The sequence below is a fragment of the Streptomyces sp. NPDC087906 genome (assembly GCF_055584925.1).
The window spans coordinates 796983-854653 of record NZ_JBVJLC010000002.1 but is presented as its reverse complement, the minus strand read 5'-3'; the positions used below and the strand labels follow the sequence as shown (position 1 = coordinate 854653).

Annotated in this window: 45 protein-coding genes (2 of these 45 cut by a window edge); 28 read left to right on the top strand and 17 right to left on the bottom strand. The window is 70.4% G+C overall.

Features of this window, described 5'->3' with window-relative positions; translation table 11 throughout:
• The 5 genes from ACZ63I_RS09140 to ACZ63I_RS09120 all read left to right on the top strand — a co-directional run.
• Positions 1-1202: the 3' portion of a phosphocholine-specific phospholipase C gene (locus tag ACZ63I_RS09140; protein WP_469336837.1), read on the top strand. The gene continues 937 nt to the left of window position 1, outside the view; the window shows 1202 of its 2139 coding nt (coding positions 938-2139); its start codon lies off the left edge, out of view; it ends in the stop codon at positions 1200-1202.
• A 117-nt stretch (positions 1203-1319) separates the two neighbouring features.
• Complete coding sequence (locus tag ACZ63I_RS09135; protein WP_469336835.1) at positions 1320-1880, top strand: GNAT family N-acetyltransferase; 561 nt, start codon at positions 1320-1322, stop codon at positions 1878-1880.
• 35 nt (positions 1881-1915) lie between these two features.
• Positions 1916-2536 (top strand): hypothetical protein, encoded by a 621-nt coding sequence (locus ACZ63I_RS09130; RefSeq protein ID WP_469336833.1) that lies wholly within the window; start codon positions 1916-1918, stop codon positions 2534-2536.
• Positions 2537-2745: 209 nt separating this feature from the next.
• On the top strand, positions 2746-2910 hold the full coding sequence (locus ACZ63I_RS09125; RefSeq protein WP_469336831.1) for a hypothetical protein: 165 nt from the start codon (positions 2746-2748) through the stop codon (positions 2908-2910).
• A gap of 66 nt (positions 2911-2976) precedes the next feature.
• A complete protein-coding gene (locus ACZ63I_RS09120; protein WP_469337064.1) occupies positions 2977-5985 on the top strand; it encodes a helix-turn-helix transcriptional regulator in 3009 nt (1002 codons plus the stop codon).
• 4 nt (positions 5986-5989) lie between these two features.
• On the opposite strand, the gene ACZ63I_RS09115 is transcribed toward ACZ63I_RS09120, so the two are convergent.
• Both ACZ63I_RS09115 and ACZ63I_RS09110 read right to left on the bottom strand, forming a co-directional pair.
• The gene (locus tag ACZ63I_RS09115; RefSeq protein WP_469337062.1) at positions 5990-6217 is read right to left on the bottom strand and encodes a DUF6191 domain-containing protein; all 228 of its coding nucleotides are present in this window, start codon (positions 6215-6217) and stop codon (positions 5990-5992) included.
• Positions 6218-6253: 36 nt separating this feature from the next.
• The gene (locus ACZ63I_RS09110; protein WP_469336829.1) at positions 6254-7417 is read right to left on the bottom strand and encodes a PQQ-dependent sugar dehydrogenase; all 1164 of its coding nucleotides are present in this window, start codon (positions 7415-7417) and stop codon (positions 6254-6256) included.
• Positions 7418-7545: 128 nt separating this feature from the next.
• On the opposite strand from ACZ63I_RS09110, the gene ACZ63I_RS09105 reads away from it, so the two are divergent.
• The 6 genes from ACZ63I_RS09105 (at position 7546) to serA (ending at position 17156) form a co-directional block, all read left to right on the top strand.
• Complete coding sequence (locus ACZ63I_RS09105; RefSeq protein ID WP_469336827.1) at positions 7546-8484, top strand: 2-hydroxyacid dehydrogenase; 939 nt, start codon at positions 7546-7548, stop codon at positions 8482-8484.
• Between the two features lie 206 nt (positions 8485-8690).
• Positions 8691-11597, top strand: coding sequence for a putative bifunctional diguanylate cyclase/phosphodiesterase (locus tag ACZ63I_RS09100; protein ID WP_469337060.1), 2907 nt, complete (start codon positions 8691-8693; stop codon positions 11595-11597).
• A gap of 210 nt (positions 11598-11807) precedes the next feature.
• Entirely contained in the window at positions 11808-13670 is a 1863-nt protein-coding gene (locus ACZ63I_RS09095) for an acetolactate synthase large subunit (RefSeq protein WP_469336825.1), read from the top strand.
• A gap of 34 nt (positions 13671-13704) precedes the next feature.
• Complete coding sequence (gene ilvN / locus ACZ63I_RS09090) at positions 13705-14232, top strand: acetolactate synthase small subunit (RefSeq protein ID WP_041984060.1); 528 nt, start codon at positions 13705-13707, stop codon at positions 14230-14232.
• 129 nt (positions 14233-14361) lie between these two features.
• Complete coding sequence (gene ilvC / locus ACZ63I_RS09085) at positions 14362-15360, top strand: ketol-acid reductoisomerase (protein ID WP_041984059.1); 999 nt, start codon at positions 14362-14364, stop codon at positions 15358-15360.
• Between the two features lie 203 nt (positions 15361-15563).
• Complete coding sequence (serA, locus tag ACZ63I_RS09080; protein ID WP_469336823.1) at positions 15564-17156, top strand: phosphoglycerate dehydrogenase; 1593 nt, start codon at positions 15564-15566, stop codon at positions 17154-17156.
• A gap of 89 nt (positions 17157-17245) precedes the next feature.
• On the opposite strand, the gene ACZ63I_RS09075 is transcribed toward serA, so the two are convergent.
• The gene (locus tag ACZ63I_RS09075; RefSeq protein WP_469336821.1) at positions 17246-18817 is read right to left on the bottom strand and encodes an MFS transporter; all 1572 of its coding nucleotides are present in this window, start codon (positions 18815-18817) and stop codon (positions 17246-17248) included.
• Positions 18818-18927: 110 nt separating this feature from the next.
• On the opposite strand from ACZ63I_RS09075, the gene ACZ63I_RS09070 reads away from it, so the two are divergent.
• The 3 genes from ACZ63I_RS09070 to ACZ63I_RS09060 all read left to right on the top strand — a co-directional run bounded on the left by ACZ63I_RS09070 (position 18928) and on the right by ACZ63I_RS09060 (position 21124).
• Complete coding sequence (locus ACZ63I_RS09070) at positions 18928-19500, top strand: TetR/AcrR family transcriptional regulator (RefSeq protein ID WP_469336819.1); 573 nt, start codon at positions 18928-18930, stop codon at positions 19498-19500.
• A gap of 73 nt (positions 19501-19573) precedes the next feature.
• Positions 19574-20422: a class I SAM-dependent methyltransferase gene (locus ACZ63I_RS09065; protein WP_469336817.1), complete on the top strand. Its 849-nt coding sequence runs from the start codon at positions 19574-19576 to the stop codon at positions 20420-20422.
• 174 nt (positions 20423-20596) lie between these two features.
• Positions 20597-21124: a hypothetical protein gene (locus ACZ63I_RS09060; RefSeq protein ID WP_469336816.1), complete on the top strand. Its 528-nt coding sequence runs from the start codon at positions 20597-20599 to the stop codon at positions 21122-21124.
• An 81-nt stretch (positions 21125-21205) separates the two neighbouring features.
• Here the strand turns inward: ACZ63I_RS09060 and ACZ63I_RS09055 are convergent, their stop codons facing one another.
• A complete protein-coding gene (locus ACZ63I_RS09055; RefSeq protein WP_469336814.1) occupies positions 21206-22381 on the bottom strand; it encodes a helix-turn-helix domain-containing protein in 1176 nt (391 codons plus the stop codon).
• Between the two features lie 141 nt (positions 22382-22522).
• On the opposite strand from ACZ63I_RS09055, the gene ACZ63I_RS09050 reads away from it, so the two are divergent.
• Both ACZ63I_RS09050 and pruA read left to right on the top strand, forming a co-directional pair.
• Positions 22523-23449, top strand: a complete 927-nt coding sequence (locus ACZ63I_RS09050) for a proline dehydrogenase family protein (protein WP_469336812.1) — start codon at positions 22523-22525, stop codon at positions 23447-23449.
• A gap of 53 nt (positions 23450-23502) precedes the next feature.
• A complete protein-coding gene (pruA, locus tag ACZ63I_RS09045; RefSeq protein ID WP_469336811.1) occupies positions 23503-25134 on the top strand; it encodes an L-glutamate gamma-semialdehyde dehydrogenase in 1632 nt (543 codons plus the stop codon).
• Between the two features lie 109 nt (positions 25135-25243).
• On the opposite strand, the gene ACZ63I_RS09040 is transcribed toward pruA, so the two are convergent.
• Positions 25244-26086 (bottom strand): DUF1206 domain-containing protein, encoded by an 843-nt coding sequence (locus tag ACZ63I_RS09040; protein ID WP_469336809.1) that lies wholly within the window; start codon positions 26084-26086, stop codon positions 25244-25246.
• Positions 26087-26409: 323 nt separating this feature from the next.
• On the opposite strand from ACZ63I_RS09040, the gene ACZ63I_RS09035 reads away from it, so the two are divergent.
• Positions 26410-26538: a hypothetical protein gene (locus ACZ63I_RS09035; RefSeq protein ID WP_277816747.1), complete on the top strand. Its 129-nt coding sequence runs from the start codon at positions 26410-26412 to the stop codon at positions 26536-26538.
• A gap of 55 nt (positions 26539-26593) precedes the next feature.
• On the opposite strand, the gene ACZ63I_RS09030 is transcribed toward ACZ63I_RS09035, so the two are convergent.
• Entirely contained in the window at positions 26594-28171 is a 1578-nt protein-coding gene (locus ACZ63I_RS09030) for a purple acid phosphatase family protein (protein WP_469336808.1), read from the bottom strand.
• Between the two features lie 164 nt (positions 28172-28335).
• Here ACZ63I_RS09030 and ACZ63I_RS09025 point away from each other — a divergent pair, with 164 nt between their 5' ends.
• The 3 genes from ACZ63I_RS09025 (at position 28336) to cimA (ending at position 32683) form a co-directional block, all read left to right on the top strand.
• On the top strand, positions 28336-29376 hold the full coding sequence (locus ACZ63I_RS09025; RefSeq protein ID WP_469336806.1) for a 3-isopropylmalate dehydrogenase: 1041 nt from the start codon (positions 28336-28338) through the stop codon (positions 29374-29376).
• 232 nt (positions 29377-29608) lie between these two features.
• Positions 29609-30697: a branched-chain amino acid aminotransferase gene (locus ACZ63I_RS09020; RefSeq protein WP_469336804.1), complete on the top strand. Its 1089-nt coding sequence runs from the start codon at positions 29609-29611 to the stop codon at positions 30695-30697.
• A gap of 360 nt (positions 30698-31057) precedes the next feature.
• Positions 31058-32683: a citramalate synthase gene (gene cimA, locus ACZ63I_RS09015; RefSeq protein ID WP_469336802.1), complete on the top strand. Its 1626-nt coding sequence runs from the start codon at positions 31058-31060 to the stop codon at positions 32681-32683.
• Positions 32684-32759: 76 nt separating this feature from the next.
• Here the strand turns inward: cimA and ACZ63I_RS09010 are convergent, their stop codons facing one another.
• Positions 32760-34658 (bottom strand): ricin-type beta-trefoil lectin domain protein, encoded by a 1899-nt coding sequence (locus tag ACZ63I_RS09010; protein ID WP_469336801.1) that lies wholly within the window; start codon positions 34656-34658, stop codon positions 32760-32762.
• Positions 34659-34948: 290 nt separating this feature from the next.
• Here ACZ63I_RS09010 and ACZ63I_RS09005 point away from each other — a divergent pair, with 290 nt between their 5' ends.
• A complete protein-coding gene (locus ACZ63I_RS09005; protein ID WP_469336799.1) occupies positions 34949-35923 on the top strand; it encodes a LacI family DNA-binding transcriptional regulator in 975 nt (324 codons plus the stop codon).
• 71 nt (positions 35924-35994) lie between these two features.
• On the top strand, positions 35995-39087 hold the full coding sequence (locus tag ACZ63I_RS09000; RefSeq protein ID WP_469336797.1) for a glycoside hydrolase family 3 N-terminal domain-containing protein: 3093 nt from the start codon (positions 35995-35997) through the stop codon (positions 39085-39087).
• Between the two features lie 78 nt (positions 39088-39165).
• Here ACZ63I_RS09000 and ACZ63I_RS08995 read toward each other — a convergent pair whose 3' ends face one another.
• Positions 39166-39795, bottom strand: coding sequence for a YceI family protein (locus ACZ63I_RS08995; protein WP_469336795.1), 630 nt, complete (start codon positions 39793-39795; stop codon positions 39166-39168).
• Positions 39796-40054: 259 nt separating this feature from the next.
• Between ACZ63I_RS08995 and ACZ63I_RS08990 the strand changes: the two genes are divergently transcribed.
• The gene (locus ACZ63I_RS08990) at positions 40055-40564 is read left to right on the top strand and encodes a hypothetical protein (protein ID WP_469336793.1); all 510 of its coding nucleotides are present in this window, start codon (positions 40055-40057) and stop codon (positions 40562-40564) included.
• Between the two features lie 63 nt (positions 40565-40627).
• On the opposite strand, the gene ACZ63I_RS08985 is transcribed toward ACZ63I_RS08990, so the two are convergent.
• Positions 40628-41830, bottom strand: coding sequence for a glycoside hydrolase family 64 protein (locus tag ACZ63I_RS08985; protein ID WP_469336791.1), 1203 nt, complete (start codon positions 41828-41830; stop codon positions 40628-40630).
• A gap of 345 nt (positions 41831-42175) precedes the next feature.
• Between ACZ63I_RS08985 and ACZ63I_RS08980 the strand changes: the two genes are divergently transcribed.
• Both ACZ63I_RS08980 and ACZ63I_RS08975 read left to right on the top strand, forming a co-directional pair.
• Positions 42176-43759, top strand: coding sequence for an acyl-CoA carboxylase subunit beta (locus ACZ63I_RS08980; protein WP_469336789.1), 1584 nt, complete (start codon positions 42176-42178; stop codon positions 43757-43759).
• Positions 43760-43788: 29 nt separating this feature from the next.
• Positions 43789-43992 (top strand): acyl-CoA carboxylase subunit epsilon, encoded by a 204-nt coding sequence (locus ACZ63I_RS08975; RefSeq protein ID WP_041984032.1) that lies wholly within the window; start codon positions 43789-43791, stop codon positions 43990-43992.
• Positions 43993-44112: 120 nt separating this feature from the next.
• Here the strand turns inward: ACZ63I_RS08975 and ACZ63I_RS08970 are convergent, their stop codons facing one another.
• The 8 genes from ACZ63I_RS08970 to ACZ63I_RS08935 form a co-directional block, all read right to left on the bottom strand.
• The gene (locus ACZ63I_RS08970; RefSeq protein WP_031229389.1) at positions 44113-44694 is read right to left on the bottom strand and encodes a GTP-binding protein; all 582 of its coding nucleotides are present in this window, start codon (positions 44692-44694) and stop codon (positions 44113-44115) included.
• Complete coding sequence (locus ACZ63I_RS08965) at positions 44675-45211, bottom strand: DUF742 domain-containing protein (RefSeq protein ID WP_469336787.1); 537 nt, start codon at positions 45209-45211, stop codon at positions 44675-44677. The genes ACZ63I_RS08970 and ACZ63I_RS08965 overlap by 20 nt, the downstream gene beginning before the upstream one ends.
• Before the next feature lie 92 nt (positions 45212-45303).
• Positions 45304-45717 (bottom strand): roadblock/LC7 domain-containing protein, encoded by a 414-nt coding sequence (locus ACZ63I_RS08960; RefSeq protein WP_041995023.1) that lies wholly within the window; start codon positions 45715-45717, stop codon positions 45304-45306.
• 10 nt (positions 45718-45727) lie between these two features.
• Positions 45728-48982 carry a sensor histidine kinase gene (locus ACZ63I_RS08955; RefSeq protein WP_469336785.1) on the bottom strand — a complete coding sequence of 1085 codons (3255 nt, stop codon included), beginning with the start codon at positions 48980-48982 and terminating at the stop codon, positions 45728-45730.
• A 337-nt stretch (positions 48983-49319) separates the two neighbouring features.
• A complete protein-coding gene (locus ACZ63I_RS08950; protein WP_041984026.1) occupies positions 49320-49901 on the bottom strand; it encodes a GTP-binding protein in 582 nt (193 codons plus the stop codon).
• Positions 49882-50289, bottom strand: coding sequence for a DUF742 domain-containing protein (locus ACZ63I_RS08945; RefSeq protein ID WP_030351795.1), 408 nt, complete (start codon positions 50287-50289; stop codon positions 49882-49884). Before ACZ63I_RS08945 ends, ACZ63I_RS08950 begins: the two co-directional genes overlap by 20 nt.
• A gap of 115 nt (positions 50290-50404) precedes the next feature.
• Positions 50405-50818, bottom strand: coding sequence for a roadblock/LC7 domain-containing protein (locus ACZ63I_RS08940; RefSeq protein WP_030351794.1), 414 nt, complete (start codon positions 50816-50818; stop codon positions 50405-50407).
• A gap of 9 nt (positions 50819-50827) precedes the next feature.
• Positions 50828-54643, bottom strand: a complete 3816-nt coding sequence (locus ACZ63I_RS08935) for a sensor histidine kinase (protein WP_469336782.1) — start codon at positions 54641-54643, stop codon at positions 50828-50830.
• A 571-nt stretch (positions 54644-55214) separates the two neighbouring features.
• Between ACZ63I_RS08935 and ACZ63I_RS08930 the strand changes: the two genes are divergently transcribed.
• The 3 genes from ACZ63I_RS08930 to gltX form a co-directional block, all read left to right on the top strand.
• Entirely contained in the window at positions 55215-55421 is a 207-nt protein-coding gene (locus tag ACZ63I_RS08930; protein ID WP_469336780.1) for a hypothetical protein, read from the top strand.
• Between the two features lie 87 nt (positions 55422-55508).
• Positions 55509-56294 carry a fumarylacetoacetate hydrolase family protein gene (locus ACZ63I_RS08925; RefSeq protein WP_469336778.1) on the top strand — a complete coding sequence of 262 codons (786 nt, stop codon included), beginning with the start codon at positions 55509-55511 and terminating at the stop codon, positions 56292-56294.
• Positions 56287-57671, top strand: partial view of a glutamate--tRNA ligase gene (gltX, locus tag ACZ63I_RS08920; protein WP_469336776.1) — the 5' portion only. Its footprint extends 88 nt past the window's final position; only the first 1385 of its 1473 coding nucleotides appear in the window; the start codon lies at positions 56287-56289; its stop codon lies off the right edge, out of view. The genes ACZ63I_RS08925 and gltX overlap by 8 nt, the downstream gene beginning before the upstream one ends.

Below are 57671 nucleotides of genomic sequence, written 5' to 3'. Positions count from 1 at the left end.
ACGAGCGCTCGCTGTTCGAGCGCGGACTGCGCCGCGTGGAGCCCGGCACCCTGGCCGACGCCTTCCGGGCCGACGTCGCGGCGGGCACGCTGCCCGAGGTGTCGTACCTGGTCCCCTCGGCCGTCGACTCCGAGCACCCCGGCGAGTCGTCGCCCGTCGCCAGCGCCTCGCTCGTCTACAAGGTCCTCGACGCGCTCGGCGCGCATCCGGACGTCTGGCGGCACACCGTCGTACTGATCAACTACGACGAGAACGACGGCTTCTTCGACCACGTGCCGCCGCCCGTGCCGCCCGCCGACGCGGCCGACGAGCACTGGCAGGGGCTGCCCACCGGGCTCGGCATGCGGGTGCCGATGCTGGTCGTCTCGCCCTGGAGCGTCGGCGGCCATGTCTGCTCGCAGGTCTTCGACCACACCTCCGTGCTGCGCTTCCTGGAGAAGTGGACCGGCGTGGCCGCACCCGACATCACCCCCTGGCGGCGCACCGTCACCGGCGATCTGACGTCCGCCTTCGACTTCCAGCACGTCAGGCCGCAGCCGGGCACCGAGCAGCCGGGCGAGATTCCCGCGTTCAGCGGGCGCTGGCAGCCCGTGCCGCCGGCCGACCAGCGGATGCCCGTCCAGGAGAGCGGCGCGCGGCCCGCGAGGCCGCTGCCGTACCAGCCCGACGCGTACGGCCGGGTCAAGGGCCGCGGCTTCGAGGTCACGCTCAGCAACTCGGGGCGCGCCAGCGCGCACTTCGCGCTCTACCCGTACGCCGGTGAGTTCGCGACGCCCCAGCACCGCGACGTACGGGGCACCGCGCAGTGGACGGTGCCCCTTACCGGCTCCCGCGGTGACGGCGGCTACCGCTTCACGATCACCGGCCCCAACGGCTTCCGCCGCGAATTCGCCGGCGCGGCGGCCGAGGGCGCCGAGGTGTCGTCGGCCGTCGACCACCACGACCGCGATCTGCAGCTCACCCTGCACAACAGGGGAGAGCGCGCGGTCACCTTCTTCGTACGCCCCCTCGGCTACGTGGACGAGGCGGACCTGCACGGCTGGACCCGGCAGATCACGGTCAAGCCGGGCCGCAGCCGCAACATCGTCCACTCGGCGGCCGACGCGCACGGCTGGTACGACATCGAGATCACCGCAGCCGACGGCTTCCGCCGCCGGCTGATGGGACACATCGAGAACGGCCGCGCCAGCGTCTCCGGCTGAACCGCCGCGCGCCGCCACAGGCCGTACGGGGGTGGGTGCCCGCCGCCCCGCGCGGGGATGCGAGGATCACCGCACAGCGTGCGACGGCGCACGCGCGGGTGACGACGGGGGAGCCGGATGTTCGCGAGACCGCTGGGTGACGGGGCCGAGCTGCGCCCCCTGGAGCCGTGGCAGGCCGAGGAGTTCCTCGCCCACATGGACCGCGCGCGGGACATCGTCGACGTGCACATCAAGCTCGCCCAGGCCGCCACCGACCTGGTGTCCGCCCGCGCGCTGCTCACGTCGTACGCCGAGAAGCAGGCGACCGACAGCGGGCGCATCTACGGCATCTGGCGCGACGGCACGCTCGTCGGCGGGGTGCTCTTCCCCGCGTTCGACGCCGCATCGGGCAACTGCGAGGTCGGCTGCTGGCTGGAGCCCGCGGGCACCGGGAGCGGACTGATCACCCGGGCCGCCCGGGTGATCATCGACTGGGCCTTCGACGAGCGCGGCATGCGGCGCGTCGAGTGGCACGCGTCGACGGCCAACACCGCCAGCATCCGGGTCGCCCAGCGGCTCGGTATGCGCAAGGAGGGCGTGCTGCGCTCGTCCTACCCGCACCGGGGCGAGCGGCAGGACATGGAGGTCTGGTCGGTCCTCCCCGACGAGTGGCGTGCGCAGCCCCGCACAGCTCGTTAAGAAAGCTCTCAGACGCTGCCCCTAGCGTGCGCCGTATGAACCCCACACCTAAGACAGAGACCTCGGGACCGCAGTCGCCGGAGGCAGCCGACGAGCGCGAGCCCGAGGTCGTCGGTACGGGCGCCGAAGCGGCGCCCGTACCCGCGGACGACGCGCCACGCGACGACCTGGCGGGCGACGAGCCGGCGGGCGACGAGCTGGACGACGCTGACGACGACGAGCTGGCGGAGCCCGCCGCGCGCACCTCGTCAGGCCTCGGCGCCGCCGTGGCCGCGATCGTCGCCGCCGCCCTCGGCATCGTGGCGCTGACCGGCACCTGGACCGGCCGGGTGCTCGCCGAGCGCGAGACGCTGGTCGGCCAGTTGCACACGTCGCAGTCCTCCACCACCGCCAAGCAGATCTCCGAGTTGTACGGCGACGGCTGGCACTCCACCGCGCTGGTCAACGGCATAGTCGCGCTGATCGCTGTGCTCATCGCCGTGGTCGTGCTGGTCCTGCCGCAGCGCGGCACCTGGGTACGCCCTGTCGCTGTCGCGGCGATCGTCCTCGGCGCCATCGGCGTCCTGGTCTCGATCGGCATGTACTTCGACATCTTCGCCTCCCTGCCGAGCGCCCCCGCGACCCCGGCCACCCCGTCGGCGCCGCCCGCCGGCTGAGGACCGGCCAAGCGGGCCGCCCGACAGGAACTAAGGCTTCCGCGCTTCCCTGCGGGGGCCTTAGACCGTACGTACGGCACGACCCGCTCGACTAAGGCGCCGCGAGCCGTCGAGGATGCGGCCTTCTCCCGATGTGGCGGACCCCCCTGGGAGACGAAGGTAGAGGCATCGGAAGACGCCGATACACCTTCGTACCAGGGGAGACCACCATGTTGGAGTACGAGCTCCAGAAGATCCGGCACGCCCAGCTCATCCACGAGGCCGACCTGCGCCGGCTCGCCAAGCAGGTGCGCAAGGCCCGCCGGCAGCCCGTCGAGGACGAAGCGGGGGGCGGGGTGAGATCCCTGCACCACCTCTTCGACCGCGCCGCCTGATCCCGGCCGGGTGCCGCGATGAGTCCAGCGCCGATAACCGGTGCCGCAGCACCGGACGCCTGTGCGATGCTCGGCCCTGTGGAGACCAGGTCAGTCAGCCCGGTGTTCGTCGGCAGGACCGATGAACTGACCGTGCTCACCCAAGCGCTCGCCCGCGCCACCGCGGGCGAGCCGCAGGCGCTGCTCATCGGCGGTGAGGCGGGGGTCGGCAAGACGCGGCTGGTGGAGGAAGCGCTCGGGACGGCCTGCGACCAGGGCGCCGTCGTCGCGGTCGGCGGCTGCGTCGAGATCGGCGCCGAGGGGCTGCCGTTCGCCCCGTTCTCCACCGCCCTGCGCTCGCTGCGCCGCCGGCTGCCCGACGAACTGGCGGCAGCCGCCGAGGGCCAGGAGGAAGAGCTGGCCCGGATCCTGCCCGAGCTGGGCCAGTCGCGCGGCGGCACCCTCGGCGAGGACGGCACCGCCCGGCTCTTCGAGCTGACGGCCCGGCTGCTGGAGCGGCTCGCCGCCGACCGCACCGTCGTCCTGGTCCTGGAGGACCTGCACTGGGCCGACACCTCGACCCGCCATCTCCTCGCCTACCTCTTCCGCGCCCTGCGCCGCGGCCGGCTCGTCGTGATCGCCACCTACCGCGCCGACGACATCCACCGCCGCCACCCGCTGCGCCCGCTCCTCGCCGAACTGGACCGGCTGCGCTCCGTGCGCCGCGTCGAACTGCCCCGGTTCAACCGCGCCGAGGTCCGCCGCCAGCTCACCGGCATCCTCGGCACCGACCCCGAACCGCAGGTGCTCGACCGGGTCTTCGAACGCTCCGACGGCAACGCGTTCTTCGTCGAGGAGCTGATCTGCTCCATGGCGGACGGCTGCCTCAGCGGGCTCAGCGACTCCCTGCGCGACCTGCTGCTCGTCCGGGTCGAGACGCTGCCCGAAGAAGCCCAGCGGCTCACCAGGATCGTCGCCGAAGGCGGCACGACCGTGGAGTACCCGCTGCTGCTGGCCGTCGCGCGGCTCGGCGAGGACGAGCTGATCGGCGCGCTGCGGGCCGCCGTCGGCGCCAACATCCTGCTGCCGACGGCGGACGGCGACGGCTACCGCTTCCGGCACTCGCTGGTGCGCGAGGCGGTCAGCGACGACCTGCTGCCGGGCGAGCTGTCCCGGCTCAACCGCCGCTACGCCGAGGCGCTGGAGGCCGACCCCACCCTCGTCAGGGCGGACGAGCGCACCACCCGGCTCGCCAGCTACTGGTACAAGGCACATGACGCGGCGAAGGCCCTCCCCGTCGTGCTGCGTGCCTCGGCCGAGGCACGGGAGCGCTTCGCGCACTCCGAGCAACTGGAGCTGCTGGAGCGGGCGATGGAGCTGTGGGACAGCGCCCCCGAGGAGGTCAGGGCCACACTCCGGCCGCCGGACGACGCCGAGATCTACGTGCCCGACGGCGAGGCGGCCGGCCCCGCGCCGCTGCACTATCTGGACCTGATGGCCGAGGCGACCGTCGCCGCCCGCTTCGGCGGCGACCGGGACCGCGCCCTGGCCCTGTCGAAGAAGGCCATCCGGGTCCTGAAGGGGAAGAACGACCCGCTGCGCGCCGCCTGGTTCTGGACGCAGCGCTCCCGGCTCATGCAGGACCTCACCCGGGGCGACGGCTGGGCGGAGCTGGCCCAGGCCCAGGAGCTGGTGCGCGGCATGCCGCCGTCGGCCGTCCACGCCGAGGTGCTGGTCTTCGTCGCGAGCTGGGGCGCGGTGCACCGGCCCGGACCCGACACCCTGATCGCCGCCGACCGGGCCGTCGAGTACGCGCGGCTGGTCGGCGCCGACCACACCGAGCTGCACGCCCGGCTGGTACGGGGCTGGCTGACCGCCGAGTCGGGCGGCGTCGCCGAGGGCCTGGCCGAGATGTACGAGGTGCGCGACCGCGCCGACGAGCTGGGCTTCGTCTCGATCATGAGCCGCGCCAGCATCAACCTCCCCTCGACCCTGGAGGGCATGGGCCGCTCCGAGGAGGCGCTGGCGGCGGCCGATCACGGCATCGAGGTCTGCCACCACCGCGGGCTCGCCGACATGGAGTCCTGGGTCCTGAACAACAAGGCCCAGTCCCTCTTCTCGCTCGGCCGCTGGGACGAGTCGGCAGCGGCGCTCGACGCATCGGAGACGCTCGGCCAGTCCCGCAAGGCGAGCGGCATGATCGCCTCGCACCGCGCCGAACTGGCCTTCGCCCGGGGCGACTTCGGCGAGGCGCAGCGGCAGATCGCCCTCGCGCGTGACCTCTTCGGCACCCACGACCCCCAGCCGCAGCACCTGATCACCCCCGCCCGGCTCGCGATGACCGTCGCGGCCCGGCTGGGCAAGCTCGACGAGGCCAGGGCCGAATTCCGCCGGACGGCCATGGACTTCGCGCCCGGCACCCAGCGGTACGCGCTGCCGTTCCTGTGCGAAGCGGCCGCGATGGAGGCCGACGCCCGGGGACTGGCCGCCGCCGACGCCGAGCGCGCCGACATCCTGGACGTCATCGGGCAGCAGGCCAAGCGGCTGCCCACGTACGTACCGATCTGGCACGCCTACGGACTGCTGCTCGACGCGGAACTCGCCCGCGCCGCGGGGAGCACCGACCCCACGCTCTGGGCGCGGGCAGCGGCCGCCTTCGAGGAGCAGCGGCGCCCGTACCAGCTCGCCCTGGTCCGCTTCCGCTGGGCCGCGGCCCTGCTCGACCTGCACGCCGACCGCGCGGACATCACGGAACTGCTCGGCCAGGCGCGGGCCGCCGCCGCCGCGCTCGGTGCGCGTCCGCTGGCCGAGGAGATCGAACTGCTGGCAGGGCGGGCCCGGATCACCCTCGACGGGGCGGCCGGCCAGGCCCCCGCCGCCGAGGCCGAGCCCGCGAAGGCGCTCGGGCTCACGCCGCGCGAGCGGGATGTGCTGCGCCTGGTCACGGACGGGCTGAGCAACCGCCGGATCGCCGAGGAGCTGTACATCTCACCGAAGACCGCCAGCGTGCACGTCTCGAACATCCTGGCCAAGCTGGGCGTCTCGGGCCGCACGGAAGCGGCGGCCACGGCGCACCGGCTCGGTCTCTACACCTGAGCCGCTACTCCGAGCCGCTGTGCGGGCCGGCTTCCGGCTCCGCACCGGGCTCAGGCCGCGCCCCGGCCTCGGGCTCCGGCTGCGGCTTCGCCCGTATCGTCACCTTCCCCGACGCGAGGTCTGTCGGCCCGCGCCCCGGGTCGCCGTCCTCGACGTCGACCCGGCTCAGCTCCAGCCGCTTCTGCTCCTCGTGGGTGTGTTTGCGCCCAGGCGCGAAGAGATTCTCGATCATGTTGAACACGGACAGCCCACCTCTCGCCGCACCCGGCTACGAGACCTTCAGTTGAAGGATCTTGTCGTCACCGGGTTGCGGGGTGCCGCGGGTGTCCGTCTCGCTGGTCACCAGCCACACCTTGTCGCCGCCGGCCGAGAGCACCGTGCGCAGGCGGCCGTACTTACCCTTCAGGAACGCTTGGGCGGGCGCTTCGGATTCCCGGCCGTCGAGCGGGATCCGCCACAGCCGCTCGCCGCGCAGCCCGGCCATCCAGATGGAACCCTCCGCGTAGGCGATCCCGCTCGGTGACGCCTCGCTCGTCCGCCACTGGACCACCGGGTCCACATAGCCGGCCTTGTGCGCCTTGCCCTCGACCACCGGCCAGCCGTAGTTCTTCCCCGGCTCGATCAGATTCAGCTCGTCCCAGGTGTCCTGGCCGAATTCGGAGGCCCACAGCCGGTTGTCCGCGTCCCAGGCCAGACCCTGCACGTTGCGGTGCCCCGGCGAGTAGACGAGCGAGTTCGGATAGGGATTGCCGGGAGCCGGCTGCCCGTCCGGCGTCATCCGCAGGATCTTGCCCGCCAGGGACTTCAGATCCTGGCCGAGCCCGCGGTCGCCCGTCTCACCCGTACCCGCGTACAGCATCTTGTCCGGGCCGAAGGCGATCCTGCCGCCGTTGTGGATGTTCCCCTTCGGGATGCCGCGCAGAATCGTGTCCGGCGATCCCAACTGCTCGTCGGCCGGCTTCTTCTCGTCGTAGAGCATGCGCGCGATGCGGTTGTCCGACTCGGTCGTGAAGAACGCGTAGACCAGGTGGTCCGAGGCGTACGCGGGGGACAGGGCGATCCCCAGCAGACCGCCCTCGCCCGCCGGGGCGACCCCGGGCACCGAGCCGATCACGGTCTTCTTGCCGCTCTCCGCGTCGACCCGGGTGATCGTCCCCTCGTCACGCGACGAGACGAGCAGATCGCCCTCGGGCAGCTCCGCGAGCCCCCACGGCGACTTGAGCCCCTCGGCGAGCGTGGACACCACCCGCACCGTGCCCTTCGCCGGCGGGAGCGAGGCGCTCGGCGCCACGTCGGCCGGCGCGGAGGAGGCCGCGGGAGCCGACGGCGCGCTCCGGCCGCCGCCCGGCGCGGGGCCGTCGTCCGAGGAGCATCCCGTGACCACGAGAAGCGCGGCAGCGGCCAGTCCCGCCGTCACTGCTGAACGTCGCACTGTCCTGATCCCTTCGACGGTTACGTCACCCACGTCAGTTCTTACACCGCCGCCGCGTCCCGGGTTCCCCCGTACACGGGAAGAATCCGCGATGGGCACCTTCGGCGGTGTCGCATAGCCTCGTGACCATGACCCCCGAGATATGGCTTCCCTTCCAGGCCGACGAGGTGGCAGGACTCCCCGGCGGCCTCACCTACCGCTTCTGGGACGGCGGTGACGACTACCCCGCGGCCCCAGCCGACTGCGCCTTCTACGTCGTCCCCTACATGAAGCCGATGGACGTCACGCTGCGGCCGATGGCCGACATGAAGTCCGTACGCGTCGTGCAGACCCTCTCCGCGGGCGTCGACCATGTCACGCCCGGACTCTCCGGACTGCGCCCCGGCGTCCTGCTCTGCAACGCCAAGGGCGTCCACGAGGCCAGCACCGCCGAACTCACCCTCGCGCTCGTCCTCGCCTCGCTGCGCGGCATCCCCCGCTTCGTCGAAGGGCAGCGCCAGGAGGAGTGGCGCTCCGGCTTCTACCCGGCACTCGCCGACAAGTCCGTCCTCATCGTCGGCTACGGGTCGATCGGCGCGGCGATCGAGGACCGGCTCGCGCCGTTCGAGTGCGCGCGCGTGGTGCGCGTCGCGCGCTCCGCGCGCACCACGGAGCGCGGCGAGATCCACGCGTTCACCGAACTGCCCGAACTGCTCCCCGGCGCCGACGTGGTGATCGTCTCGACCCCGCTCACCGCAGAGACGAAGGGCCTCGCGGACGCCGGATTCCTGGCGGCCATGAAGGACGGCGCGCTCTTCGTGAACGTCGCGCGCGGCCCCGTCGCCGACACCGACGCCCTCGTCGCCGAAGTGGAAAGTGGCCGGATCACCGCTGCCCTGGACGTCACAGATCCCGAACCGCTGCCGCCGGGCCACCCGCTCTGGCATGCTCCGGGTGTCCTTGTCAGCCCGCACGTCGGCGGCTCGACCTCGGCGTTCCTGCCGCGCGCCAAGCGGCTGCTCGCCGCCCAACTCACCCGCTTCGCAGCCGGGGAAGAAGTGCGGAACGTGGTCCTCACGACGGGGTGAACCCACAACGCCCCTGCTGGTCACGGAGAGTAGAAGAACTATGTCCCTGAGTGACGAGTCTGGTGTATCGTCCCGATCTGGGGGCTGCACCACGGTGGGGCAGCGCGAGGGAGCGGTTCGAATCCGAGGGGGCGACGGGCGATGCACGGCCGATGGACCAACGATCCGACGCGACAGGGCCGCCGATGGCGGCCTCGGACACCCCGGTGAGCGCCGAGGGGGTGCTCCTGGCCCGGCCGCCGGTCTCCGGCGGCGGGACGACAGGAGTGCTCGCACAGCTCTGCCTCGCCCTGATCTGCGGGGGGTACGCCACCGGCGCCGCCCTCGGCTGGGGCTCGCCCGAAGTGGCCCTGTTCATGGGCGACTTCGGCCTGAGCATCGCGGCGCTGATCGCCTCGGTCTCCTGCCTCCTCTACGCGCGCGGCAGGGACAGCCGCTTCCGGCCCGCCTGGCTGCTGTTCTCGTTCTCCTCGCTGATGGCGGCCGGCGGCAACGCGGTCTGGGGCTGGTACGAGGTCGTGCTCGGCGAGCAGGTGCCCAGCCTCTCCCTCGCCGACCTGTTCTTCCTCTGCTTCGCGCCGCCCGCCATCGTCGGACTGCTCGTCCTCGCCAAACGGCCCGTCACCAAGGCCGGTTGGGTCTGCCTCGCGCTCGACTCCTGGCTCATCGGCGGCTCGCTGCTCACCCTCTCCTGGAGCCTCGCCCTCGCGCACACCGCGCACTTCGACGGGGAGAGCGTCGCCCAGGCCGCCCTGTCCCTCGCGTACCCGCTGCTCGACATCGTCCTGGTCAGCATGGTGCTCGCGCTGCACTTCCGGCGGGCCACCGGCAGCCGCTCGGCGGTCAACACGGCGATCGCCGCCCTGGCGCTGACGGTGCTGTGCGACGCCCTGTTCACCTCGCCGCTGCTGCGCGCCAGCTACCGCTCGGGCCAGCTCCTCGACGCCGGCTGGTTCGCGGGATCACTCCTGCTCGCCTACGCGCCCTGGGGCGTACGCCGGCTGCCGGAGATCCCCGCGCACACCCGCCAGCTCCGCCATGTCGGCCGCCCGGTGGCCGGCTCGCTCGCCGCCCTCACGCCGTATCTCGCCGCCGCCGTCTGCACGTTGGGGATCCTCTACAACGTGATCGAGGGCCGCAGGGTCGACCGCGTGGTCGTCCTCACCGGCTGCACGGTCGTGCTCGCCCTCGTCGTCCGGCAGGGCATCATGCTCGTCGACAACATCGCGCTCACCCAGGAACTGGCCCAGAAGGAGAACCACTTCAGATCGCTGGTCCAGGGGTCGAGCGACGTCATCATGATCGCCGAACCCTCCGGCACCCTGCGCTACGTCAGCCCGGCGGCGGCCGGTGTCTACGGACGCGAGGCGGACGACCTCGTGGGCTCCGAGCTGTCCTCGATCATCCATCCCGACGATCTCGGCCAGGTCGTCCACGAAGTGCGCCGGTTCCTGGCCACCCCGCCGGCCGAGGAGCCGACGACCCGGATCGAATGCCGCTTCCGGTCGGGCAGCGGGGACTGGCTCAACGTCGAGTCCACCGTCAACCGCCACCAGGGCGGGCTGATCTTCAACAGCCGCGACGTGACGGAACGGGTCCGCCTCCAGGCCCAGTTGCAGCACAACGCGGAGCACGACCCGCTCACCGACCTGCCCAACCGCGCGCTGTTCACCGAGCGGGTACGCCAGGCGCTCGGCGGGCGCCGCGCCACCGACCCGGGCACAGCCGTGCTCTTCATCGACCTCGACGGCTTCAAGGGCGTCAACGACCGCCTCGGCCACCAGGTCGGCGACGAACTGCTCATCCACGCCGCCCGGCGGCTCCAGGAGTCCGTACGCTCCGGCGACACGGCCGCCAGGCTCGGCGGCGACGAGTTCGCCGCGCTCGTCCTCGGCGACGGCACCTCCGACCAGCGGGCCCGCGAGTACCAGGTCCATGAGATCGCCGACCGGCTGCGGCTGGGGCTCTCCCAGCCCTACCGCATCGACGGCAACGACGTACGGGTCGCCGCCTCCATCGGCGTCGCCTTCGCCGAGCCCGGCATCACCCCCACCGACCTCATGCGCAACGCCGACCTCGCCATGTACCGCGCCAAGGCGGCGGGCAAGGACCGCGTCGAGCTGTACGCGCCCCAGATGCAGGCCGACGTGGTCCGCAGGACCCAGCTCGCCGCCCGGCTGCGCACCGCCCTGCGCGACGGCGAATTCGCCCTGCTCCACCAGCCGGTGGTCAACCTCACCACCGGCCGGGTCTCCGCCGTCGCCGCCCAGGCCCGCTGGCGCTCCGCCCAGGGCATCCTCTTCACCCCCGCCGAGTTCCTGCGCACCGCCGACGAGGGCGACCGCACCGCCGAACTCGGCCGCTGGCTCCTCGAAGAAGCCGTCGAACAGGCGGCGGACCGCGCCAGGACCGGCCATCGCGCACCCGTGGCCGTCCGCCTCCCGGCCCGCAAGCTGCTCGACAGGTCCATGCCCCTCGGCTCCATCGAGACCCTGCTGACGCGCCACAAGCTGCCCTCGGGGGCCCTGATGATCGAGCTGGCCGACAGCGACCCGCGCAGCTCCCTGGACGAGCTGGAGCACCGGCTGGCCGCGCTGCGCCGGCTCGGCGTACGGATCGCCCTCGACGGCTTCGGCAGCGGCTACGCGGCGATAAACGCCCTGCGCAGACTCCCCGTCGACGTGCTGAAACTCGACCGCGGCCTGGTCGAGGGCGTCGTGGAGTCCGTCCGGCTGCACAAGATCACCGCAGGGCTGCTCAGGATCGCCTGCGACCTCGGCATCGAGTCGGTGGCCGAGGGGGTCGACTTACCCGAGCAGGTCGTGGCCCTGCGCGCCATGGGCTGCACCCACGGCCAGGGCATGGCCTTCTGCGGCCCGCTCGACGAACACCGGCTGCGCCGCGCCCTCATGCGCGGCGTCTACCCGCTGCCCGGCGCCACCCCCGTACCCGTCCTGACCGGTAACGCACTGCCCGGCAACGTGCTGACCAGCGGCGCACTGCCCGTACGGCAGGCCAGGACGCTCGCGTCCGACCGGGTGCCCCGGCCCTCCGACCGGGTCCCGCTGCCGTCGAGCCGTTCAAATAATGAGACGCCAGTCCCACCCACTTGACAGTTGTGGCGCGCCGGAGGGAGGGTCATGGCCATGCGCACCCGAATTCTCGTACTTGGACAGCGCGTCGGCTGAAGCGGAGCCCCGAACCGGCTCTGCGGACCACCCCGACGCGCTCCCCTCGCTTGCCTCACGGCACGAGGGGTTTTTTGTTGCACCGACACATCTGAAACCCTCGCAAAAACCCTCAGCTTCGAGAAGAGAATGCCGATGACCGAGCAGGCCACCGGGGCCCACCATCCGCAGCCGCGGGCCCGAAACGGCGGACCGTCGTCCAGCACAGTCGAGCACGTGACGGGCGCGCAGTCCCTCATCCGTTCTCTTGAGGAAGTGGGGGCCGACACGGTATTCGGTATCCCCGGCGGCGCGATCCTCCCCGCCTACGACCCGATGATGGACTCGACCCGGGTCCGCCACATCCTCGTCCGGCACGAGCAGGGCGCGGGACACGCCGCCGAGGGGTACGCGCAGGCCACCGGCAAGGTCGGCGTCTGCATCGCCACCTCGGGACCCGGCGCGACCAACCTCGTCACCCCGATCGCCGACGCGCACATGGACTCCGTGCCGATGGTCGCGATCACCGGTCAGGTGGCCAGCAAGGCGATCGGCACCGACGCCTTCCAGGAAGCCGACATCTGCGGCATCACGATGCCGATCACCAAGCACAACTTCCTGGTCACCAAGGCGGAGGACATCCCGCGCACGATCGCGGAAGCCTTCCACATCGCCTCGACCGGCCGCCCGGGACCCGTCCTGGTCGACATCGCCAAGGACGCGCTCCAGGCCCGTACGACCTTCAGTTGGCCGCCCGTCCTGGAGCTGCCCGGCTACCGTCCGGTGACCAAGCCGCACGCCAAGCAGATCCGGGAGGCCGCCAAGCTGATCAGCCAGGCCAAGCGCCCGGTGCTGTACGTCGGCGGCGGCGTCATCAAGTCCGGTGCCACCGCCGAGCTGAAGGTGCTCGCCGAACTCACCCGGGCGCCCGTCACCACCACCCTGATGGCGCTGGGAGCGTTCCCCGACAGCCACCCGCTGCACGTGGGAATGCCGGGCATGCACGGTGCGGTCACCGCCGTCACCGCGCTGCAGAAGGCCGATCTGATCATCGCCCTCGGAGCCCGTTTCGACGACCGCGTCACCGGCAGGCTGGACAGCTTCGCCCCGCACGCCAAGGTCGTCCACGCCGACATCGACCCCGCGGAGATCGGCAAGAACCGCACGGCCGACGTGCCGATCGTCGGCGACGCCCGCGAGGTCCTCGCCGACCTGGTCCAGGCGGTCCAGGCCGAGCACACCGAGGGCACCGTCGGCGAGGCCGCGTCCTCCGGCTACGCGTCCTGGTGGAAGGACCTCAACCGCTGGCGCGAGACCTACCCGCTCGGCTACGACCAGCCGGCCGACGGCAGCCTGTCGCCGCAGCAGGTCATCCAGCGCATCGGCCAACTCGCCGACGACGACACGATCTTCGCCGCCGGCGTCGGCCAGCACCAGATGTGGGCCGCCCACTTCATCGACTACGAGAAGCCCGCCACCTGGCTCAACTCCGGTGGCGCGGGCACGATGGGCTACGCGATCCCGGCCGCCATGGGCGCCAAGGCGGGCCAGCCGGACCGGATGGTCTGGGCGATCGACGGCGACGGCTGCTTCCAGATGACCAATCAGGAACTGACCACCTGCGCGCTCAACAACATCCCGATCAAGGTCGCGATCATCAACAACGGCGCGCTCGGCATGGTCCGCCAGTGGCAGACGCTCTTCTACAACGAGCGGTACTCCAACACCGTGCTGCACCAGAGCACGGGTGCCGAAGGCCCCAGCTCGGGCACCCGCGTCCCGGACTTCGTGAAGCTCTCCGAGGCCATGGGCTGTGTCGCCATGCGCTGCGAGTCCCCGGACGAGCTGGACGCGGTGATCGCCAAGGCCAACTCCATCAACGACCGCCCCGTCGTCATCGACTTCATCGTCCACGAGGACGCGCAGGTCTGGCCGATGGTCGCCGCGGGCACCTCCAACGACGAGGTCATGGCCGCCCTGGGCGTCCGCCCCGACTTCGGCGACAACCAAGACGACTGAGCCGAGAGCCCGAGAGAGACAGCGAGACCGACACATGTCCACCAAGCACACACTCTCCGTCCTCGTGGAGAACACGCCCGGCATCCTCGCCCGGATCGCCGCCCTGTTCTCCCGCCGCGGCTTCAACATCGACTCACTCGCCGTCGGCGTCACCGAACACCCCGACATCTCCCGCATCACCATCGTGGTCAATGTCGAGGACCTGCCGCTCGAGCAGGTGACGAAACAGCTCAACAAGCTCGTCAACGTCCTGAAGATCGTCGAACTCGAGCCGGGCGCCGCGATCCAGCGCGAGCTCGTCCTGGTGAAGGTGCGCGCCGACAGCGAGACCCGCTCCCAGATCGTCGAGATCGTCCAGCTCTTCCGCGCCAAGACCGTCGACGTCTCACCCGACGCCGTCACGATCGAGGCCACCGGATCGAGCGACAAGCTCGACGCGATGCTCAAGATGCTGGAGCAGTACGGCGTCAAGGAGCTCGTCCAGTCCGGGACGATCGCCATAGGGCGCGGGGCGCGGTCCATCACGGACCGCAGCCTGCGGGCCCTCGACCGCAGCGCGTGACCCGCGCCGCGTAACCCCGCGCGCCGCGCGGCCGCTTCCGCACCCTCTCGTATGCCGAGACCCTGAACCCGCCCATCCCCACTCCGCCGTACGGTGGACGTAACACCAGCACTTCAAGGAGAAGACCCAGTGGCCGAGCTGTTCTACGACGACGACGCAGACCTGTCCCTCATCCAGAACCGCAAGGTCGCGGTCATCGGCTACGGCAGCCAGGGCCACGCCCACGCGCTGTCGCTGCGCGACTCCGGTGTCGACGTCCGCGTCGGGCTGCACGAGGGCTCCAAGTCCAAGGCGAAGGCCGAGGAGCAGGGCCTGCGCGTGGTCTCGGTCGAGGAAGCGGCCGAAGAGGCCGACGTGATCATGATCCTCGTCCCCGACCCGCTGCAGGGCGAGATCTACGAGAAGTCCATCAAGGACCATCTGAAGGACGGCGACGCGCTGTTCTTCGGCCACGGCCTCAACATCCGCTACGGCTTCATCAAGCCGCCGGCCAATGTCGACGTCTGCATGGTCGCGCCCAAGGGCCCGGGTCACCTCGTCCGCAGGCAGTACGAGGAAGGCCGCGGCGTGCCGTGTATCGCGGCCGTCGAGCAGGACGCCTCGGGCAAGGCGTTCCCGCTGACCCTCAGCTACGCGAAGGGTATCGGCGGCACCCGCGCCGGCGTCATCAAGACGACCTTCACCGAGGAGACCGAGACCGACCTGTTCGGTGAGCAGGCCGTGCTCTGCGGCGGCACCGCCGCGCTGGTCAAGGCGGGCTTCGAGACGCTGACCGAGGCCGGCTACCAGCCGGAGATCGCGTACTTCGAGTGCCTCCACGAGCTGAAGCTGATCGTGGACCTCATGTACGAGGGCGGCCTGGAGAAGATGCGCTGGTCCATCTCGGAGACCGCCGAGTGGGGCGACTACGTGAGCGGCCCGCGGATCATCAACGACGGCACCAAGGCCGAGATGAAGAAGATCCTCGCCGAGATCCAGGACGGCTCGTTCGCCAAGAACTGGATGGACGAGTACCACGGCGGTCTGAAGAAGTACAACGAGTACAAGAAGGCCGACAGCGAGAGCCTGCTGGCGACCACAGGCGCGGAGCTGCGCAAGCTCATGAGCTGGGTCGACGAAGAGGCGTAACCATACGAGCGGCGCCCCGGCCGACCGGCCGGGGCGCCCCGTACGGGTGATCATTCCGCGCATTCGGAAGACGCCTGCCCCGGCAGCACTACACTGCCAAACACATACGCGTCAGGCCCACAGCGTCGTGCGTCTTCCACGCGGACAGAACCCGCCTGCGGCCGTCGGGACGGCCGTCCGCAATGGGACTTGTGAGGACACACGTGAGCTCGAAACCTGTCGTACTCATCGCTGAAGAGCTTTCGCCCGCGACGGTCGACGCACTGGGACCGGACTTCGAGATCCGGCACTGCAACGGCGCCGACCGCGCGGAACTGCTGCCCGCCATCGCCGACGTGGACGCGATCCTCGTCCGCTCGGCCACCAAGGTCGACGCCGAAGCCGTCGCCGCGGCGCGGAAGTTGAAGGTCGTCGCCCGCGCCGGTGTCGGCCTCGACAACGTCGACGTGTCGGCGGCGACCAAGGCCGGCGTGATGGTCGTCAACGCACCGACCTCCAACATCGTGACCGCGGCCGAGCTGGCCTGCGGTCTGCTGATCGCCACGGCCCGGCACATCCCGCAGGCCAACGCGGCGCTCAAGAACGGCGAGTGGAAGCGCTCCAAGTACACCGGCGTCGAGCTGAGCGAGAAGACCCTCGGTGTCGTCGGCCTCGGCCGCATCGGCGTGCTCGTCGCCCAGCGCATGTCGGCCTTCGGCATGAACATCGTGGCGTACGACCCCTATGTGCAGCCGGCCCGCGCCGCGCAGATGGGCGTCAAGCTCCTCACCCTCGACGAACTCCTCGCGGTCTCCGACTTCATCACGGTGCATCTGCCCAAGACCCCCGAGACGCTGGGGCTGATCGGCGAGGAGGCGCTGCACAAGGTCAAGCCGACCGTGCGCATCGTCAACGCCGCGCGTGGCGGGATCGTCGACGAGACGGCGCTCGCCGCCGCCCTCAAGGAGGGCCGCGTCGCCGGCGCCGGTCTCGACGTGTACGCGAAGGAGCCCTGCACGGACTCCCCGCTCTTCGAGTTCGACCAGGTCGTCTCCACGCCGCACCTCGGCGCGTCCACCGACGAGGCGCAGGAGAAGGCGGGCGTGGCCGTCGCCAAGTCCGTACGGCTCGCCCTCGCCGGTGAACTCGTGCCGGACGCGGTCAACGTCCAGGGCGGCATCATCGCCCAGGACGTACGCCCCGGGCTGCCGCTCGCCGAGAAGCTCGGCCGGATCTTCACCGCCCTCGCTGGCGAGGTCGCCGCCCGGCTCGATGTCGAGGTGTACGGCGAGATCACCCAGCACGATGTGAAGGTGCTCGAACTGTCCGCGCTCAAGGGCGTGTTCGAGGACATCGTCGCCGAGACCGTCAGCTATGTGAACGCGCCGCTGTTCGCCCAGGAGCGCGGGGTCGAGGTCCGGCTCACCACGTCGAGCGAGTCGCCCAACCACCGCAATGTGGTCACCGTGCGCGGCACCCTGTCGAGCGGTGAGGAAGTCTCCGTCTCCGGCACGCTGGCGGGCCCGAAGCATCTGCTGAAGGTCGTCGCGATCGGTGACTACGACGTCGATGTGGCGCTCGCCGACCACATGATCGTGCTGCGCTACGAGGACCGGCCCGGTGTGGTCGGCACGGTCGGCCGGATCCTCGGCGAGTCCGGGCTGAACATCGCGGGTATGCAGGTCTCCCGCGCCGAGGAGGGCGGCGAGGCCCTCGTCGTGCTCACCGTCGACGACACGGTCCCGGCCAACGTGCTCGCGGAGATCGGCGAGGAGATCGGCGCCGCCTCGGCCCGTTCGGTCAACCTCACCGACTGATACCGACTGATACCGACCGACCGCAGATCCACCGAAGGGCCCGGCAGCCGCCGGGCCCTTCGCGTGTCCCGGTCAGCCGGTTGTTCCCGTCAGCCGGCCGAGACGAAGGCCGACGGGTCTGTCGGCGACTGCGCCTCCTCCGGCCCTGCGGACCGCCCCGCCCGGCGCAGCAGCGTCGCGGCGAGCACAGCGGCGCCGAGCGCCAGCACGGCCCCGCCGACCGAGGCGAACCGCATGCCGTGCACGAACGCCTCGCGCGCCAGGGCCAGCAGCGATTCCCCCGCAGGGCCCGGCAGTTGGCCGGCCACAGCGGCGGCGCCGCTCAGCGTCTCACCGGCGATATGCGCCGCGTCCGCGGGCAGCGAGTCGGGCACGGAGTCCGCGATGTCCCTGCGGTAGACGGCCGTTCCGACACTGCCGAGGACCGCCATGCCGAGCGCCCCGCCGAACTCCTGCCCCGTCTCCATCAGGGAGGCGGCCGAACCGGCCTTCGCCGCGGGAGCGGAGCGCAGCGCCAGGTCCGAGACGAGCGCCATGACGGTGACGATGCCGGCGCCCATCACGGCGCAGCCGGTCAGCACCACCACGAGTGAGTCGGTCCCGGTGCGGGAGAGGATCCCGAACCCGGCCGCGGCGACCACGAACCCGCCGGACACCACGGAGGCCGGGTCGGTCTTGTGGCCGAGCAGCGTCGCGACCGGCGCGGCGGCGCCGATGGCGAGGGACGGCGCCATGCTCCACAGCGCGGCCTCCATCGTGTCCATGCCGAGCACCGACTGCAGATACTGCGTGACGAAGAAGTTCGCGCCCATCATGGCGAAAGCGGCGACGGTGTTGAGGGCGACGCCCGCGCCGAAAGCGCGGCCACGGAACAGCGCCCGGCTGATCATCGCGTCGTCGCGGCGGCGCTGCCGTCGTACGAAGAGCAGGCCGAGGACAAGACCGGCGGCGAGCACCAGCACCCTGGCCGCGCCGAAGCCGTGCGCGGCGATCTCCTTCAGCCCGTAGACCAGCGGCAGGACGGCGCCCATCGACAGGGGCACGCTGAGCAGATCGAATCTGCCCGGCTCCGGATCCTTGAACTCCGGTACCAGCAGGGGGACCAGGACCAGCAGGAGCAGCATCGCCGGCACGTTGACCAGGAAGACCGAGCCCCACCAGAAGTGGTCCAGCATGACGCCGCTCAGCACGGAGCCGAGCGCGATGCCGCCGGCCATGGCGCCCGACCAGATGCCGATCGCCGTGCTGCGCTGCCGGTCGTCCGTGAACATGTTGCGTACCAGCGCCATGGTCGAGGGCATCAGCGTGGCCCCGCCGACACCGAGCACGGCGCGTGCGGCGATGAGCATCTCGGCGCTCTGCGCGTAGGCCGCCCCGACCGAGGCGACACCGAAGGCGGCGGCGCCGATCAGCAGCAGCTTGCGGCGGCCGATCCGGTCGCCGAGGGAGCCCATCGTGATGAGCAGCCCGGCGAGTGCGAAGCCGTAGATGTCCATGATCCAGAGCTGCTGGGTGGCGGTCGTGTCCAACTCCTGGGAGATGGAGGGGATCGCGAAGAAGAGGACGGACACGTCCATCGAGACCAGGAGGAGCGGCAGCAGCAGGACGGCGAAGGCGGTCCATTCCTTGCGGCCTGCGCGCGGTGCGGCGGAGTTCGTCATGCCAAGAAACTGTACGAGTGTCTTACACGTCTGTCTAGAACGATTGTATAGAACGGGCGTGTAGGACGCTCGTCTGTGACGCCCGTATGATCCGGCGTTACGCTGCTGACATGGGACATCGTGAGGATCTGCTGGACGGCGCCAAGCGCTGCCTGCTCGAAAAGGGCTACGCCAGGACCACCGCGCGGGACATCGTGGCGGCGTCCGGTACCAATCTCGCCTCCATCGGCTACCACTACGGATCGAAGGAGGCCCTGCTCAACGCGGCCTTCCTGGCGGTGACCGAGGAGTGGGGCGACCTGGTCGACTCGAAGGTGCCGGTCGAGGACCGGCCCGAGGACCCGATGGAGAACTTCCGCGCGGTCTGGGAAGGCGTCATCGGCAACTTCGAGCCGAGCAGGGCGCTGTGGAAGCTCCAGTTCGAGACGATCTCCCGGATCGACGAGGAGCCCTCGTTCAAGGAAGCGCTCAAGGGGCCGCAGGTGGAGGGCCGCAACGGGATGGCGGAGATCTTCCAGGGCATCGACCCGGCGAAGGAGCCGGAGAAGGCCCGGGTGGTCGGTCTCGTCTACCAGGCGCTGGTGGCAGGGGTGATGGCCCAGTGGTTCATCGACCCGGACACGGCCCCCAGCGCCCAGGACCTGACGGACGGGCTGCGGGTGATCGCAGGTCTGGACGGCTGACGGACCGTCAGCGGACAGGCCGGGCCCGATATTCAGATGTGGGACGGCGGGGACGGCTTGTACGGTCGCGGCCATGAGCGACGGCGACACCACCCCCGGCACCGGCCAGGGCACCGCCCCCGCGGACTGGCTCCGGCAGAACCTGGACAACTGGAACGACCGGGTACGCGTCCACGAGGCGAGCGACTTCTACGACCTGGCCGGCTTCCGGGCCGGCCGCTCCACCCTGCGCGAGTTCGAGGTGGCCGAGGTCGGCGACGTCACCGGCAAGCGGCTGCTGCATCTGATGTGCCACATGGGCCAGGACACCCTGTCCTGGGCCCGGCTCGGCGCCGAGGTCACCGGGCTGGACTTCTCCGCACCGGCCGTCCGCGCCGCCCGCGCGCTGGCCGAGGACATCGGCGTGAGCGACCGCGCCCGGTTCGTCGTCTCGGACGTCTACGAAGCGGCGGCGGCGCTGCCCGGCGAGCGCTTCGACATCGTCTGCACCGGGCTCGGCGCGCTGGTGTGGCTGCCGGACCTGCCGCGCTGGGCCCGGGTGGTCGCCTCGCTGCTCGACGTCGGCGGCGTCTTCCATCTCGCCGAGTTCCACCCGTTCGCCGACATGCTGGCCGAGGACGGCACCAGCGTGCGGTACGACTACTTCGACGCCGCCGCCCAGACCTGGGACAACCCGTACACCTACACGGACGGCCCGGCGCTCGACAAGCCGGTCTCCGTGCAGTGGTCGCACCCGCTCGGCGAGGTGGTGACGGCACTGGCCGCCGCCGGGCTGCGGATCGAGTTCCTGCACGAGCACGACGTCACGTACTTCGAGCGCTTCCCGGTCCTGAGGAACACCCCCACCGGCTACCGCTTCCCGCCGGGCCACCCGCGGCTGCCCCTGCTGTACTCGATCCGCGCGACGAAGCCGGCGGACTGACCGCCGGCCTGCCCCCTACCCGCCCCGGACCGGCTCGGGGCCGAAGTGGCGGGCGAAGAGGGGGCCCCGCCGGTTCGACCACCACGACGGTCCGCGCGGCCCCCTGCCGCGGCGTCGTGGTACAGACTGCTCCGGCGGGCGAGGGGAGCCCATCCCGGAAAGGTGGGGGGTACGGTGTCGGGTTTCCTGGACTGGCGGCACAGGATGCTGCAAGCGGTCTGGCGGCAGGGGGAGTCCATGCCGGAGGAGGTGCTGGCGTGGATGTCCGAGGTGCACGATGAATTCGGGGAAATCTCCGGAGAAGAGTTCTGCGAACTCTGGACCACGCGAACCTTTTCCATGGCGAGATCCGCCTTGGACGTGGTCCAGAAGTCCGTACTCGACGAAACAGGGAAATGGGTTGTCGGGGAGGAGTTCAGCTACGTCAACTATTTTCGCGACCCGGAATGTGGGCCGGTCGGCGCGGTTCGCTTCAAGTCCGCGGAAGTCTCGACACCGGATTGGGCGGAAGTCCTTGGTGTCGTGGCGGAAGGGGTGCAGGAATTCGTTATGGACTATTACGTCATGGTCTGGCCGGTCTGTGGCCGCCACTCCTTCGGTCTGCACGTGGATTATTTCCGTGAGGCCGCCGTATGGAAATGTCATGGCGGGTCTGCGGGTGGTCATGTGGTCAGGGCGATTGATCCTTCGATCCGGCTGTAGATCTGCCTGAGGTGTCGCCGGCGGCGTACGGGGGCGAGCCGGTTGCGGGAGATGTCGAGCCGTCGTCGCCGGCGCCGTCCATCACGACGCGGATCCCGGGCCCGTCGGGAGTTTGGCCGCCTTCAGGGACATGTGCAGCAGCAGCCGGTCCTCGCCCTCGTCCAGGTCGAGCCCGGTGAGCTGCTCGATCCGCGAGAGCCGGTAGTACAGCGTCTGGCGGTGGATGCCGAGCGCCGAGGCCGTGCGGCCCGCCTGGCCCGCGTGGTCGAGGAACACCTCGGCGGTGTGCGCCAGTTCGGCGTGGTCGGGGGTCAGCAGCGGGACCACGGCGGGGTCAGCGCCCGGGGGCAGGGCCGTCAGCAGGCGGTACGGGCCGATCGCCGTCCAGCGTGCCACCGGGCCGAACCGGGGCTCGGCCGTCGCCGCTGCCGCCGCGCCCGCCGCCTCGCGCCAGGCGGCGGGCAGGTCGGACAGGCCCCGCCGTACGGCGGAAGCACCGGCGGAGGCACCGGCGGAGGCACCGGCGGCGCCTTCCGCGCGTCCGCTCAGCCGGGCCACGGCCGCGAGCGCCGAATCCAGCGCGTCCTCCGTCCGCAGCCGCACCAGCACGGCCAGCGCCCGCGCCCTCGCCCCGTACGGCAGGGCGCACAGCGCCGCCGTCCCCGGCACCGAGCGCACCGGCGGGTCCTCGCCGCGCCACGGCGTCACGCACAGCACCACATGCGGTCCTTCGGCGCTCGGTCCCATCGCGGTGCGCAGCGTCGCCAGCGCCATCTCGCGCTGCCAGCCCGGCTCCGACAGCAGGACGGCCGCCAGCTCCCGCGCGAGGTCGGCGCCCGCCTTCACCTCGTCGGCCAGCAGGTCGCCGATCCGGGAGGTCACCTGCATGGCCGCCGCGAGCCGCGCCTCGTCGTGGCCCGGACCGGAGTCGTCCAGCAGCCAGACGTATCCGAGCACCATGCCCCGGTGCCGTACGGGCAGGCAGACCCGGTCCCGGAAGACACCCGCCTCGGGCGCCGCGTGGATCCGGACGGGCCCGGTGGCCCGCGCGATGCCGAACCCCTCGAAGAACGCGCGGACCGCGGGGGTGGAGCCGCGGGTCAGGATCGACCGGGTCCTGACCGGGTCCATCGCCGCGTCGTCCTCGCTGTCGTGCGCGCCGAAGGCGATCAGGCCGAAGTCGCGGTTCTCCAGCGTCGCCGGGACGCCGAGCAGCGCGGAGATCTCGTCGACCAGGTCCTGGTAATCGCCCTTCATCCGGCCATTCTCGCACCGTCTTCAGACATATGTCTGAGACCGGGGAGCCGGATGCGTGACAGGTGTCGATGGCAGAGGACCGGAGCGCTCCGTAGATTTCACAGTGGTTCGCCGTGCCCGATCCCACCGTGGAGGTGCCCTGTGCTGGGTCCCGTGATTCTCGCCGCTTCGCGCAGCGACCGGCTGCGCCGTGCCGTCTCGGCCGCGCCCGTCACCAAGCCCGTCGTCGAGCGCTTCATCGCCGGTGAGTCGGTCGAGGCGACCGCCCCGGTCATCTCCGACATGGCCGACCGCGGCCTGCAGGTCACTCTCGACGTCCTCGGCGAGGACATCACCGAGCCCGCCGAGGCGCGCCGCGCCAGGGACGCGTACCTGCGGCTGATCGACGCGCTCGCCCCGCTGAACCTCGGCCCGCGCGCCGAGATGTCGGTGAAGCTGTCCTCCTTCGGCCAGGCGCTGCCCGGCGGCCACGACCTGGCGCTGAAGAACGTCACGATGGTGGTCGAGGCCGCAGCCCGGATCGGCACCACGGTCACCCTCGACATGGAGGACCACACGACGGTCGACTCGACCCTCGCCATCCACGCGGCGCTGCGCGAGAACTTCCCCGAGACCGGCGCCGTCGTCCAGTCGTACCTCTTCCGCACCGAGGACGACTGCCGCGCCCTCGCCGCCGCCGGATCGCGGGTGCGGCTGGTCAAGGGCGCCTACAAGGAGCCCGCCTCCGTCGCGTACCAGGACAAGGGCGAGGTCGACAAGGCGTACGTCCGCAGCCTGCGCGTCCTGATGGAGGGCGACGGCTACCCGATGGTCGGCTCCCACGACCCGCGCATCATCACCATCGCCCAGGAGCTGGCCAGGCGGGCCGGCCGCAAGCTGGACGAGTACGAGTTCCAGATGCTGTACGGCATCCGCGAGGCCGAGCAGTACCGGCTGGCGGCCGAGGGCCACCGGATGCGTGTCTACATCGCCTACGGCACGGACTGGTACGGATACTTCATGCGCCGCCTCGCCGAACGCCCCGCCAACCTCGCGTTCTTCCTGCGTTCGCTGGTCAGCCGCGGCTGAACCGCCCTGTCGCGCCCCCGACCGACGTACAGATCTGAAGGAGATACGGCCCCATGGACGCTGTGACCCAGGTTCCCGCCCCGGTCAACGAACCGGTGCACGGCTACGCCCCCGGCTCCGCCGAGCGCGCCCGCCTTGAGACCAAGCTCAAGGAACTCGCCGAGAACCCCCGCGACCTGCCGATGACGATCGGCGGCGAGAAGCGGATGGGCGGCGGCGCGCGCGTCGACGTCGTACAGCCGCACCACCACAAAGCCGTCCTCGGCACCTTCGCCGGCGCCACCGAGCAGGACGCCCAGGACGCGGTCGACGCCGCGCTCGCCGCGGCCCCCGCCTGGCGCGCCATGGCCTTCGACGACCGCGCCGCGATCATCCTGCGCGCCGCCGAACTGCTCTCGGGCCCCTGGCGCGAGACGATGGCCGCCGCGACCATGCTCGGCCAGTCGAAGACCGCCCAGCAGGCGGAGATCGACTGTCCCTGCGAGCTGGTCGACTTCTGGCGCTTCAACGTCTCGTACGCCCGCGACCTGCTGGCCGAGCAGCCGCCGGCCAACGCGCCCGGGGTGTGGAACCGGCTCGACCACCGCCCGCTCGAAGGCTTCGTCTACGCGATCACGCCGTTCAACTTCTCCGCCATCGCGGGCAATCTGCCCACCGCGCCCGCGCTGATGGGCAACGTCGTCGTCTGGAAGCCGTCCCCGACGCAGACCCTCGCCGCCGTCCTGCTGCTGGAGCTGCTGGAGGAGGCCGGACTGCCGAAGGGCGTCATCAACCTGGTGACGGGCGACGGTATCGCCGTCTCCGAGGTGGCCCTGAACCACCCCGATCTTGCCGGTATCCACTTCACCGGCTCGACCCCGACCTTCCAGCACCTGTGGAAGACGGTCGGCAACAACATCGAGAAGTACCGCAACTACCCGCGGATCGTGGGCGAGACGGGCGGCAAGGACTTCGTCGTCGCGCACCCGAGCGCCGACCGCGCCGTGCTGAAGACCGCGCTGACCCGCGGCTCGTTCGAGTACCAGGGCCAGAAGTGCTCGGCGTCGTCCCGCGCCTACATCCCGGCCTCGATCTGGAACGACGGCTTCAAGGACGAGTTCGCCGCCGAGGTGGACGGCATTTCCATGGGCGACGTGACCGACCTGTCGCACTTCATCGGCGCCGTCATCGACGAGCGGGCCTTCGCCAAGAACAAGGCCGCCATCGACCGCGCCGCCGCCGACCCGAGCTGCACCATCGTGGCCGGCGGCACCTACGACGACTCGGTCGGCTACTTCGTCCGGCCGACGGTGATCGTCTGCACCGACCCGGAGAACGAGGTCTTCACGACCGAGTACTTCGGCCCGATCCTCGCCGTGCACGTCTACGACGACGCGCGGTACGAGTCGGTGCTCGACCAGATGGAGTCCGTCTCCAAGTACGCGCTCACCGGCTCGGTCATCGCCAACGACCGCGCCGCCGCCGCCCACACGATGGAGCGGCTGCGCTACGCGGCGGGCAACTTCTACATCAACGACAAGTCGACCGGCGCCGTCGTCGGCCAGCAGCCCTTCGGCGGCGGGCGCGCCTCCGGCACCAACGACAAGGCCGGCGCCCCGCAGAACCTGATGCGCTGGACGCTGACCCGCGCCATCAAGGATTCGCTGGTCTCCCCGACGGACTACCGCTACCCGCACATGGGCTGACGGTCACGCCCGTACCCGCAGCTCCGCCCCCGTACCGGCGCCCCCCGCCGGTACGGGGGCGGTCCCGTACCTCACACCGTCCGCGCGCGGCCGTCGGGCCGCGCGGCCGTCACACCCGGCGCCAGCGCGCCATCCCGAACGAGAAGACGCCGAACAGCACCAGGCCGACGGCGACGACGGCCAGCAGCCAGGGGCCCGCCGGGGTTTCGGTGAACGAGCGCAGGGTGTCGTCGAACCCCTTGGCCTTGTCCGGCTTGTACTCGACGGCCGCCTGCACCACGAAGACCCCGATCGCCGCGAAGAGGAAGCCGCGGCCGAGACCGCCGCCCACTCCTGTCACATCCATGAACTGCCGGGCCTTGCGCGACATCTCCGTCAGCTTCAGCCGCTTGTGGAACTTGCGCATCGCCGCGCGCGCCCCGATCCACACGCCGGCGATGGCGATGGCCACCCCGACGATCCCCACGATCCAGCGGCCGCCCGGCCATTCCATCGCCCGTGCGGTGATGTCCTGGGACTGCTGGTCGCTGGAACCGCTGCCGCTGCTCTTGTCGCCGACGGCGAAAGCGAGCACCGAGTAGGCGACAAATCCGTAGAAGACGAAGCGCCCGGCCGACATCAGCCGCTTCGTCACTTTCTGTCCGTCCTGGCCGGCCGCGCCGAACAGCGCCTCCGAAAGGCGCCAGATCGCCATCCCGACCAGGCCGATCCCGAGGATCCAGAGCATGACCGAGCCCAGTGGCTTCTCGGCTATCTCGGCGAGCGCGCCGCCGCGGTCCGCCTGTTTGCCGCCGTCGCCGCCGAAGGCGATCTGCAGGGCGAGTATCCCGATGAGCAGGTAGATCACCCCGCGCGCCGCGAATCCCCACCGGGCGGCCATGTCCATGGCTGAGCTGTTCGCCGCCTGCCGGGCCTTGCCGCGGCCACCGAGCGTCATCGTCCGTGCGTTCATCGTTGTTGACCTCCGCTGCTCGGGTGCCCCGCTCTCCCGGGCGAAAACGGCCGTCTGCCGGGGGAGTGGACGCCAATCTGGCGGGGCGGCGGAGGCGGCGCCGTCTCAGATAGTAGGAAGTCCGAGTAATGGTGCAGACAGAGCGGCCCGGCTCGCTTAGCTTGGAAGAGCCGAACGTCTCGCTCCACCAGCGAACGGCGGATGCGGCCGACCACCCGAGCAGGCAACCCCTGCGGTGAACGGCTCCCGCCCCACCCGGCACCTCGCAGATGCATCACGCGGCCCCACCGCGTGGCTTCAGCTATCTCAAGGAGTCGATCATCATGGCCGAGACTGCCGTCCGTCGCGTCCGTCACACTCCCCGCAGCAGCGAGTCCGACCGCAAGAACGCCGCCGCCGCCCTCCAGCGCGCCCTCGACTGCCGGGACAACGGCGGCTCGACCGGTCACTGAGACCGGCCGCTCCGTCCTGCGGCGCCGTCCTGCGGCACCGAGCGCGTGAGCGCGATCAGCGGGTGATCGTGAAGTGGTCCACCCGCCTGCCGCTCTCGGCCAGCGCCGAGACATCCAGCCGGGGCCTGCTCCCGCCCGTCACCTCGACGGCCAGGAACGAGAATCCGGTGTAGCGCACCCGTGACCACTCCACGGTCTCGGTGGCCTTCCCGCCGCCCTGCTCCCAGTGGTACGACGGCACGCTCTCCTGGTCGGAGACATGCCGCTCGTAGCTGTCGGGGGCGGGGAAGTCGTAGAGCCCCTTGCCCGCGCCGCCCGCCGTGACGTACACGATGCCGTCGTGCACCGCGCTGACGGACTCACCGATCGGCACCCGGCGGGCCACCTGCCCGCCGCGCAGCGCGTCCGTGCGCTCGTACACATGGTTGTGGCCGTTGACGACCAGGTCGACCCGGTGCTTGTCGAAGAGCGGCACCCACGCGTCGCGCACCCCGCCCTCCGACGCGTGCGAGTTGGTCGTGGAGAAGGCGCAGTGGTGGAAGAAGACCACGACGAAGTCGATGTCGCGGTCCTTGCGCAGCTCACCGAGGGTGCGGTCCAGCCAGCGGGTCTGCGCGCCCCCGGTGTAGCCGGTGTTGGCCGGGATCTCGTACGAGACGTCGTTGGCGTCGAGCGCCACGACGCCCACGTTGCCGTACGTGAACGAGTAGACGCCCGGCGCCTGCTCGGCGTCGGGCCCGTTGCCCGGCAGCGTCCAGCGTGCGTTCTGCCCGCCGTAGCCGTGGGGGGAGTACCACGCCTCCATGTCGTGGTTGCCGGTCGTCACCATCCACGGCACCCGGGACGCCACCGACTCGGTCTGCGCGAGGAACTGGTCCCACACCCGCGCGTCGTAGGTGTCCGTCGCGCTGCCGACGCCGCTGCTGTCCGCGTAGCAGATGTCGCCCGCGTGCAGATGGAAGACCGGGTTCTGGCCGAGGATCACCTGGTCGTTGGCGAGCGCGTCGTAACTGACGCCTTGGTCGCCGAAGGCGGTGAAGACGAACGGCTCGGCCTGCGCGGGCGCCGTACGGAACGAGCTGATCGTGCCGAAGTTGCGCGGGTCCGCCGGGTCGAAGCCGTCGTGCCCCACCCCGTAGTAGTACGTGGTGCCGGGGCGCAGCCGCTCCAGCGACGCGTGCAGGTAGTACTGGTCGACGGCCGGCAGCTTCGCGGTCAGCGCCGGCGTGTGCAGCGGGCGCACCTCGGCGCCGATCTTCCGGCTGAGGTCCCACGGCTTGAGCCCCACCCGTACGAAGGGCCGCTCGACCGGGAACGGCACCTGCCAGGAGACCGTCATCCGGGTCTTCGGGTCGGCGCCGAAGGCCAGATGCCGGCCGAACGGCGCCACCAGCGCACCGTCCACCCGCGCGGCGGCCGGGGAGGGCAGGAAGGCCGGAGCGGCGCCGGTCGCGTCGGCGCCGCTCGCGCCGCTCGCCCCCAGCAGCCCGGCGCCCGCCACCGTGCCGGCCGTGACGGCGGTCGCCCGCAGCACACCCCGGCGGCCGAGGGTCCTGCGCAGATACTCGTGCTGCTCCGGCATGGTCATGCGGGAGGCCAGATCGTCGGGGATGCCGACGCGAGGAGTGTCCATAACCAGCAACGTGACACCGAAAGGTGGCTGACGGCTGTATTCGCCCCGTCCTCCGGGTGTCCTGACCCGCCGACCGGCCTAATCGGGCCACCCTGCCGCCCCTCGGGTGTCCACTTGCTGGACACCCGATGTCATTCCATGGGACGAGGACTAGGGTGCTCGTCATGTCTCGCAGCATCAATCTCGCAGTGATCCCCGGTGACGGCATCGGTCAGGAGGTCGTGGCCCAGGGCTTGAAGGTCCTGAGTTCCGTCCTCCCGCAGGATGTGAAGCTGGAGACCAAGGAGTACGACCTCGGCGCGCGCCGCTGGCACCGGACGGGGGAGACCCTCCCGGACGCCGACCTCGAAGCGCTCAAGTCCCACGACGCGATCCTGCTCGGCGCGATCGGCGACCCCTCGGTCCCGTCCGGCGTGCTGGAGCGCGGGCTGCTGCTGAAGCTGCGGTTCGCCTTCGACCACTACGTGAACCTGCGTCCGTCGAAGCTGTTCCCCAACACCGGGACCCCGCTGGCCGGCCGGCCCGAGATCGACTTCGTCGTCGTCCGCGAGGGCACCGAAGGCCCGTACACGGGCAACGGCGGTTCGCTGCGCACCGGAACGCCCGCCGAGGTGGCCACCGAGGTGAGCCTCAACACGGCGTACGGCGTGGAGCGCGTCGTCCGGGACGCCTACGCGCGCGCCGCTGCCCGGCCGCGCAAGAAGCTGACGCTGGTCCACAAGAACAACGTCCTCGTCTACGCGGGCCACCTGTGGAAGAACATCTTCGACCGGGTGGGCCAGGAGTTCCCCGAGGTCACCACCGACTATCTGCACGTCGACGCGGCGACGATCTTCTTCGTCACCCAGCCCGAGCGGTTCGACGTCATCGTCACCGACAACCTCTTCGGTGACATCCTGACCGACCTCGCCGCCGCCATCAGCGGCGGTATCGGCCTCGCGGCGTCCGCGAACATCAACCCGGACCGCACCTTCCCCTCCATGTTCGAGCCGGTCCACGGCTCGGCGCCGGACATCGCAGGACAGGGCAAGGCCGACCCCACGGCCACCGTGCTCTCCGTCGCGCTGCTGCTGCGCCACCTCGGCTTCGAGAGGGAGGCCGTCCGGGTCGAGGACGCCGTCGCCGCCGATCTGGAAGCCAGGGACGGTACGGCGCGCACGACGGCCGAGACCGGCGACGCGCTCGTCGTACGAGTAGCGGGCTGACCCGGCCGACTCTCTTTCCGACAGCCGCCGGGTCCCACCGACCCGGCGGCTGCGCTGTGCGGCCCCGGGTGAGACACACATCATCCACGGGCCGCACCCGCCCCGTTCCCCGCAGGGCTCCCGCAGGCGATAATCGCTGTGGGCCGCGGCATGCGGTAATGCTCGGACGTCCTAGTAGAGGTAGCGACGTGAGCGCGGTCCGTCATACACGACAGGTGAAGGACGAGTTTTCATGACCACGCCCACGATCGAGCTCAAGCCCTCAGCGAACCTCGTCCCCGAAGCGGAGCGGGACCGCATCCTGACCGCCCCCGGCTTCGGCCGCTACTTCACGGACCACATGGTCACGGTCAAGTGGACCGAGGGCCGCGGCTGGCACGACGCGGAGCTGGTGCCGTACGCGCCGCTCTCGCTCGACCCGGCGAACATGACGCTGCACTACGCGCAGACCATCTTCGAAGGCATGAAGGCGTACCGCCAGGCCGACGGCTCCGTCGCCACCTTCCGCCCCGAGCAGAACGCCCGCCGCTTCCAGCGCTCGGCCCGCCGGATGGCCATGCCCGAGCTGCCGGAAGACCTGTTCGTCGCCGCCGTGGACGCGCTCATCAAGCAGGACGTCGCGTGGGTGCCCGGCACGGGCGAGGAATCGCTCTACCTGCGGCCCTTCATGTTCGCCACCGAGGTCGGTGTCGGCGTGCGGCCCGCCAACGAGTTCCTCTTCATGGTCATCGCCTCGCCCGCCGGCGCCTACTTCAGCGGCGGTGTGAAGCCCGTCTCCGTCTGGCTCTCCGAGGAGTACGTGCGGGCTGCGCCCGGCGGCACCGGCGAGGCGAAGGCCGGCGGCAACTACGCCGCGTCCCTCGTCGCCCAGGCCGAGGCCAGCAAGCACGGCTGCGACCAGGTCGTGTGGCTCGACGCCATCGAGCGCAAGTGGGTCGAGGAGATGGGGACCAACAACCTGTACTTCGTCTACGGCGACCGGCTGATGACGCCGGCGCTGACCGGCTCGCTGCTGGCCGGCATCACCCGGGACTCGCTGAGCCGGATCGCCGCCGACCTGGGGTACCAGGTCGAGGAGGGCCGGATCTCCGTCGACGAATGGCGCAGGGACGACGCGAACGGCACTCTGACCGAGGTCTTCGCCTGCGGCACCGCGGCCGTCATCACCCCGGTCGGCACGGTCCGCTCGGCGAGCGGCGGCTGGACGGTGGGCGGTGACGGGCAGCCCGGCGAGGTCACGATGAAGCTGCGCAAGGCGCTGCTCGACCTCCAGACGGGCGCCGCCCCCGACCCCCACGGCTGGCTGCACCCCGTCGTCTAGGCCCGGACCGCACCTGGCGTCCGTAGCGCCTCGTCGGCCGCGCCGGTACCCGTACCGGCGCGGCCGCAGGTCACCGCCGTGCCGACCGCATCGTGAGACACCCCTTCCCAAAACGGGAAGGCGTGCGAAAATCGGCTCGTGCTCTCGTTCGCCATGATTATTGGCTGCAAGCGCGCCGGTCCGCGGTGACCGCTCCGTACCACGACGTACGAAGCGGGCATCCTGCCCCAGACCCGCGCGCAGACCTCTCGCACCCGCGAGGGGTTTTTTCGTTTTCCGGCCCCACCCCGACCGGAGACGAGCCGCACGCGAAGATGGAGCAAGTGGAGCCAGACCATCCACTCGACAGGGAGCAACAGCATGACCACGCAGTCCACGGATTCCACGGGGCCCACAGCGAGCGACGACAGTTTCCATGTCTTCGACACGACCCTGCGTGACGGCGCGCAGCGCGAAGGCATCAATCTGACGGTCGCCGACAAGCTCACCATCGCCCGGTACCTGGACGAGTTCGGCGTGGGGTTCATCGAGGGCGGCTGGCCCGGCGCCAATCCGCGCGACACGGAGTTCTTCGCCCGTGCCCAGCAGGAGATCGACTTCAAGCACGCCCAGCTCGTCGCCTTCGGCGCCACCCGCAGGCCGGGCGCGAAGGCGTCCGACGACCCGCAGGTCAAGGCGCTCGTGGAGTCGGGCGCCCCGGTGGTGACGCTGGTCGCCAAGGCGCACGACCGCCATGTCGAACTCGCGCTGCGCACCACCCTGGACGAGAACGTGGCGATGGTCCGCGACACCGTCAGCTTCCTGTGCGAGCAGGGCCGGCGGGTCTTCGTGGACTGCGAGCACTTCTTCGACGGCTACCGGGCCAACCCGGAGTACGCGAAGTCCGTCGTACGGGCCGCCGCCGAGGCCGGCGCCGATGTCGTGGTGCTCTGCGACACCAACGGCGGGATGCTGCCCGCCCAGGTCCAGGCCGTCGTGGCGACCGTGCTCGCCGACACCGGCGCCCGGCTCGGCATCCACGCCCAGGACGACACGGGTTGCGCCGTCGCCAACACGCTCGCCGCCGTGGACGCGGGCGCGACCCACGTCCAGTGCACGGCCAACGGCTACGGCGAACGGGTCGGCAACTCCAACCTCTTCCCGGTCGTCGCGGCGCTGGAGCTGAAGTACGGCAAGCGGGTGCTGCCCGACGGCGCGCTCGCCGAGATGACCCGGATCTCGCACGCCATCGCCGAGGTCGTCAATCTGGCGCCCTCCACGCACCAGCCGTACGTCGGGGTCTCGGCCTTCGCGCACAAGGGCGGCCTGCACGCCTCGGCGATCAAGGTCGACCCGGACCTCTACCAGCACATCGACCCCGAGGCGGTCGGCAACACCATGCGGATGCTGGTCTCCGACATGGCGGGGCGCGCGTCCGTCGAGCTGAAGGGCAAGGAACTCGGCATCGACCTCGGCGACGACCGCGACATGGTCGGCCGGGTCGTCAGGCGCGTCAAGGAGCGCGAACTCCAGGGGTTCACGTACGAGGCGGCCGACGCGTCCTTCGAGCTGCTGCTCCGCGAGGAGCTGGAGGGCCGGGTCCGCAACTACTTCCGCACCGAGTCCTGGCGCGCCATCGTCGAGGACCGCCCCGACGGCACGCACGCCAACGAGGCGACGGTGAAGCTGTGGGCCAAGGGCGAGCGGATCGTCGCGACGGCGGAGGGCAACGGCCCGGTCAACGCGCTCGACCGGGCCATGCGGGTCGGTCTTGAGCGGATCTACCCGCAGCTCGCCAAGCTCCAGCTCGTCGACTACAAGGTGCGCATCCTGGAGGGCAGGCACGGCACCGAGTCCACCACCCGGGTGCTGGTCACCACCTCGGACGGCACCAGCGAATGGGCGACGGTCGGCGTCGCGGAGAACGTGATCTCCGCGTCCTGGCAGGCGCTGGAGGACGCGTACACGTTCGGACTGCTGCGGGCCGGGGTCGAACCGGCGGAGTAGCCGCACCCCGCGCGGTCCGCCCCGGCCCGCGGTGACAGATGATGCCGGGCTGGACAGATGATGCCGAGCTGACGGACTACCGGAGCTGCCACTTCTGGTTGGCGGCTCCGGTGCAGGTCCAGAGCTGGGTCTTGGTGCCGTCGGCTGACGTATTGCCCGTCACGTCAAGGCACTTGTTCGCACCCGCGTTGACGAGATCGCCCGCCGCTTCGAGTCTCCACTGCTGCGCCGCCGACCCGTTGCAGTCGTAGAGCTGCACCTTGGCGCCGTTGGCCGTCGAAGCGGCGTTCACGTCAAGGCACTTGCCGAGCGACTGCACCGAGCCGTCCGTCTTCACCGACCACTGCTGCGCGGTCGAGCCGTTGCAGCCGTAGATCTGCACGGCGGTTCCGTTGGCGCTCTGCCCGCCCGCCACGTCCAGGCACTTGCCGCCGAGACCGGTGATCGTGCCGGTCTGCGCCGGGGTGCTGCCGCTCTGCGTACCGGCCCAGGTGAAGGTCGCCGAGGTCTTGCCGGGCAGCGAGTAGGAGAAGTTCTGCCCGCCCCAGTTGACCCGGATCTGCTGCGCCGCTGAGTTGTTGTTGTACGCGATGAGCGCCTTGGAGCCGTCCGGGTTCTGCCAGGCGACGTTGCGCACGGCCGAGGTGTCCGTCGAGGCGATCCGGCGGGCGCCGGTCTTCACGAACTTGGTCAGATGGCCCATGGTGTAGTACTCGACGGTGTAGTCGACCTGACCGCTCCTGCTGCCCCCGTTGTTCACGGTGATCAGCCCGGTGCAGGTGCCGCAACCGCCGTTGTGCGGGCCCATGTTCTGGTCGACCGCCAGGCTCCACTTGACGAAGCTCTGCCCCCAGTTGCGGGTGTAGTCGAACAGGTTGTTCATGTCCTCCTGCTGCTGGTTGCCGATCCACGTACCGCCGGAGTGCTCGGTGTCGAACGCGGGCACGTCCGGGTACTGGTTGTGGATCGTCGTCTGGATGTCGATGCCGCCGGTGTAGCCGTGGTAGGCGATCCCGCCGAAGTTCGGGTCGGTGCGGATCGCCGCGTCGTCCACCGTGGGCGCCGCGTAGCCGGCGTACGAGTCCGGGTTCCAGTCCAGCGCCAGGACCTTGGTGTTCAGGTTCGCGCTGTGCAGCGCCGGCAGCAGATTGGTCTTGGTGAAGTACGCGAGACCCGAGCCGTTCCACTGCATCGACGGGTAACCGCCGCAGCAGGTCGGCTCGTTCTGCGCCGAGATGTAGTCGATCGGGACACCCGCCGCCTGGTACGCCTGGATGTACTTCACGAAGTACTGCGCATAGGCGCCGTAGTACTGCGACTCCAGCCAGCCCTGGCTGAAGGCGTCGTTGTCCTTCATCCACGGCGGCGCGCTCCACGGCACCGCCATCACCTTGGCGCTCGGGTTGAGCTGCTTGGCCTGCTTGGTGAGCGGCAGGACGTCGGCCTGGTCGTGCGCGATGGAGAACTTCGCCAGCGTCGGGTCGGTCTGCCCGGCCGGCAGGTCGTCGTAGCTGTAGCTGTTGCGGGCCAGGTCGGACGCGCCCATCGGGTTGCGCAGGAAGCTCAGTCCGATGCCGTCCGTCGGCGAGAACAGCTTGCGCATCGTGTCGTCGCGGGTCGCCTGGGAGAGCGCCCCGCTGCTGTTCATCAGCCAGGCCGCGGTGTCCGTGAACGAGGCGCCGCCGCCGGAGAACTGCTGGTACTTGGTGTTCTCGTCGACGGTGATGTTGGTGCCGCTGCCGCCGGTGCCCGACTGGAAGTTGACCGGTGTCTGCTGCTGGAGGCCGCGGGTGACATGGCGTCCGCCCGCGTCGTCGGTGGTCGTCAGCCAGATGTTCACCGGCTCCCCTGCGGCTTGCGCGTTTCCTGCCGTCAGCCCGGTGAGGCCGGCCGTGGCGAGCGCCCCGGTCAGCAGGAGTCTCACCAGCCGCCCTCGGGTGCCCGTTCGCCTGGTCGCTCTCGACGATGTGGTCATGGGGTCGCTGCCCTTCTCGGCACAGTTGTGGGGGGTGCTGCGTGGTGCTGCGGCGTGAGTGAACTGCCCTGGTGAACTCCCGTCAAGAGGTTGCGTATTCAAAGGCTGAACGCACAACACCCCTGCTGCGCCCCTGACCTGGCGTTAGACATGTACGTAACAAAGGTTCGGACCAATGTGGGTGTGAAGTATTGACGGCTGTGTTGCACCCCGGTTAACTCACCGCCCAACACCGGTACCGGTTCCGGAACCGGTACCGGCAGCGGTTCCCCCCACGGAGCGGAGGCCCGATGCGCGTCACGATCGCCGATGTCGCCCGCGCGGCCGGCGTCAGCAAGACCACCGTCTCCCGGGTCGTCAACACCAAGGGAGAGGTGGGCGGTCCGACCGCCGCCCGGGTCCGTGCCGTGATCGCGCAGCTCGGCTATGTGCCCAGCTCAGGAGCTGTCGGACTGGCGCGCGGGAGCAGCCGCACGATCGGCATGCTGGTCCCTTCGCTGACCTGGCCGTGGATCGGCGAAGTACTCCAGGGCGTGGTCGACACCGTCGAGGCCGCCGGGTACGGGCTGCTGCTGTTCACCTGCAACCGCGGCGCCGAGTCGGTCGACCGCTTCACCAGCCAGGTCTCGGCCCGCGCCTTCGACGGTCTTCTAGTAGTCGAACCCGACAACACCCTCGACACCATCGCGGCGATGCACCGCAAGGGGCTGCCGGTCGTCCTGATCGACGACCGCGGCCAGCACCCGGACTTCCCCTCCGTGGTGACGACCAATCACGAGGGCGCCGCGTCGGCCGCGCGCCATCTGCGCGCCACCGGGCGCACCAGGCCGCTGGTCATCACGGGCCCCACGCACTTCCCCTGCGTACGGGACCGGCTCCGCGGCTTCCACGAGATCCTGCCCCGGCACCAGGTGGCCGTGGGGGACTTCACCGAGCTGTCCGGCCGCCTCGCCGTGGAGAAACTCCTCGCCGAGGGCGCCGAGTTCGACTCCGTCTTCGCGCACAACGACGTCAGCGCCTCGGGCGCGCTGCGCGCCCTGCGGGCCGCCGGGCGCACCGTCCCCGGCGACATCGCCGTGGTCGGCTTCGACGACATCGCGATGGCCCGGCACACCGACCCGCCGCTCACCACGGTCCGCCAGCCCGTCCACCGGATGGGCGAGACGGCGGCGCGGATGCTGCTCGCCCATCTGGGCGGAGCCCGCGCGCCCGACGAGCCCGTCGTCCTGGCCACCGAACTCGTCGTACGCCAGTCAGCCCCTTGAGCCGGCCCCACGGTCACGCGGGGCGTGGCATCGGCCGAGAAGAAACAACAACATATCCGAGGAGCCGCACCATGCTACGCAAACGTGTCAGACCCGGCAGAACGGCGGCGCTGGTCGCAGCGGCCGTCATCGCCGGGCTGCTGCCGCTCGCCGGCGCCGGGACGAGCGCCGCCGCCGGTGCGGCGGCGGCAGCGGACCCCGCCCCGGTGGCCGTCGACAACTACGAGGGCGAGGTGCCCTTCGCATCCCCGCCCGCCGACGGCCTGTTCACCTGGGGCGGCGACGCCGACGACCCGCCCACCCTGAAGTTCGCCGAGCGCGCCGACGCGCCCCAGGGCGCCAAGGTGCTCGAAGGCAGCTACGACATCAGCGGATACGGCGGCTTCAGCCACGACTTCGCCAGCGACAAGCCCGCCCAGGACTGGTCGGCGCACGGCGGCATCCGCTTCTGGTGGTACGGCCAGAACCCGGTCGAACTGCCGCAGGGCCAGGGCAAGAAGATCAGCTTCGAGATCAAGGACGGCGGCGCCGACGGCGAGGCGTCCGAGCTGTGGACGACGTCCTTCACCGACGACTGGGCCGGCTGGCACCAGGTGGAGATCCCGTTCTCCGCCTTCCGGTACCGCGGCGACTACCAGCCGGTCGGCGGCATCGACCAGGTGCTTGGGCTCACCGAGATGTGGGGCTACGCCTTCACACTGCCCCCGGGCAGCCCCGGCACGTTCGCCGTCGACGGCATGGAGCTGTACGGCAAGCCCGACGCGACCCTGAACGCGTCCGTCTCCACCGACGCGGCCGTCTACCCGGTCGCCGAGGGCGGCGCCGCCCAGGTCAAGATCTCCCTCGCGACGACCGGCGGCGTGCCCGCCACCGAGCCCGTCACCGTCGACTACACCACCGAGGGCGGCACCGCCGAGGCCGGCAAGGACTACACCCCGGTCTCCGGCACCGTCACCTTCCCGGCCGGCGCCGCATCGGGCAGCTCGCAGACCGTGCGGGTCGCGACCGTCAAGGACAAGACCGCCGAGAGCGCCGAGACCGTACCGCTCAAGCTCACCGTCACCGGCGCCAAGGCGCCGGCCGAGCAGCCGCAGGTCGTCATCGACGCCCACGGCCTGGCGTACCTCGACGCGAAGCTGCCGGTGAAGAAGCGCGTCGCCGACCTCGTGTCGCGGCTCTCGCTCGCCGAGAAGGCCGGGCAGATGACCCAGGCCGAGCGCAACGCGCTCACCTCGCAGGGCGACATCGCGACCTACGACCTCGGCTCGCTGCTCTCCGGCGGCGGCTCGGTCCCGACGCCCAACACCCCCGCCGCGTGGGCCAAGATGATCGACGGCTACCAGTTGCGCGCCCAGGCCACCCGCTTCCAGATCCCGCTGATCTACGGCGTGGACGCGGTGCACGGCCACAACAACGTGGTCGGCGCGACCCTGATGCCGCACAACATCGGCCTCGGCGCGACCCGCGACCCGGCGCTCGCCGAGAAGACCGGCGCCGTGACGGCGAGCGAGGTGCGCGCCACCGGCATCCCGTGGGACTTCGCGCCCTGCCTGTGCGTGGGACGCGACGAACGCTGGGGCCGTACGTACGAGACGTTCGGCGAGGACCCGGCGCTCGTCACCTCCATGGAAACCGTCGTCAACGGCATGCAGGGCGACCCCTCGGGCAAGGACCTGGACCGCGACGACAAGGTGCTGGCCACCGCCAAGCACTTCGTCGGTGACGGCGGCACCGCCTACGGCTCGTCCACCAGCGGTACGTACACGCTCGACCAGGGCGTCACGACCGTCACGCCGAAGGAGCTCCAGGACATCCACCTGGCGCCGTTCAAGGACGCCGTCAAGCGCGGTGTCGGCACGGTCATGCCGTCGTACTCCTCGCTGGACATCACCGGCGACGGCAAGGGCGCGGTCAAGATGCACGCCCGCGGCGACATGATCAACGGCGAGCTGAAGGGCAAGCTGGGCTTCGACGGCTTCGTCATCAGCGACTACGCGGCGATCGACCAGATCCCCGGCGACTACCCGAGCGACGTCCGCACGTCCGTCAACGCCGGACTCGACATGATCATGGTGCCGACGGCGTACAAGGACTTCACGGCGACCCTCCAGGACGAGGTGGCGGCGGGCCGGATCCCGGTCTCCCGGATCGACGACGCCGTCTCCCGCATCCTGACGCAGAAGTTCAAGCTCGGCCTCTTCGAGAAGCCCTACTCGGACACCTCGAACATCTCCAAGATCGGCTCGCCGGAGCACCGCGCGGTGGCCCGCCAGGCCGCTGCCGAGTCGCAGGTGCTGCTGAAGAACGACGGCAAGGTCCTGCCGCTGAAGCCTTCGCAGAAGGTGTACGTGGCCGGCTCCAACGCCGACGACATCGGCAACCAGATGGGCGGCTGGTCCGTCACCTGGCAGGGCGCGTCCGGCAACACCACCACCGGCGGCACGACCATCCTCCAGGGCATGAGGAAGGCGGCGCCCGGCACCGACATCAGCTACTCGAAGGACGCCTCGGCGCCGACGAGCGGCTACGACGTGGGTGTGGTCGTCGTCGGTGAGCAGCCGTACGCGGAAGGCCAGGGTGACGTCGGCAACGGGCACACGCTCGCGCTGTCGGCCGCCGACAAGAAGGCCGTCGACACGGTGTGCGCGGCGATGAAGTGCGCCGTGCTCGACGTGGCCGGCCGGCCGCAGCTCATCGGTGACCAGCTCGGCGGGATCGACGCGCTGGTCGCCTCCTTCCTGCCGGGCACGGAGGGCGACGGCGTCGCCGACGTCCTCTACGGCAAGCGGGCCTTCACCGGCCAACTGCCGCTGACCTGGCCGAAGTCGGAGGCGCAGCTCCCGATCAACGTCGGTGACGCGTCGTACGACCCGCAGTTCCCGTACGGCTGGGGCCTGACGACGCTCAAGTCCCCGCCGGCCGGCGGGCAGTTGACGCTCGGCGCGATCGGCGTCGCGGCGAAGGTGCTGGAGAAGCTGGGCCAGGGCAAGTCCGCCCAGGGCAAGGCGCTCGTCGGCCAGGCCAGGCTGCTGGTCCAGCAGAAGATCGGCTCGCATCTCACCGAGGCGTCGGCCAAGCCGTTCGCCGAGGCGGACCACCTGCTGCTGACCGGTGATCTGACCGGCGCTGTCGCCAAGCTGACGGCGGCCTACCGGGCCGCCTGACCAACCGCGCCGACCCCCATGGGTGATGCCCCCTGACCTCTGCGAGGTCCGGGGGCATCATCCTGTGCCGCGGTGGTCTCAGGCGGCCTCGGGGGCCTTCTTGATCGCGGAGATGTCGAAGGTGAGCTTGAGCTTGTCGCCGACCAGCACACCGCCGGTCTCCAGCGCCGCGTTGTAGGTCAGGCCCCAGTCGGAGCGCAGCATCTCGGCGGTGCCCTCGAAGCCGACGCGCTGGTTGCCGAACGGGTCGGTGGCCGAGCCGTTGAACTCCAGGTCGATGGTGAGCGGCTTGGTGACGCCCTTGATGGTCAGGTCACCGGAGATGCGGTACGAGTCGCCGCCGCGCTCCTCGGCCGAGGTCGAGCGGAAAGTCATCTTCGGGAACTGCTCGGCGTCGAAGAAGTCGGCGCTGCGCAGGTGGCCGTCGCGGTCCGGGGCGCCGGTGTCGATGCTGGCCATCGAGACGTCGATGGCGGCCGTGGAGTTCTCCGGGTGCTCGCCGTCCAGGATGAGGGTGCCCTCGTGCTCCTGGAACGCGCCGCGGACGTTGGTGACCATCGCGTGCCGCACCGTGAAGCCGATGCTGGTGTGCGCGGGGTCGATGACGTATTCGCCGGTCAGCGCGGCCAGCGCCGGGTCAACCGCGGACGTGGTCGCGGTGTCGCCGGTGGTCTGCGCCTCGTCGTTCTTGCGGCTGAAGATGCTCATGGTTCCTCCTGGGGGAAAAGCGGACGGAAATCGTCATGCTTGGCAGGTGTGGCGGAGCCCACAGTAGACCTGCATCGTTCAAGCTTCAACAATGACCGCCCTTCGAGTGATTCCCGCGTGGTTCCGGGGCGATTCCCAGGTGCCTGCCCTCTGGTGAGGCGGGCCGAAATCCGGCACCATCTCCTTGCGTCACCTCCGCCCCCCCACACAGGGCCTGTCATTTGGCGCCCCCACGACCTCAGCAGGAGGAAATCCCCCCATGAAGATCCGCTCTGCGCTCGTCGCGCTCGCGCTCGTCCTCGGTGCGCTCTTCGCGCCCGGCTTCGGCGTCCTCAGCTCGGCCGGCGACGCCCAGGCAGCCACCAAGCTCACCCACGCGCAGGCCACCTCGCGGTTCAGCTCGTCCGGGATCACCTGGTCCTCGTCGGGCGGCTGCTCGGACCGCAACAACCCCACCTGCACCTCCTTCGACGGGCTCAACCTCCCCACCGCGCAGGGAGCGCAGACCCTCAAGGGCGCCATCGGCTGCGCCCTCAACATCACCGGCGGTACCGAGACCGGCCACGCGAGCGGCACGTACTCGCACGCGAACGGCTACAAGCTCGACTTCGCCAAGTCCACCTGTCTCACCAACTACATCAAGGGTGCCTTCACCTACATAGGACTGCGCGGTGACGGCTACCCGCAGTGGCAGGCCGGCTCCGGCAACGTCTACGCGGACGAGGGCAGCCACTGGGACGCGACGTTCTACAACTGCGGCGGCTGCTGACACCGCCGCATGACACAGGCCCCCGGCACCGCACGGTGCCGGGGGCCTGCGTCGTCCGTACCGTCAGGAGCCGACCGAGACGGTCCAGCGCCTGGGGTTGCCGTCGAAGGCCGCGCCCGAGACGTCGGGCTGGCCGTCCGGCTGCACGTCGTCGTACGGGAACGCGTAACCGATCGGCGTGTTCGCGTGCAGCACCCGGGCCCAGTGGTTGGTGACCGGGTCCTGGTAGTAGTCGGCGGCCGTCGCGCCGTTCGGCTGGTCCGGGTGGGTCAGCAGGGTGGAGCGGTTGAAGGCGGCGGCGAGCCGGGCGAGCAGCCCCTTCTTGTCGTCCGAGTCGGCCGGGTTGTTGGCGAACGGACCGCTGTTGCAGGTGAAGATGTCCATCGACGTCGGCCTGGCGAAGGTGTGGCCGCCGTTGAAGGTGAGCGTGTCGCCGCTGACCCGGCCGGTGAAGACACCGCGCCCGCCCTGCAGGTCGATCGTCAGGTCCTCGGCCGCGTACTTCTGCCACACCTGGTCGACATAGCTGTCGAAGACGCTCGCGAAGGGCGCGTCACCCGCCAGGTTCTGCGGCGAGATCACCCGCAGCACCCCGCCGTCGGGCCCGCGCAGCACCAGCTTGTCCCACGGGTGCCCGTCCGCCGCCGCCTGGGCCGTGAGCCCGTCGGCGATCCTCTCCAGGGCGCCCTCCGGCAGCGGGGCGACGGTGTGGGTGGCGTCGCCCTCCAGCGTGATGCCGATGGGCAGGGCGGTCGCCAGGTCGACATAGCTGATGTTCGAGTACAACTGGTCCGCGTTGAAGGTGAACTCGCAGAAGGACCAGGTGCGCCCGTAGTTGGGGTCGGACTCCGTCGCGAAGGCCGGCTCCACCAGGGCGGGGCCCGGGTTGAGGAAGAAGTCCAGCTTGTCGTCGCGTACGAAGTAGACACGCGCGCCGTACAACTGGGGGAGCGTCAGCACGACGGGCGCGCTGCCCGCCGCGCCCAGCGGGATCGCGCAGTCGACCGGCAGCGGGGTCTGCGGCGCGCCGGGGGAGTCGGGGCGGTAGACGTCGCCGTCCGGCTTGAGCAGCGTCCAGCCGCCGGTGGCGCCGTCGTGCCCGGTCACGTACGCGTTCACCGAGCCGGGCAGCGATTTGTTCTGGAGTGCCAGCTCGCAGGTGTCTGCGGCCGCCGCGTGCGGGCTGAGCGCGCTGCCCCAGACGGGATAGGTGACGGCGGTGGCGGCGGCTGCCGCGCCGGACAGGAAGAGTCGACGGGATATCACGGATGGTCTCCTGAACTGTCCTGAACTGTGGGGGGTACGCGGCGGCTTGCGGCGGGTGGGGGCCGGGCCGTGCGTTCCGGAAGACTCTCATGTGGTGGGATGGACACGTCAAGAGTTCCTGCTGAGAGCGCTCTCGGACGGACCCGGCGCCCGGGGCCGGCGAACCGGTGCCGTGGAGTCGTCCTGTACCAAGAATCTAGGGAAACCCTACAAGCGGCTGTGCTAGTCGACTGTCCGGTCACCCCTGTCCTGACCCGGTTCTGTCAGGCTCTACCAGGAATACGGCCAGGAGACTGTGTGGAGTCGACGGCGCTTTTTACCGCGTGGTGTTCGTAGGGTTGGTACATGACCGTAGTGGACCAGACGCCGAGCGAGCCCGCCGATACCAGAGGGCGGGTCGCCGAGTTGCACGCCCTGCGCGAGCAGGCCCGCAGAGGGCCCAGCGACCGGGCGACGGAAGCGCAGCATGCCAAGGGCAAGCTGACCGCGCGCGAGCGCATCGCGCTCCTGCTGGACGAGGGATCATTCAGCGAGGTCGAGCAGTTGCGCCGGCACCGCGCGACCGGGTTCGGTCTTGAGGCGAAGAAGCCGTACACCGACGGTGTGATCACCGGCTGGGGCACGGTCGAGGGCCGGACGGTCTTCGTGTACGCCCACGACTTCCGGATCTTCGGCGGCGCGCTCGGCGAGGCGCACGCCACGAAGATCCACAAGATCATGGACATGGCCATCTCGGCCGGTGCCCCGCTGGTCTCCCTGAACGACGGCGCCGGCGCCCGTATCCAGGAAGGTGTCTCCGCGCTCGCCGGGTACGGCGGCATCTTCCAGCGCAACACCCGCGCCTCCGGGGTGATCCCGCAGATCAGCGTGATGCTCGGCCCGTGCGCCGGCGGCGCGGCCTACAGCCCGGCGCTGACCGACTTCGTCTTCATGGTCCGCGACACCTCGCAGATGTTCATCACGGGCCCGGACGTGGTCAAGGCCGTCACCGGCGAGGAGATCACCCAGAACGGCCTCGGCGGCGCCGACGTGCACGCCGAGACCTCCGGCGTCGCGCACTTCGCGTACGACGACGAGGAGACCTGCATCGGCGAGGTGCGCTACCTGCTGTCGATGCTCCCGCAGAACAACCGCGAGAACCCGCCGTCCGTCGAGTCCGACGACCCGGCCGAGCGACGCTCCGACGTCCTGCTCGACCTCGTGCCCGCCGACGGCAACCGCCCGTACGACATGCACAAGGTGATCGAGGAGCTGGTCGACGAGGGCGACTTCCTGGAGGTCCACGAGCGCTGGGCGCGCAACATCATCTGCGCCCTCGCCAGGATCGACGGACAGGTGGTCGGCATCGTCGCCAACCAGCCGCAGTCGCTGGCCGGCGTCCTGGACATCGAGGCGTCGGAGAAAGCGGCACGCTTTGTCCAGATGTGCGACGCTTTCAACATCCCGATCGTCACGCTGCTGGACGTGCCCGGTTTCCTGCCGGGCGTCGACCAGGAGCACGGCGGAATCATCCGGCACGGCGCGAAGTTGCTCTACGCGTACTGCAACGCCACGGTGCCCAGGATCTCGCTGATCCTGCGCAAGGCCTACGGAGGTGCGTACATCGTGATGGACTCCCAGTCCATCGGGGCGGATCTCACCTACGCCTGGCCGACCAACGAGATCGCGGTGATGGGCGCCGAAGGTGCCGCCAACGTCATCTTCCGCAAGCAGATCGCCGAGGCCGAGGACCCCGAGGCCATGCGCGCCCGCATGGTCAAGGAGTACAAGGCCGAGCTGATGCACCCGTACTACGCGGCCGAGCGGGGCCTTGTCGACGACGTCATCGACCCCGCGGAGACCCGGCAGGTACTCGCGAGCGCGCTCGCGATGCTCCGCACCAAACACGCCGACCTGCCGTCCCGCAAGCACGGCAACCCCCCGCAGTAACTGCGGCAGAAGACGGAGACACGACCCTCATGAGCAACCCCATCAACGAATCGCTGCTGCGTGTCGAGAAGGGCCAGGCCGACCCGGAGGAGCTGGCCGCCATCACGGCGGTCCTGCTCGCCCGCGCCGCCGCCACCCCCGAGGCCCCGGCCCACCAGGGCCGCTCCACGGCCGGCTGGCGCCGCCTGGAGCGCACCCCCGGCTTCCGGGCCCCGCACAGTTGGCAGGGCTGACCCACCGGCCGCCCGACGGCTGAGCACCGGCCGTCCGGCACCTCCCCGCACGACGAAGGCCCCGTACTCCTCGGAGTGCGGGGCCTTTCCGTCGCAATGTGTGCGGCCGGTGAGGTGCTGCTAACGAAGCCGTGCCATGAGCGCGTGCTCGACCAGGGTGATGAGACCGCTCTTGGCGTCCGCGCGGTGGCGGGCGTCGGTGGTGATGATCGGGGTGTCAGGTCCGATCTGGAGCGCCTCCCGCACCTCGTCGGGCGTGTAGGGCTGGTGTCCGTCGAAGCCGTTGAGGGCGATGACGAACGGCAGGCCCGAGTTCTCGAAGTAGTCGACCGCGGGGAAGCAGTCGGCGAGCCTGCGGGTGTCGACCAGCACCACGGCGCCGATGGCGCCGCGTACGAGGTCGTCCCACATGAACCAGAAGCGGTCCTGGCCCGGTGTGCCGAAGAGGTAGAGGATCAGGTCCTGGTCGAGGGTGATGCGGCCGAAGTCCATGGCCACCGTGGTGGTGGTCTTGTCCCCGGTATGGGTGAGGTCGTCGATCCCCGCCGATGCGGAGGTCATGACGGCTTCGGTACGCAGCGGGTTGATCTCCGAGACGGCGCCGACGAACGTGGTCTTGCCCACGCCGAATCCGCCCGCCACCACGATCTTCGCGCTGGTGGTTGAGCGGGCTGCACCGCCGCTAGAGCTTGCGAAGTCCACTGAGCACCCTTTCGAGCAGTGTCACATCTGGCTGACCACCGGCGGACTCGTCGCCGCCGGGCTGATGGATGGCGACAAGTCCGGCCTCCGCCAGGTCGGCTACGAGGATCCGGGTGACGCCGAGGGGAATCGAGAGCAGCGCCGAGACCTCGGCCACCGACTTGATCTCGAAACACAACCGGCAGATCCGCTGATGCTCGGGCAACTGCCCTTGCAACTGGGACGGATCGGCCGTCGTACTGACCAGCGCCTCGATGGCGAGCTGGTACCGCGGCCTGGTTCGGCCGCCAGTCATGGCGTACGGCCGCACCAGGGGGTTGTGCGGTCCCATGGTGGGCTCGGGCGCGGGCTCGGGGGCCCACATCGGCTGTACCGGCTGGATGCGCGACGGCGGCTGGTCGTAGGGGTCGAACGGCTGCTGTCCGCCGGGAGAGGGCGCACCGAAGCGGTTCCGGGCATGCTCTCCCGGCACCTGCTGGGAACCGTCGTAACGGTAACCACCTGGGGGTGTAGCCACGTTTCCTCCTCCGACTGCCGGCCGCCGGTCCACGTCCCTGCGGAGCCGCGCCACCGCACCCTATGGTGCGGTGGCGAGAAGCGCACTGTCTGTTAGTTGAGAAGACTTCCCTGAAGCTCGGCGCGCAGGTCGGGGGTGAGGACCGTCCCCGCGCGATCGACCAGAAGCGCCATCTCGTACCCGACGAGGCCGATGTCGGCCTCGGGATGGGCGAGGACGGCCAGTGAGGAGCCGTCCGAGACGGACATGATGAAGAGAAAACCGCGGTCCATCTCGACGACGGTCTGGTTCACCGCGCCGCCTTCGAAGATCCGGGAGGCCCCCGCGGTGAGCGAGGTCAGTCCTGAGGCGACGGCGGCGAGCTGGTCGGCCCGGTCGCGGGGGAAGCCTTCGGACATCGCCAGTAGGAGTCCGTCGGCGGAGACCACCACCGTGTGGGACACCCCGGGGGTGTTGTCCACGAAGTTGGTGATCAACCAGTTCAGATTCTGCGCCGCCTGGCTCATCGGGCTCACACTAACGCTCCTGGTTGTAGGTACTGCCCGAGCCGTCGCCCGGTCCGTTCTTGTCCGCTCCCGCGTCGCGGCCCCGCTGGACGCCGCGGCGCAGATTGCTCAGCCTGCCGCGGATGTCCTCCGGCGCCCGGGAGATCTGGGGGCCGCCCTGCTGGGTCTGCTCCGCCGCTCCCTCGACCAGATTGGCCTTGGGTACGCGCCGCGGCAGTCCCGACGAGGTGATTCCGCCCGCCTTGGGTTCACGGAGCTTCTCCGCCCGGTGCCAGCGATCGTCGTTCATCGAGCGCCAGTCCTGGGTGCCGTCCGCCTCGCTGTGCCCATTCTGCCCGCTCTGGTCGGGCTGTGGGGCCTGTCCGGGCTGACTCGGCTGGTTGAGCGGTGCTTCGTCCTGCCCCGCGGGCTGCCATTCCCGCTTCTCCCGCTGCTGGGTGCCGCCGCGCAGCGGCAGACCTGCTTCGGTCACGGCGTGGCTGGTGCTCGGCGAGGGTCCGGGACGGTCGAAGCCTACGCGGTCCGCGGCCTTGCCGGGACCGCCAGGAGCGGATTCCGGTTCCGGTTGTGACTCGGATTGGAAGCCGTTGTGATACGCCCCCTGATCGGCCCACTCGCCCTGCCGGGGCTGCGGGTCGAAGGGGTTCACATACGGTGCGTCCGTGCTCTGCCCGGTGCTGAACGGGTCTTCCGTATAACTCTGGGCGTAGGTCTCGGGCGCGCGGTACTCGCCGTACTGCCCGAAGGCGTCAGGCTGCCCGTTCGCCGCGTCAGGCTGCCCGTATTCGGCGGACCCGGTGAGCTGCGGGGTGTAGCCGGCGCCGTACGGCGTCTCCTCGCTCTGCCCCTCGTACGCGCCGGTCTCCTGCGGGGCGTACGTGCCGTCCTGCTGGTCGCGGTACCGGCCGTCCACCTGGTCGCTGAAGAGCGGCCCGCCCGCGGTCCCGCCACTGTCGGCGCCGGTGTCGTTCGACGACTGGGCCTCCACCGCGGCCCGCCGCTCCTCGCGCATCAGCGAGCGGTTGACGGGGTTGAGTCTGCGCGGGTCGGAAGCGGCCGGCTCCTCGTCGTAGCGGGAGTCGTCGAAGCCCAGCTCGGCCGCTGTCAGCATGGAGCGGCCGTTGAACGACTGCTCGCGCGGCGCGGGGAGCTGGTCGGGGATGATCTGCGAGACGGTGAAGTCGTCCGGGGCCGGTACGGGTTCGCCGCCGCCGCCGTGGGTGATCGCGTTGGGGAGCATCACCAGCGACGTGGTGCCCGCCTGCTCGCCCGAGGGGCGGAGCTGGACCCGGATGCCGTGCCGGTCCGCCAGCCGGCCGACCACGAAGAGCCCCATCCGCTGCGAGACCGCGGCGTCCACGGTCGGCGGGTTGGCCAGCTTGTGGTTGATGTCGGCGAAGTCCTCGGCGGTGAGGCCGATGCCCTTGTCGTGGATCTCGATCATCACCCGGCCGTCGGGCAGCCGGGTCGCCGTGACCCTGACCTTCGTCTGCGGCGACGAGAAGGTGGTGGCATTCTCCAGCAGCTCGGCGAGGAGATGGACGAGGTCGGTCACCGACTGGCCGTGGATGTCCGTCTCGGGGACGCCGGTCAGCTCTATCCGCTCGTACGACTCGACCTCGGAGGAGGCGGCCCGCAGGACGTCGACCAGCGGCACCGGCTGGTTCCACCGGCGGCCCGGCTCCTCGCCCGCCAGGACCAGCAGGTTCTCGCCGTTGCGGCGCATACGGGTGGCGAGGTGGTCCAGCTTGAAGAGGTTCTCGAGCTGCTCCGGCTCGCCCTCGTTGTTCTCCAGCTCGGTGATCAGGGTGAGCTGGCCCTCGATCAGCGACTGGTTGCGGCGCGAGAGGTTGGTGAAGATCGCATTGACGTTTCCGCGCAGCATGGCCTGCTCGGCGGCGAGCCGGACCGCCTCGCGGTGCACCTGGTCGAAGGCGCGGGCGACCTCGCCGATCTCGTCCGTGCTGGTGACCGGGATCGGCTCGACGCGGGTGTCGACCCGGCCGGGCTCGGTCCTGGACAACTGGTCGACCAGCATCGGCAGCCGCTGCTCGGCGACGGCGAAGGCGGCCGTACGCAGCGTCCGCATCGAGCGGCTCATCTGGCGCGCCATCATCCCGGCGAGTACGAAGGCGATCAGCAGCGCCACCAGCACGATCGCGCCGTTGGTGATCGCGTCGTTCCTGGCGTCGTCGGAGATCTGCCCGGCGTCGGTGACCGCCCGGTCGACCAGGCCCTTCTCCAGGATCGTGTAGCCGTCGAACTTGGCGGTCGAGGCCGCCATCCACGCCTCGGGGGTGACCCCGCGCTCGGCGAGCTGCTCGGGGCTCGCGCCGGTGGCGATGGCCGCGACCATGCCGTCGAGCACGGAGCCCTGCCGGCTGGGCGGCGGGGTGAAGTCCTGCCCCGCCGCTGCCGCTTGCTGCTGGGCGGCGGCGAGCTTCCTGGCGCCCGCCGCCGTCTCCTTCTTCATGACGTCCTGCAGCCGCTTCGTGTCCTCGGCGGTGCCGCCCGACCCGTACTCCTGGACGGCGATGCCCTCCAGGTACGCGTACGACGTGAAGGCGATCGTCTGGCCGCCCCTGATGTCGGGCTTCTGGCTGGGCCGTACCAGCAGATGCATCCCGATGGACCGCTGCAGCGAGCCCGCCGCCTTGGCGAGCTGGACGGAGTAGAGGGTGCGGCCGTAACTCGTGATGTTGCTGGTGCCCAGGCCCAGTTCGTTGGAGAACTCCATGAGGGAGTGCTGGATCTGCACATAGCCCTCTTCGGTCGCCACCGGACCGCCGCGGCTGCCGGTCTTGTCCGGGGTCTCCACCGCCGCCGTATAAGCGATCTTGCGCAGCGCCGCGAGTTTGGGCTCCTCACCGCGGAACAGGTCGAGCCGGCGCTTCAGCCCCTGTTTCCGGGGCATGTTCCGTACGGCGGAGTCGAACCTCTTCTTCGCCGCGTCCGTGTCGGCCCTGCTCCGCACCACGATCTTGGCGTCGCGCTTGTTGGTCAGCAACGGCTGGGCCGTCAGGTCGCGTTCGTCGAGCAGTGCCTGGCTGTAGTCCGAGGCGGCGCGTACGACGAGGGCGGTGCGCTCGGCGTCCTGGGCCTCCCGCCAGGTGCCTATCGACCCCTTGACCTGGAAGCCGCCCATCACGAGTCCGACCAGAACCGGAATCAGCAGAATGGCGTTCAGCCGGGTGGCCACACGCCAGTTGCTCGGGGCCAGCCGGCCCCGCTTCCGGTCCGGGGAGCTCGCCTTGCTTCGCCTCACTCGACCAACAACCTCTCGGCGTCGGCACCTACGTTGTGCCGTGTTTCGATCAGGGCCGTACTACTCGGGAGTCGTCGCATTCCAGCACGGCGGCGGCCTCATTCCAAACAGTGGGAATCAGCCATTCCAAGTGGTCCAGGCCGCAGATAAAACGGGCATAAAGAGCGAGGCCCGTCAAAAGAGCGAGTGGAGGTAAGCACAGGGGTACCACTCGAATGCGACGAGTGCCCGATGCCGGTGAATTCTCTGTCGAACTGTTATGAACGCGGAGAGGGACCGTGTCGGACGACACAGTCCGTTCTCCGGGCTGTCTACGGCAACTGCCGTAGCGGTTCGTCTACTTGAGCCGCGCCATCAGCGCGTGCTCGACGAGCGTGATGAGACCGCTCTTCGCGTCCGCGCGGTGCCGGGCGTCCGTGGTGATGATCGGGGTGTCGGGTCCGATCTGCAGCGCCTCGCGCACCTCTTCCGGAGTGTAGGGCTGATGTCCGTCGAAGCCGTTGAGGGCGATGACGAACGGCAGGCCCGAGTTCTCGAAGTAGTCGACCGCGGGGAAGCAGTCGGCGAGCCTGCGGGTGTCCACCAGCACGATGGCACCGATGGCGCCGCGTACCAGGTCGTCCCACATGAACCAGAAGCGGTCCTGGCCCGGCGTGCCGAAGAGGTAGAGGATCAGGTCCTGGTCAAGAGTAATACGGCCGAAGTCCATGGCCACCGTCGTGGTGGTCTTGTCCCCGGTGTGCGTGAGGTCGTCGATCCCCGCCGATGCGGAGGTCATGACGGCTTCGGTACGCAGCGGGTTGATCTCCGAGACGGCGCCGACGAACGTGGTCTTGCCCACGCCGAATCCGCCCGCCACCACGATCTTCGCGCTGGTGGTCGACCGGGCCGCGCCGCCGCTAGAGCTTGCGAAGTCCACTGAGCACCCTTTCGAGCAGTGTTACATCCGGCGTGCCGCCGGCCTCTCCGTTACCCGGCTGGTGGATGGCCACCATGCCCGCTTCCGCCAGGTCGGCCACGAGGATCCGGGCGACCCCCAGCGGCATCGTCAGCAGCGCCGACACCTCGGCGACCGACTTGACCTCGCGGCACAGGTGGCAGATCCGCTGGTGCTCGGGGAGCAGCGTGGCCAGGTGGGCCGGGTCCGCTGTCGTACTGACCAGCGCCTCGATGGCGAGCTGGTACCGCGGCCGGGTACGGCCGCCGGTCATGGCGTATGGACGTACCAGCGGCTGATCGCCCTCAGGTCCGTACGACGCGTCGACCGATGCGCCGTACGGGTCGTGAGAGGCGGGTGGCGGGGTCATGAATCCTCCGGGCGTGACAGCAAGATGTCTGCGTGCCGTCTGACTGGGCCGGTGGGGGGCCGGGGGGCGGTGGCCGGACGGTGTTGAGCGTTGCGGGCGGTGCCGTGAGGAAACCTCAGTGCAGCAGGCTTCCCTGAAGCTCGGCGCGCAGGTCGGGGGTGAGGACCGTCCCCGCGCGATCGACCAGGAGGGCCATCTCGTATCCCACCAGGCCGATGTCGCACTCGGGGTGGGCGAGTACGGCCAGGGAGGAACCGTCGGAAACGGACATGAGGAAGAGGAAGCCGCGCTCCATCTCCACCACGGTCTGGTTGACCGGGCCGCCTTCGAAGATCCGGGAAGCCCCCGCGGTGAGCGAGGTCAGGCCGGATGCCACGGCCGCGAGCTGGTCGGCTCGGTCGCGGGGGAAGCCCTCGGACATGGCCAGCAGAAGTCCGTCCGCGGAGACCACCACCGTGTGGGACACCCCGGGGGTGTTGTCCACGAAGTTGGTGATCAACCAGTTCAGATTCTGCGCAGCCTGACTCATCGGACTCAACTAACGCTCCTGCTGGTGAGAGGGGCCGAGGTTGAAGCTGTTGTTCGACGGGCCGGTGTTGCCGGCCTGCCGCCCTTGCTGGATACCCCGGCGAAGATTGGTCAGCCTGCCGCGTACGTCCGCCGGTGCACGAGACACCTGCGGACCGGCCTGGTTGTTCTGTTCCTGCGCGGTACCGGGCACCAGATTGGCACGCGGTACCCGGCGGGGCAGACCGGATGTGGTGATTCCGCCCGCCGCCGGCTTCCTGACCCGCTCCGCCTGGCGTACCAGCTCGTCGTTGGGTGACGTGCGCCAGGAGGAGGTGAGCCCCGAACCGTTGCTGACCGGGCCGGTGGACGACCCCTGGTTGAAGGAGCCGGAACCGTTGGTGGCGGGAGCGTTGCCGACCGGTCCGCGCGCGGGCTCGCGGCGCGGCATCGGGGGCGGCGTGGGCTCCTGCGGCCGGTGGGCCGCGGGAGCCTGCTGCTCCGGCGGGCGTTCGGCGCTCTGCGCGCTCTGCGGACCGTGGAACCAGTTGGTCTCCAGGGTGTCGTAGAGCGGCGTACGGCCGTCACCGGGACCGGCGGGCGGCAGCGCGTCGGGCTGGCGCTGTCCGGGACCCTGGTAGCCGCCCTGCGCACCGGGCGCCTGCGGCCGCTGGCCCTGGAAGTCCTGCTGCCTGCCGTACTGCTGGTCCTGGGCCGGCGCCTGCGGAGCGTTGTAGTCGGCCGGTGCGCGGTAGTCGGACTGCGGGTAGCCGCCCTGCTGGCCCTGGACGGGGCCGCTCGGGGCGCCGAAGTCCTGCTGCGCGGTGAAGTCCGGCCGCGGTGCGTTGAAGTCCGGACGGGCGAACTGCTCGGTGGACGCGGGGTCCTGGCCGCCGGCCCGGGGAGCGTCCGGGCGCGGCCCGTTGAAGTCCGGGCGCGCGAACTCGGCCGTGGCGGCGGGCCCTTGCAGGTCGGCCTGCGGGAACTGACCGGAGTCGTGCTCCTCGTGGCCGCGGGGAGCGTCCATCGCGGGCTGCTGCCGCGCGGACTGCTGGTCGCTGCCCCAGGTGGTGGTCTGCGGCGGCTGCGGGCGCTGCGGACGGGGGTTGCCGCCCGGCAGCTCGGCGCGCGGTCCGCCGGGGGGCGGCAACTGCCTGCCCCGGTCGGCGAGGGGCGCGTTGCCCTGCTGGCCCTGGTTCTGCTGGCCGGGGAACGGACTCTGGCCCCTGGAGCCGAAGTTGTTCTGCCCGCCGGGGCCGCCGGGGCCCGCGGAGCCGCTGTTGCCGAACGCCTGGGCCAGGCCCTGGTTCTGCTGGCCGGCGTGCGGCGGCTGGCCCGGGTGCTGGCCGCTGCCGAACGCGTTCTGGGCGAAGACGTTGGGCACGGGGCCCTGACCGGCGCCCTGGCCCTGCGGGTCCGTCTGCGGACCGCCGTTGAACCCGCCGCCGTTCTGCGGTCCGCCACGGGCGGGCAGCGCGGCGCGCGGCGCCGTACCGGCACCGACCTGGCCGCGCGGAGCACCTGCGGGAAGCCGCCCGGGAGCGCCGGAGCCGGCACCGGGAGGGCCGCCGGCGGGACCTGTGCCGAGACCTGCCCTGCCGCCCTGCTGGGCGCCGGGTCCTGCGGTGAGCCGGGAGGCGGGCGGCTGGGCGGAGCCCGCGGGACCCGCTGCGCCTGCCTTGCCCGGAGCCTTCTTGCCGCCGTGCGCGACGTCGACCGGCAGCATGACCAGCGCGGTCGTACCACCGGAGTCGGAGGGCCTGAGCTGGATCCTGATGCCGTGGCGCAGGGACAGCCGGCCGACCACGAACAGACCCATGCGGCGGGAGACGGACACGTCCACGGTGGGCGGCGAGGCCAGCCGCTCGTTGATCGCCGCCAGGTCCTCGGGGGACAGGCCGATACCGGTGTCGTGGATCTCGACCAGCACCCGGCCGTCGGGCAGCGCGTGACCGGTGACCCGGACCTTCGTCTGCGGCGACGAGAACGACGTCGCGTTCTCCAGCAGCTCGGCGAGCAGGTGCACGAGGTCGTTGACGACGCGTCCCGCGACCTCGGTGGCCGGGACCGCGGCGAGTTCGATGCGCTCGTACTGCTCCACCTCGGACGCGGCGGCGCGCAGCACGTCGACCAGCGGGACGGGCCTGGTCCACCGGCGGCCCGGCTCCTCACCGGCGAGGACCAGCAGGTTCTCACCGTTACGGCGCATACGGGTCGCGAGGTGGTCGAGCTTGAACAGCGAGGAGAGCTGGTCGGGGTCGGCCTCGCGGGACTCCAGTTCGGAGATCAGCGAGAGCTGGCGCTGGATCAGGCCCTGGCTGCGGCGCGAGAGGTTGGTGAACATCGCGTTGACGTTGCCTCGCAGCAGCGCCTGCTCGGCGGCCAGTCGGACCGCCTCGCGGTGCACGTCGTCGAAGGCCGCGGCCACCTGGCCGATCTCGTCCCGTGAGTGCACACCGACCGACTCGACGGAGGTGTCGACGTCCTGCGGGTCGGTCTCGGAGAGCTGCTTGACCAGCTCGGGCAGCCGGTCCTGGGCGACCCGGGTCGCGGTGTCCTGCAGCCGCCGCAGCGAGCGGATCATGGACCGGGCGACCACGAAGGCGCCGACCAGCGAGACGCCGAGGACCAGCAGGATCAGCGCCGCGTTGATGATCGCGTCGCGCTGCGAACTGCTGCGCAGCTCCCGGGCCTTGCTCTCCATCTCGTTGAGCAGCGTGGCTTCGATGGTCTTCATCGCGTTGATGCGCGTGGAGGCCTGGTCGGTCCAGTCCAGGTACGACCGGTTGACCTGGTTCTCCAGGCCGTCCTTCGAGCCGAGCACCGGGTCGGCGTACTTCTCGGACGCCTGGATCTCCGGGTTGCCCTGGCCGTTCAGGGGCGCCATCAGCTCTTCGGCGTCGCCGCCCATGGACTCGTACAGCGAGCTGAACGTGGTGAGCGAGTTCCGCTCCTTGTTCATCGCCGCGAGGCCGTAGAGGCGGTCGTTCTCGTTGAGCTGACCGCGCTGCCTCGGGTCGGCGGGGAGCGCGGCGGCGATGATGGCCCGCTGGATGGACGCGTACTCCTTCGCCGAGGAGAACGCCGCCAGCGCGCGTGTCCGCTTGATCATGTCGGGGTTGCTGGTCGCCTGCGCCATGTCCTGCGAGAGGCTCAGCAGAGAGGTGATCAGTCCGTCGTAAGCGTCGACCGTCAGGGAGTGCGACGTCTTCGACTGGTAGGCGTCCCGCCGGATGTCGTTGATCTGGTTGACCTGGGCCGCGATCTGCTCGACGTTCGAGCGGATGCTCTCCAGCGCCTGGTCGCCGTCGGTGTTGCCGATGTCGACGGTGGCGTCGAGGAACGCCTTCTTCGCCCGGTCGGTCTGGACGCGCTCGTTCTTGATCCGGGTGTCGGTCGACTTGACGCCGTTGCTGAGCGGCCCCGCCGACTCGTCGCGCTCCGTCTGGAGCTGCGTGGCGAGATTCGTCGCTTCCTTCGTCATCTTGGTCAGCAACTGCATGTGCTCAAGCTGCTGGATGTCGTTGAGCGAGTCGTTGATGCGGAATCCACCCAGGGTGGTGGCGGCGACCACCGGCAGGGCGAGCAGGGACACCAGACGGGTGCTGATGCGCCAGTTGCGCAGGGCTATTCGTGAGCCCGCGTCGCTCGGACCTGCGGGCTTGGGCGCTGTCTGCGCCCCTTCGCCGCCCGGTGCCGCGCCCGGCCGAGCGGCGCGGTCGCCGCTTTCGCCGGACGGTGCGGAACCCGGGTTCTGGGTGTGCTGGGGCGAGGAGCCGCGGTCGATTCCGCTGCGGGGCTCCTGCTCCGCCGCAGCGCTGCTATCCCTCTTCGAACGTCCCTGCACTAGCGTCGCAACCTCTGGACCAGGCGTCCGCCGCAGAACGGCAGGACGGTGTCGGCGTTGTGGGGCGTGGAACGCCCCCCATGGTGGTCGTGAGTGACCGGCGCTACTCCCCTTCCCCGCCACCACTCGGCGCTGCGTTGCGCCCCTGTGCGCCGGCTTCAAACCCGCGGCGGTGGGGGGAATTCCAGCACAGTGCAGGATCTCCAACAAGGGCCGCGTACCGGGCTGTGACCTGTATGACACGGTGTAATTGACGTGTCACGAGCAGTAGAAAGTGTTCATGGAGGAAAGGGGCGATTCCCGGCGACCCGACTACCGGTAGGGGGTGTCCAGGACCTGTTGATCGGCAGCGGAATGCAACGTTCCGTGATGCATTGTCCGTTTCCTTGGTGGTAGGCACCTGTCGGGAATGGGCGAAATGCCCGTCAACTGGTGAGCAAACTCACACGGAGATCGCTGCTGGATCCCGTCCGTGCGGGGGAATGGGATGTTTAGCCTGACGCTTTACAGGGACGGCACATCCGACAAGCGGCGCCCCGGCGCCCCACGCGACAAGGGTCTGACACCGCAGATGAAGACGACGATGATGTTCCGCAACACCGCCAACCCCAGGCGCACCACCCTGGCACACCTCGCCGACGCCGACGAACTGCGCCCCGCGGAGCAGCCGGAACACCCCGTCACGCTGCCGACCCGGACCGCCAACCCCCGCCGCACGAAGCTGATGGACGCGCCCGTCGCGCCGCAGCCCCCTGAGCAGGTCCCCGCAGACCGGTGACACGCGCTGCCGTCACCGCCCGCCACGTTAGCCTGGAGCGTCAGTCTCCGGACCGCGAGCGAGTGAAGTGAGGGGCGACAGCATCCCGTGCGCATCGCCAGATTCTCCATCGACGGCAATGTCGCCTTCGGCGCGGTCGAGGACGGGGGCAGCGGCGAACAGGCCGGCCTCGTCCTCGACATCATCAAAGGCATTCCGTACACCGAGTTCGAGCTCTCGGGCACCAAGGTCCCGCTGAGCAAGGTACGGCTGCTGCCGCCCGTGCTCCCGAACAAGGTCGTGGCCGTCGGCCGCAACTACGCGGACCACGCGGCGGAACTCGGCAACGACGTACCCGAAGCGCCGATCACCTTCTTCAAGCCCACCACATCCGTGATCGGCTCGGGCGACGCGATCGAGTACCCCAACTTCTCCAGCGACGTGCACTACGAGGCCGAACTGGCCGTAGTCATCGGACGGCTGTGCCGCGAGGTGCCGCGCGAGCGGGTCAAGGACGTCGTCTTCGGCTACACCTGCGCCAACGACGTCACCGCGCGCGACACCCAGAAGCGCGAGAAGCAGTGGGCGCGCGCCAAGGGCTTCGACACCTCCTGCCCGCTGGGCCCCTGGGTGGAGACGGACCTCGACCCCTCCGACGTCACGATCCAGTGCACCGTCAACGGCGAGCAGCGCCAGCTCGGCCGTACGAGCGAGATGATCCGCTCCGTCGAGGACCTGATCGTCCACATCACCGAGGCCATGACGCTGCTCCCCGGCGACGTCATCCTCACCGGCACACCGGCGGGGGTCGGCCCCCTCGCCATCGGCGACGAGGTCGCCGTCACCATCGAAGGCATCGGCACTCTCACCAACAAGGTGATCAAGCGTGGCTAACGGTTCTGTCCGTGTTCGTTTCTGTCCGTCGCCGACCGGCAACCCCCATGTGGGCCTGGTCCGCACCGCCCTGTTCAACTGGGCGTACGCCCGCCACACCGGTGGCGCGCTGGTCCTGCGCATCGAGGACACCGACGCGGCGCGCGACTCCGAGGAGTCGTACACGCAGCTCCTCGACTCGCTGCGCTGGCTCGGCCTCGACTGGGACGAGGGCCCCGAGGTCGGCGGCCCCCACGAGCCGTACCGGCAGTCGCTGCGGATGGACATCTACCGCGAGACGGCGGAGAAGCTGCTCGCCGCGGGACACGCGTACCACTGCTACTGCACCCCCGAGGAGCTGGAGGCCCGCAGGGACGCCGCACGCAAGGCGGGCCGGCCCTCCGGGTACGACGGCCACTGCCGGGACCTGACCGACGCGCGCAAGAAGGGGTACGAGGCCCAGGGCCGCACCTCCATCGTCCGCTTCCGGATGCCCGACGAGCCGATCACCTTCACCGACCTGGTGCGCGGCGAGCTGACGTTCACCCCGGAGAACGTGCCGGACTACGGCATCGTCCGGGCCAACGGCGCCCCGCTCTACACGCTCGTCAACCCCATCGACGACGCGCTGATGGAGATCACCCACGTACTGCGCGGCGAGGACCTGCTGTCCTCCACCCCGCGCCAGATCGCGCTCTACAAGGCGCTGATCGAGCTGGGCGTCGCGCAGGCGGTCCCGGCGTTCGGGCATCTGCCGTACGTGATGGGCGAGGGCAACAAGAAGCTCTCCAAGCGCGACCCGCAGTCGTCCCTGAACCTCTACCGCGAGCGCGGCTTCCTGCCCGAGGGGCTGCTCAACTACCTCTCGCTGCTGGGCTGGTCGCTCTCCGCCGACCGGGACCTGTTCTCGATGGACGAGATGGTCGCCGCCTTCGACATCGCGGACGTCAACGCCAACCCGGCCCGCTTCGACCTGAAGAAGGCCGAGGCGATCAACGCGGACCACATCAGGCAGTTGGACGTGAAGACCTTCACCGAGGCCTGCGGCCCCTGGCTGAAGGCCCCCTACGCGCCCTGGGCGCCGGAGTCCTTCGACGCCGAGGCGTTCGCCGCCCTCGCCCCGCTGGCCCAGACCCGGGTCACCGTGCTGTCCGACATCACCGCCAACGTCGACTTCCTCTTCCTGGACGAGCCCGTCGAGGACGAGGCGTCCTGGGCGAAGGCGATGAAGGGCGACCCGGCGGCGCTGCTGACGACGGCCCGCGCGAAGCTGGCGGAGGCGGAGTGGCACGCCGAGGCCCTGAAGAACGCGGTCCTGGCGGCCGGCGAGGAACACGGCCTCAAACTGGGCAAGGCCCAGGCCCCGGTCCGGGTGGCCGTCACCGGCCGCACGATCGG

What these genes read in the sequence shown, in the direction of transcription:
- ACZ63I_RS09135 (WP_469336835.1), top strand. Translation starts at nt 1,320, where the DNA reads ATGTTCGCGAGACCGCTGGGTGACGGGGCCGAGCTGCGCCCCCTGGAG.
- ACZ63I_RS09130 (WP_469336833.1), top strand. Translation starts at nt 1,916, where the DNA reads ATGAACCCCACACCTAAGACAGAGACCTCGGGACCGCAGTCGCCGGAG.
- ACZ63I_RS09125 (WP_469336831.1), top strand. Translation starts at nt 2,746, where the DNA reads ATGTTGGAGTACGAGCTCCAGAAGATCCGGCACGCCCAGCTCATCCAC.
- ACZ63I_RS09120 (WP_469337064.1), top strand. Translation starts at nt 2,977, where the DNA reads ATGCTCGGCCCTGTGGAGACCAGGTCAGTCAGCCCGGTGTTCGTCGGC.
- ACZ63I_RS09115 (WP_469337062.1), bottom strand. Translation starts at nt 6,217, where the DNA reads ATGATCGAGAATCTCTTCGCGCCTGGGCGCAAACACACCCACGAGGAG.
- ACZ63I_RS09105 (WP_469336827.1), top strand. Translation starts at nt 7,546, where the DNA reads ATGACCCCCGAGATATGGCTTCCCTTCCAGGCCGACGAGGTGGCAGGA.
- ACZ63I_RS09095 (WP_469336825.1), top strand. Translation starts at nt 11,808, where the DNA reads ATGACCGAGCAGGCCACCGGGGCCCACCATCCGCAGCCGCGGGCCCGA.
- ilvN (WP_041984060.1), top strand. Translation starts at nt 13,705, where the DNA reads ATGTCCACCAAGCACACACTCTCCGTCCTCGTGGAGAACACGCCCGGC.
- ACZ63I_RS09075 (WP_469336821.1), bottom strand. Translation starts at nt 18,817, where the DNA reads ATGACGAACTCCGCCGCACCGCGCGCAGGCCGCAAGGAATGGACCGCC.
- ACZ63I_RS09070 (WP_469336819.1), top strand. Translation starts at nt 18,928, where the DNA reads ATGGGACATCGTGAGGATCTGCTGGACGGCGCCAAGCGCTGCCTGCTC.
- ACZ63I_RS09065 (WP_469336817.1), top strand. Translation starts at nt 19,574, where the DNA reads ATGAGCGACGGCGACACCACCCCCGGCACCGGCCAGGGCACCGCCCCC.
- ACZ63I_RS09055 (WP_469336814.1), bottom strand. Translation starts at nt 22,381, where the DNA reads ATGAAGGGCGATTACCAGGACCTGGTCGACGAGATCTCCGCGCTGCTC.
- pruA (WP_469336811.1), top strand. Translation starts at nt 23,503, where the DNA reads ATGGACGCTGTGACCCAGGTTCCCGCCCCGGTCAACGAACCGGTGCAC.
- ACZ63I_RS09040 (WP_469336809.1), bottom strand. Translation starts at nt 26,086, where the DNA reads ATGAACGCACGGACGATGACGCTCGGTGGCCGCGGCAAGGCCCGGCAG.
- ACZ63I_RS09035 (WP_277816747.1), top strand. Translation starts at nt 26,410, where the DNA reads ATGGCCGAGACTGCCGTCCGTCGCGTCCGTCACACTCCCCGCAGCAGC.
- ACZ63I_RS09030 (WP_469336808.1), bottom strand. Translation starts at nt 28,171, where the DNA reads ATGGACACTCCTCGCGTCGGCATCCCCGACGATCTGGCCTCCCGCATG.
- ACZ63I_RS09025 (WP_469336806.1), top strand. Translation starts at nt 28,336, where the DNA reads ATGTCTCGCAGCATCAATCTCGCAGTGATCCCCGGTGACGGCATCGGT.
- ACZ63I_RS09020 (WP_469336804.1), top strand. Translation starts at nt 29,609, where the DNA reads ATGACCACGCCCACGATCGAGCTCAAGCCCTCAGCGAACCTCGTCCCC.
- cimA (WP_469336802.1), top strand. Translation starts at nt 31,058, where the DNA reads ATGACCACGCAGTCCACGGATTCCACGGGGCCCACAGCGAGCGACGAC.
- ACZ63I_RS09010 (WP_469336801.1), bottom strand. Translation starts at nt 34,658, where the DNA reads ATGACCACATCGTCGAGAGCGACCAGGCGAACGGGCACCCGAGGGCGG.
- ACZ63I_RS09005 (WP_469336799.1), top strand. Translation starts at nt 34,949, where the DNA reads ATGCGCGTCACGATCGCCGATGTCGCCCGCGCGGCCGGCGTCAGCAAG.
- ACZ63I_RS09000 (WP_469336797.1), top strand. Translation starts at nt 35,995, where the DNA reads ATGCTACGCAAACGTGTCAGACCCGGCAGAACGGCGGCGCTGGTCGCA.
- ACZ63I_RS08995 (WP_469336795.1), bottom strand. Translation starts at nt 39,795, where the DNA reads ATGAGCATCTTCAGCCGCAAGAACGACGAGGCGCAGACCACCGGCGAC.
- ACZ63I_RS08990 (WP_469336793.1), top strand. Translation starts at nt 40,055, where the DNA reads ATGAAGATCCGCTCTGCGCTCGTCGCGCTCGCGCTCGTCCTCGGTGCG.
- ACZ63I_RS08980 (WP_469336789.1), top strand. Translation starts at nt 42,176, where the DNA reads ATGACCGTAGTGGACCAGACGCCGAGCGAGCCCGCCGATACCAGAGGG.
- ACZ63I_RS08975 (WP_041984032.1), top strand. Translation starts at nt 43,789, where the DNA reads ATGAGCAACCCCATCAACGAATCGCTGCTGCGTGTCGAGAAGGGCCAG.
- ACZ63I_RS08960 (WP_041995023.1), bottom strand. Translation starts at nt 45,717, where the DNA reads ATGAGCCAGGCGGCGCAGAATCTGAACTGGTTGATCACCAACTTCGTG.
- ACZ63I_RS08945 (WP_030351795.1), bottom strand. Translation starts at nt 50,289, where the DNA reads ATGACCCCGCCACCCGCCTCTCACGACCCGTACGGCGCATCGGTCGAC.
- ACZ63I_RS08940 (WP_030351794.1), bottom strand. Translation starts at nt 50,818, where the DNA reads ATGAGTCAGGCTGCGCAGAATCTGAACTGGTTGATCACCAACTTCGTG.
- ACZ63I_RS08930 (WP_469336780.1), top strand. Translation starts at nt 55,215, where the DNA reads ATGAAGACGACGATGATGTTCCGCAACACCGCCAACCCCAGGCGCACC.